Here is a 45,348-nt window from a genome sequence, read left to right as displayed (position 1 = left end):
ACCGGCTCCGGTCGCTACTGCACTGCGGGGCACTCGCACTCTAAATCCGGAAGAGCCGCCGAAGGCCGATGCGATGCTTAAGGAGGAGATATTTCTGCTTGAGACAGGGTGTGTTGCATCGGCGCAGCTTCAAGGCTTCCCATTCGACATCTCGTACGTGCGGCGAGCTCAGAGGATTGCTGGCGATGGGTACCGGGTGACGCTCACAACTTCGGACCTGATGCCGAACGAGCCAGCCATCCTTGTCGTTCCACGAAACTGAAGATGGGAGGCTGGACACGTGCCCTGGCGAACCCGACTCCAGTACTCTATAAAGCCGCAACGAGAACCGGAGGTCAAGCATGGGAGCGAGCGATCCATGGGGCAGCACCGACTCTTTTCGTGAACGGCAACACCGCGAAAAGATGCAGCGGTACCAAAATCCAACCAACCCACCCGGTACGTATAGCGGTGGCTCATCTTCCGGTGATGGGGCCACTGGGCTCGTCGGTTGCCTAGTGATTATCGCGGCCATAGTCTTCGTAGTGATTGCGTGGACTAGCGGAGGAGTGTCGTCTCTGCTCTCAGGAATCTTTTCTAACTTCGACCACTCAAGTAGTCAACCCGCTGCGCCAGTAGCCGACGGCTCGGAGAGTCCTCAGTCACTTACCCAGGCATTTATCGAGGACGTCGTCGGTTCGGGCGGCTACAAAGCATGTGCGTGGATGATGACGCCGGATGCTCGTACGCAGTTCGTGGCAGTCGAAGTGGGACCAAATAACATCTGCGATCCCGATGCCATCTCAGCGCTGCACAAAAAGATTTCCAACGAATGGGGCTACTCCTTCTTCAAGATGACGAAAGTCACCCAGAATGGCAACACATGGCAGGTCGACGCTTGCCATCTCCAATGGCCGCTCTCCACGCCACCCGGGCCTCAGTTTGGGAATTTCGAGATACGCGAGTCCGTTGATCGGCCGAAATCATTCGTTATAACTCGGTTCTCGGCATGTAGTGCATAGCGCCTCGAAGATGATCTAGTACAGTAGGTAGCAGATGCTGCACGAATCAATTACATTACCTTGACATCTGCGACAGTGCTCCCAATCAGCGCCCGAGGCGCACGTAGAGTTACTGCCCTCGCTGAGCGTCAGGTTCTTGGAGACGGCAGGCGAGGGTTGGAGGAGCGGCCCCCAGGTGGTGTGGCGGCCGGCGGGGTGCGCGCATCTTCCGCAGCGAGCCCACGTTCTCAAGCCGGCGAGTATTCGCCGAACCTCAGCTTCGTAAGCAAACCCGCTCAGTAGGACTTGGACTTGGGCCCAATGGGCAACCTGATGATAACCCGCTATATCGCCAGGTTTCATCGGCCACGGGAACGACGATGGCGATGCCGGCTACCGCACGAAGGCCGGGAATGCACCACCCTGCGGGGACGAACGTCGATGCCCCTCCGTACGCCGTGTCTGTGACGATGTCGGCCGCGGCGCCGCCGACGGTGGCTGATCACCACAACGACGGCGAAGAGCACCGCGCCGGCGACAGCGACCAGTTCCATGTGCTCGACGATCGGGCCGAGCCGGGCCGGCCGAGGAGATCCGCTGGCGGGGCAGTATGGGGCAGGTCGGGGCAGCAGGCCTCGCGGCAGCGTTCGCGGACCTACACTTCGGAAGCGGAAACAGGGAGGCGATCGGGACCGATGCCGGAGCCGAACCACCGCCTGCGTACCGCACGGGAACGCTGCCCGTCATCGGTCACTCCCGGTCAGGGCATGTCCCGCAGCGAGCTGGCGGAGGGGGTCAACGCATGGCTGTGGGCGACCACCAGCCGCCGCTACGACCTCGACGGCCACCACATCGCGAAGTACGAGCGCGGTGTCGTCCGCTTCCCGATCGGGCCGTACAGGGCGGCGCTGCAGGCGGTCCTCGGCGCGGCATCCGACGCCGAGCTCGGCTTCACGGCATCCCCCCGACGAACCCCCTCCCCCGCGCCCGCCGGTAGGTCAGACTGTCCGTGGAGCACGGACGGCGTCCTGGCCGCCGTCGAGGAGACCGCGAGGAGTGAGGTGCTCAACCGACGCGACGCCCTGCGCTCGGGGGCGGTGGCAGCCGGGATCGGCCTGCTCGGGCCGCTGCAGGGCTGGCTCGAGCCGATGGCCGGATGGTCGGCGCGGGCGGGTGCTGCGCTCTCCGTCGCCGAGGTCGAGGCGATCGAGCAGGTCGTCGTCGTGTTCCGCGGCTGGCGATCGGTCGGCTCCGGTCTCGGCCGCGGTGCCGTCGTCGGCCAGCTCGCCGACGTCACCGACCGTCTTCACGGAACGCCCGACGGCGACCTGACGCGGCGGGTGTACCTCGCTGCGGCCGAGCTCGCGAAGATCGCCGGCTCGATGGCCTTCGACGCTGGAGCGCACCGGCTTGCGCAGGAGCATTACGTGCATGCGGTCCAGCTGGCCAAGGCGGCCTGCGCCGACTCGTTCGCCGCCGTGGCGATCGCGGCGTTGGCACGCCAAAGCTACGACGCCGGTGAGGCGGGCGACGGTCTCGAACTCGTCCAGCTCGCCCAGCACGGAACCCGACGGACCGGAACACCCGGCCTGCGCGCCATGCTCGCCACCCGCGAGGCGTGGGGCTACGCCCAGCAAGGGCGGGTCTACGCGTTCCACCGCGCAGTCGGCGCCGCGGAGGACGCCTTCGCCGAGCAGCTCGCCAACACTGAGCCGCGGTGGCTGCGGGGCCTCGACGACGCCGAGCTGGCCGGAACCATCGGCGCCCGCTTCCGTGACCTGTCGCGCCACGACCCGACGCAAGCCGTACACGCCGAGGCCTACATCGGCCGCGCGCTCGACCACCGCAGCCCGGACCGGCCACGCAACCGGGCAATGGATCTCGTCGGCCTCGCCCGCGTGTACCTGCTCACCGGCGAACCGGACCGTGCCTGCGCGCTGGTCGGGGACGCGCTGCCCCTGTTCGATCACCGTCACCCCGGTCGCCTGGCCCGCAAGCTCGGCGATTTCGACCGCGAGGCCATCCGCTACGCCGACGTGCCCGCCGTCCGGGAGACCCAGACGCGCCTGCGCGACCTCGTCTCCGCCTAGCCTATCCACTCGACCACCCCACCGAACTGGGAGAACGCCGTGCGGATCGGCATCACCGGACACTCCAACCTCGCGCCGTCGGCCGAACCTGCCGTCGTTCAGGCCTTGACCGAGGTCCTCGCTGACACGCCCACGCCGCTGGTCGGTGTCAGCTGCCTCGCGCGCGGAGCGGACCAGGTGTTCGCGCGCGTGGTGCTCGATCTCGGCGGGCAGGTGGAGGTCGTCCTCCCGGCCGCCGACTACCGGGAGCGGAAGGTCAAGCCGGCCAACGCCGCCGCGTTCGAGGAGCTGATCGGGCGCGCGAGCACCGTGCGCACACTGCCGTTCGAGCATTCCGACCGCGAGGCCTACATGGCGGCATCGGAGGCCGTACTCGCCACCGTCGACCGTATCGTCGCGGTCTGGGACGGCCAGCCCTCCGACGGGCACGGCGGTACCGGCGATGTCGTGGCCGCGGCGCGCGATCGCGGGCTGCCGGTCACCGTCGTCTGGCCGTCGGGCGCCGCGCGTTCCTGATCGGCGGATCGCTACCTGTCGAGCTGCCGCCGGTTGCCGGCCAACCGGCCTCCACCGAGGTCCGCGCGCCGCCCGGCATCCGCACCGGAGGCAAACCCGCTGCCCGACAGCCGTCGCGGGCGGGCTTTGCGCAGACCCGAGAACTGCTGCTCGAACGCGGTGTCCACGGCCGTGCGGCGATCGGCGAGGACCAGCGCGACAGACGGGCCCTGCGACGGTGCGGCGGACTCGTGCCGCTCGGCCGCCGCATGCTCGGCGGAGGCGAGCCGGCGATGGACCTCGCGGGCGAACCCGACCAGCCACGTCCGCCGGAAGGCGGTCGTCGACTCGTCCGACCAGTACGGGGGTCGCTGTGCCACGACCTGGCGAGTCGCCTGCAGCAGCAACGAGGTGAACAGCATCTCCGCGCGCTGCAGATCGGACTCGTAGCCGAACAGCGTGATCCCGTCGACCGTGCCTCGCCGCGCGCCGGGATGGCGAACGCCCTTGCAGCTCAGAGCGCTGCCCACCCAGCTCGCCAGTTGTGACTTCTCCGTCGAGTACGGGTCGGTCATGGCGATGCGTCGCTCGGTGATCCGGTCCTGCTTCGCCCCGGTGGCCGCGAGCAACGCCGTGTCCACACCGTGGCGCGCCATCATCTCGGTGGCTTTGGCGTTGTACGCGGTCGCCTCCTGCGCCGTCGCCGCACGCTCGGCCTTGGCCAGCACCTTGCGGATGACCTCCAGCTTCTGGTCCTCGACGGCCATGACAGCCCACCTCCCGCAGTTCGCGATCTCGCCTGACGGCACCCGTCCTACGTCGGGACCGCGACGACCACGTGGCTTCCCGGTGGCCGGTCAGCGCCACCAGATCGCGACCACTCCCATCCGTCGGGCCACACGAGCCGCGAGCACCGCCGCCACCCCACACGACAACCCCGCGGCACTGAGCCCGAACAGCCACACCATGTCGCCAAGGGCCGCCCGGACAAGGAGAGGGCGGTCCGAGCGGGGAGGCGTCGGTCGAGGCCCCCAGCGGGCAGCCGCTTGTTCAGCGGTCAGCACCATCGTTCGGGGTGGTTCCCGACCGTCCGGCCTGTCCGCCGAGCGGCCGAGGGTGATGTCGACGCTGCTCAGCGACGGACCAGGTGTCCGCCAAGCCGCTGCGCCGAGCAGGGCGAATGAGGTCGACTCCGCCGAGAGGGCAGCCGGGTCGGCCGCGTGGCACGCATCGGCCCGAACCGATATCGCCCACCGGTCTCCGACACGGCCGTAGATCGCGCCAGCCCCGTCGCACCCCGCGACGGTGAACACTGTGCGGGCCGGTCCGCAGTCGAGCAGCGCGAGGGCGACGCCGCTCACCACAACGAGACCGGAGAGGACCGCGATCAGGCAAACGGCGACCTTCAGCATCCGGGCGACGATGCCACCGCCGCGGCTCCGCCGGTGCGACGATCCCGCACCCTGTGGATGGCTGAGGGCGACGCTTCAACGACCGCGCCGATTTGGCGCGGCCGCCGGCTGCACGCGCAGGACCCGCGGGCCCGGGCGGTTGGCCCGATCGAGCCCGGAACGAATCGTGCGACGGATCTCCCGAATCCCGAAGTCGGCAGACTGCACGCAGGCCCGTTCGAGTTCCGCGATCACGACGGACTCGGCGAGCATCTGCTGCCCCACGAAGGTCCCCAGCCTGGCCGCCGCACGGAAGAGCGTCACGTTGCGCGTACCGACCACCGCGCGGGCCACTGCCTCGGTCTCGCCGCGAAGCACCGCCGCCACGTAGGCCGACGAGACCGGCACCGTCGAGGCTCGCGGCAGGACAGATGGCCGGGGCCGGAGCAGCTCGAGCAACCAGTTCGGCATCGGGGCAGCCGGCGCGCTGTCGGTGATCCGGTAGGACCGGCCGTCGATCCTCGAGCCGGGCCCGACGACATAGCCACCGTCGGCGCGGATGTCGACGCGCGGTGCCACCATGCCTGCGCTGTTGCGCAGCACGACATCGGACTGGACCCGCATGTAGAGGTGCAGACCACCGCCGGGGGTGGCGACAGTCCGGGTCTCTCGCGGGATCTCCTGGCCCAGATCGCGGGCGAGCTCGGAGAGGGCGTCACGGCCGTGCTGATCGCCGTGCGTTTTCGGCGCGTCGAGGTCGACGGCCACGATGCCCCCGCCGGTGACGGCGCCGATGTTGAAGGGCCGCGCGCTCCACAACATTCGGATCCGCTGGGGATCGCGGGTCGCCCGTCGCTGCCATCCCGGCCCAAGGGCCGGCACCTTCGAGTTCGGGCGCAGCGGGAAGACCGCCATGCCTTCGTCGGCGATGCGCAGTGCCTCGCGCATGAGAGCTGGATCCCGATCGGCCACAGCGATCACGGTCGTCCATCTGGACTACGGACGTGTGGCTGCCGCGTGGTCGTCGAGGGCCGATCGGAGGCACCGATGCGAAACGCCCACGGGAACCGAACCCGTCTGGTACCCCTTCGGAACGCACAACGGCACAGCTCACAGCGCTGACCACGCGGAGACCGCGGATCGACCACGGATCGACCACGTCTTCGCTCACGATGACTCCCATGTCCGTCAGGTGCTCGCCATGACAACGCCACCTCGTCCCGTCACGACCGCCGCGTCCGCGGTGCTCCTCGCCGTGGTGGCCGGCTGTTCGACGGCCTCCCCGTCGCCGCCGCCGGTCCCCCCTCCTGTGGTGACGACCGCGCCCGGAGATGCCGCACTCGACGCCTACCGCGAGTTCTGGCGGATCGCCGACGCCGCACGAGCGGCCCCCCGGACCGGGGACTGGACGCCGCGGATCGAGGCCGTCGCGAGCGGTCAGGCCCTGCAGACCGTGCTCACCGATGTCCGCAACTACGCCGATCTCCCCGCGCACACTGTCGGGACGATCACTCGCACGCCGACCATCACGGCCGTGACCCCGCCGCGGGTGTCGATCCTCGATTGCGTCGACATCGGGGACACCGTCCTGCTGTCGGACAAGGACGGCTCGCGCCTCGACGACGCAGCCAACCGGGTCCGCCGCTTCCAGCTGCGGGCCGACGTCGTCGAGGCGGCCGACGGCAAGTGGCTCGTCGACACCACCACGCCCGAGCTGGAGCAACCGTGTTGAGCGGGGTGCTCGCGGTGGTCGGCGCCGTGACGATCCTGCCGTTGACGATGGCGGCCGGTCCACCGATACCCGGCCATTGCGCCGTCGTCGACGGAGCCGGGCTCTGCCTCGTGGCGGCCGCCGATCCGGCGCGGCGTGGCGGACCTGCAGAACCCAGAAGGCGAAGCGGCAAGCCGGTGCCCGCGCGATCGTCCCCTACCGGGCGATTGAATCCGAACCCCAGACCGTCGGTCACGGCGATGCCGATCATCGGTATCGGCGGAGCGGTGGGCTGGACGCTCACGGCGCCACCGCAGTTCCCCGGCATCGGGGCCCCACCGGCCGGGCCTGCGGCCGCCGCGGCTGTTCCGCCTGCCCCTGCTGTGTTGGCCCGACGGGCGGTCGAGTTGCTGGGCCTACCGCGGCCGGCTCCACAGATCTCGATCGCGGATCGCGCGTACGTGGGGATGCCGATCTGGCTGTGGATCGCTGGTGGCCCGGCGAATGTCGGACCCGTATCCGCGACGGCGACCGCAGGCACGGCCCAGGTCACGGCGACCGCGCGACTGACCCGCACCGAGTGGTCGATGGGCCCGGCCGGCGACGTCGTGCGTTGCAGCGGCCCCGGAACCCCCTGGGCAGGCGAGCCGGGCCCCTCGCCGGATTGTGGCTACGTCTACAGCGAGCGATCCCTCCCCGGACGCACCGGCGGATCCGGGCGCTGGACGGTGACGGTCACCGCTGTGTGGGACGTGACCTGGAACGGCGTCAGTGGCGGCGCGCCCATTGCGGGCACGCAGGTCGTCCAGCTCGCATCGTCGCGGCCGGTGTCGGTCGGGGAGCTGCAGGTTCTCGTGACCGGAGGAGACTCATGACGTCCACGATGTTCGCGGCACTCCCCGAGGCGCCCGCGCCACCGCAGCCGACGCGTCGGCGAACCTCACGAGTGTTTCTGGTCGGAGCGCTCCTGGCCCTCGTGGGCGGAGTGCTCGGCTGGCTCGCCTACACCGGGGCCGCCCGAGGGGAACCCGTCGCCGCGCTGGCCCGGGCGGTGCCCTTCGGTGCGACGATCACCGCGCAGGATCTGCGTGAGGTCACGATCCCGGCCGGATCGACGCTGCGGGCCGTCGGATGGGCCGACCGGCCGAGCGTGATCGGCCTCGTCGCGACGACGGATCTGCCCGCCGACCAGCTGCTCTCGCCGGACGCGACCGCCCCGGCGCGCCTGCCCAGAACCGGCGACGCGATCGTGGGTCTCCCGGTCGGTTCCGGCCGGTTGCCCGCGGCGGGTCTGGCCCCTCGCGACCGGGTGGCGGTCCTACGGCCGGGCTCCCCCGGTGTCCCGGTGCGGGCAACCGTCCTGGGCGTCGGTGATCCCGACGCGTCCGGACGACGGACCGTCGACCTCCTCGTCCCGGAATCCGCCATCGAGGCGCTAGCTGCGGCGGCGAGCGATGATCGCACTCTCCTGGTGCTGGTTGCGGGCCGGTGAGAGACGCATGCTGATCGGATTCGTGTCGGCGAAGGGCAGCCCCGGAGTCACCACGGCGGTCCTGGCGCTGGCGGCGGCATGGCCACGGACGGCAATCGTGATCGACGCCGACCCTGCGGGCGGGGACGTCGCCGCCGGACTCGGCCGGGGAGCCTGGCCTCCCGCGTCACAGCTACTCGAGCTGGCCGTCCAGTCCCGGATGACCACTGTGGAGAACGCGTTGCGTCGGCTGGTTGTGCGTAGCGCTGAGCACACGCCGCTGGCGCTGGCCGGGCTGGGCAGCCCGGTCCAGGCCGCGACCATGCCCTGGCGCGAGCTCGGACTCGGGCTGGCCGGGATCGTGGACGCGGACGTGCTGTGCGACGGCGGCCGCTATGTCCACGGCGAGCACGGCAACATGGATCTCCTGCGAGCCTGCGATCGACTCGTCCTGGTCACCGGATCGTCGCTGCCATCGGTGCGCGCGACCGCGCGACTGGCCGAGGTGCTGCACGTCCTCATGGACGGGCCCACGCCGACGTTGCTCGTGATCGATCCCGGCCATCCCTACGATCCCATCGACATCCGGGCGAGCTGCGGAGGCGACGGCATCGTGGAGCTCCCCCACGATCCACGGACGGCGGGCGTCTGGAGCCACGGCGATGCACCCGGCCGCCACCTCGACCGCACACCGCTGCAGCGCAGTGCGCGACGCGTCGCAGCGGTGCTGGCTTCCGCGGGAACCGCCGAGGTGACGTCATGACGCTCGCCCGTGTGCGGGCCCCCGGGGTCGATCGGCGGCTTGCGGAACGGATCCGGGAGACGGTGCTCGACCAGCTGGACCGGCACCCCGAACGGGACCGGCTCGCCGTGGGCGATCAACGGCAGCTGGTCCGGGGCTGGATCGAGGACCAGCTCGGTCTGGAGGCCCGTCGCCGCCTCGGGGCGGGCGAGCCACCGCTCGCCCGGCCACAGGAGGTCGAGTTGGCGCGGGGGATCGAGAACGTCATCTGGGGTGTGGGCCGGATCCAGGCGTTGCTGGACCTCCCTCACGTCGAGGACATCCACATCATCGGCAGTGGTGTGCCGCTCCTGCGGATGCGTGACGGATCGGTCGTGCCAGGCGCCGAACCTGTGGCCGACAACGACGACGACCTGATCGCCCAGCTCCAGCATATCGCCACCCACCACGGGAGCGCCGAGCGCGCCTTCTCCCCGGCCCAGCCGTTCCTCAACATGCAGCTGCCTGACGGGTCGCGGCTCGCAGCAGTCCGGGACGTGGTCCCGCGGCCGATCGTGACGATCCGCCGCCACCACCTCATCGACGTCACCCTTGATGATCTGGTCGCCCGCGGCACCATCTCCGTCGGGATGGCCGCCTTCCTGCGGGCGCTCGTGCGATCTCGGTGCAGCTTGTTGATCACCGGGATGCCCGCGTCGGGGAAGACCACGCTGCTGCGCGCGCTCGCCCGCGAGATCCCGGCTGGCGAGCGTGTCGCGACGCTGGAGACCGAGTTCGAGCTCGGGCTGCACAAACTTCGCCACACCTCGGCTCTGTGGGTGGCGATGGAGTGCCGACCCGGCTCCACCGAGATCGACCCCAGTACCGGCCGTCGCGCCGGTGAGGTCGGCCTGGCCGACCTGTTGCACCAGACGCTGCGGATGTCGGTCACGCGGGTGCTCATCGGCGAGGTCCGCGGTGACGAGGCCCTTCCGATGCTGGAGGCGATGAACGCCGGCATGCCCGGCTCGATGTGCACCCTGCACGCGGGCAACGCCGCCGACGCCTTGGAACGCCTCATTACCACCGCCCTGAAGGGCGCGGGGCGGGGCTGGTCGGACGGGTTCGTCACGCGCCTCGCGGCGCAGGGCATCGACTACGTGATCCACCTGCGGCACGTCCACCACCCACAGCACGGCCAGGTCCGGTTCGTGTCCGAGATCGCCGAGGTCACCGACGTCACGGAGACCGGACTGATCGCGATGAACCGCGTCTTCGCCCCGGCCCGCGCGGCGAATGATCCTCGCGGCCGGTTCGGGCTCGCCCCGCAGCAACGGTGGCGGTTCGACGAGGCCGGGATCTCGCTGGACGCACTCCGCGCGCCGGACGTGGATCGATGGGCCGTCCCCGGGAGCTCACGGTGATCGCCGGTGAGATCACCGCAGCGGTCGCGGGTGCTGTACTCGCGGTCGGCGCCGCACTCATCGTCGTGGGCCTGCGACGTCATGCCCGCTCGACCTCGATGCCGACGCAATGGCGGAGCACCGTCCAGGCGCTGGTAGTGGCATCGCAGCCGCCCGGACGGGACAGGGGCCGGCGCCGGGCGCGGCTACTCGCCTGGTGCGCGGTAGGCGGCGCCGTCTGGGTGGCCACCGGATGGCCGATCGCCGGGATCGCGGTCACCGCCGGTGGAGTGTGGGCGCCGTGGCTGATGGGCTCGGCGCGAGTCGCCCAGGAGCGCATCGACCGCCTGGAGGCGCTGGAGGGCTGGTGCCGACGGATGGCCGACACGCTCGCCGGTGGCGGCGCCGTCGGGCTCGCCCAGGCCATCACCGTCAGCGCCGGGCACACCGACGAGACCATCGCGGGCCCGGTCACGCACCTGGCGGCACGCCTTCGGGACGGCTCGTGCCCACCGGACGTCGCCGTGCGGGAGTTCGCCGACGAGCTGGACGACCGCGTGGCCGACACGGTCGCCGCCGCGATCGCACTGGCGCTGCACCATCAGTCCGCCGGGGTGGCGCGGGTCCTGCGCCAGCTGGCCGACGGTGTCGCCCATGACGTACGGGCGCGGCGGGAGATCGAGGCCGCCCGAGCGGAGTCACGACAGTCGATCCGGATGTTGCTGATCATCCAGGCCGGGGTGCTGGTCATGCTGGCGCTGGTGCCGTCCTTCGCCGCGCCTTACACCACGCCCGTCGGTCAGGTCGTGATGGCCTGTCTGCTGGCCGCCACCGTCTGGCTGCTGGTGTGGATGCGGCGTCTTGCGCTCGGCCGCCGCCAGCCGCGGTTCCTCGGTGCGGGGGCGGCCCGGTGAACCCGCTGCTGATGCTGGCCGTGGCCGGCGGCGCGCTGCTGGGCATCGGGTTCACGGTCGCCGGCGCGGCATTCGGACCGCGGCACCCGGTACTCGCCGATGCTCTCGCCGCGCTGGACGAACGGCAGCCACGACAGTCCTATCCGGCAGCGCCCGTCCTCGTGCGGGTCCTGCGCCACCTCCCCGGCACCGTCCCGGATGCCGATCTGGACATGATCGGCTGGGATCGTGACCGGTTCCTGGTCGCGCGCGCCGGACGCAGCCTTCGGTACGCCGCTGCAGGTCCCGTGCTGGGCACCGCCGTCTGGATTCTGGATCTCGGGCTGCCGCTCGTCGCTCCTGCCGGGCTCACCCTGGTCGGCGGACTGCTGGGGTGGACAGGTAGCGCACACGCGGTGTCCCTCCGCGCGGAGAACGCACGCGAGCAGTTGCGGTTCGCGCTCGTGTCCTACCTGCAGCAGGTGGGCCTGCTGCGCCACGGCGGAGCCGGAGTGTCCACAGCGCTGACCTTGCCCGCGCAACTGCTCCCCGACGGGTGGGCGATGCGGCGCATCGCCGACGAGCTCGCCCACGCCGAACGGTCCGGGCTCATGCCCTGGGACGGCCTGCGCCGCTTCGGGGAACGCGTCGGCGTCGACGAGCTCACAGATCTCTCGGCCATCGCGGCCAGCGCCGGCCACGACGGCGGCGCGATCGTCGACACCCTGCTCGCCCGGGCCGGGAGCCTGCGCGACGAGCTGCTCGCCGACGAGCACACCGACGCCAACCGGGCCAGCGGCCAGATGAGTACGCCCGGCGCGCTGCAGGTGTTCCTGATCGCCGCCTGGGTCCTGTTCCCGGCCGGTGTCGCATTGCTGTCCCTGTAGAAGGAGATCGGAGAAATCGATGATGATCCGGACGATCAATCACTGCATCCTGCAGGCCGTCGCCTGGTGTCAGGACCGGCTGGAACCTCTTCACGACGAGCGCGGCGGCGGTCGGAACACCGACGAGGGATTCCACATCTCCGCGGGCGCGATCATCGCAGGCACCATCGCCGCCGGAGTGGGCGCGTTCATCGCGAAGAAGCTCGGCGCCCTTCAGTAGCCATGCCGTGGACATGATCAGGAAGGCCGAGACCAGCGACCCCGAGAAGGGCGGTGCGGCCGGCGTGGAAGTGGCTCTCGTCTGGGTCGCGCTGCTCGCGCTGATCGGCGCCGTCGCGCAGGTCGCCCTGCTGTTCTACGCCGGGCAACTCGCGCTCACCGCCGCCCAGGAGGGTGTCACCGCAGGGCGGGTTCTACCGTCGACGACGCAGGCGGAGCAGGCTGCGCGAAGCTTCCTGGCGCGAGCCGCGGGTACCGCGCTCGACGGACCCTCGGCCACCGCACAGCTGGACGACGCCACCGGCGTGCTGCGCGTGCGGGTCACCGGGCGGGCGTTGTCCCTGGTGCCCGGTGTCCCGATGACGGTCGACAAGTCCGCTGTCGGCGCAGTCGAGCGGGCCGCCCGATGATCGCGCCGATGAGGGAGGAGACCGGCGGGGCGTCGAGCGTGGAAGCCGCACTCGCCGCCGTCGCGATCGGGCTGCTGCTGTTGTTCGGGCTGGCCGCCGGCCGGCTCACCGCCGCCGAGGCGGCCACTGGTGCAGCGGCGCAGGCCGCGGCCCGGCTGGGCTCCGCGACACGGGACCCGACCGGTGCACACGACCTCGCGACAGCGGAGGCGAACCGGGTGCTCGCCGCACAGCACATCAGCTGCGCCGCGCTGGAGGTGACCGTCGAGGTACCGGCTGCTCCGATCGGGACCCCGTCCGTGGCGCGGACCCGGGTGCGTTGCGCGGTGCGCTGGTCCGGTCTGGGCCTCCCGGGGGCTCCCGGAACACATGACCTGGTCGCCGAGTTCAGCAGCAGCGTCGACCGCTACCGGGAGAGGTCATGAGCGGGGAGCGCGGGGGTGGCGCCGTGTCCGTCCCAGCAGCGGTGGTGCTGCTGGCCGTCCTCGTCCTGCTCGGGCTGGCGGTGGACGGCGTGCGCGCCGCCCAGGTGATCGCGACCGCCGACGCGATCGCCGGGGAGGCCGCCCGGGCCGGCGGGCAGGCCGTCGATGTCGCGGCTCTCGCCCGTGGCGCGACGGCGGTCGACCCCACGGCGGCCGCAGCGGCGGCGCGCGGCTACCTAAAGAGCGCAGGTGTCACCGGCACGGTCGACCTCGACGGAGCGGACACGATCCGTGTGGAGGTCACCGTGACCCGGCCGACGGTCCTCCTGGGGTTGGCCGGACGGCCGACCATCACCGGCCACGGGAGTGCGTCGGCCCGCCTCGTCCCCGTCGATCCCGGTGGAGCACCGTGATGGCCGCGGCCGGACGGATCGGTGCCGCTCTCGGGATCCTGGCGGTCCTCGTGGGGACGCCCTCCCTACTGCTGCTCCTCGGGCGCGCCCTTCTGCCGACCTCCGCACCGTCAGGCCCCGACATCATCGCTGCCCTGTCCGGCCCGGACGACGGCTCACTGCTGGCGGGGGTGCTGCTCGTCGCCGCGGTGCTCGTCTGGGCTCAGCTGGCCGTCTCGATCATCGCCGAACTCGTCGCCGTGATCCGGCACCGTCCGGGGCCTCGCCTCGAGCTGCCCGGGTTGGGGGCCAGCCGGACGCTGGCATCGGTACTGGTCGCGGGCCTGCTCGGCGCGGGAACGGGCACGGCCTCCGCCGCCCCGCCACCGCCCATCGCCGTGATCGCGACGCTCAACCCCGTCGCCGTGCAGACGTCGCAGCCCGCGGACGCGCCGACGTACTCGGTACAGCCGCGCGACACGCTGTGGCGGATCGCCGAATCCCAGCTGGGTGATCCGCTGAGGTGGCGGGAGATCTACACGCTCAACGCCGGCATCGTCCAACCCGACGGCGGCCGGCTCACCGAGGCGGCTCTGCTCCACGCCGGCTGGGTCCTCGTCATGCCCACCTCGGCCGGCGATGACGTCGTCGTCCGCCCCGGTGACACCCTCTCGGAGATCGCCGACCGCGACCTGCACGACGTCCGGCTGACGAACGAGCTGTACGCAGCCAACAAGGGCCGGCCACAGCACGACGGGATGAGTCTCCTCGATCCCGACCTGATCCGGCCCGGGTGGACACTGCAGCTGCCGATGACGGCAGCAGCTCGTGATGACGGGACCGCGGAGACCGATCCTGGCCAGTCCGCCCACGCCGCGCCGGCCCCGGCCGAGCCGTCGACGATCGCGCCCTCCCGTCCGACACAGCCCGCAGATCCGCAACCGCAGAAGCCCGCCCCGGCCCTTACTCCCGAGCCGCGCACTGCGGCACCGGCCGAGCCGACGACCCCTTCTCGGAAAGTGCCCACCGCCCCCTCCCTCGTGCCCACGGATGCGCCATCGACGGTGCCCACGCTGCTGGGCGTGTCCTCGCTCGTGATCACCGGCCTGCTCGGTGCCCTCGCGGTGCGGCGCAGACGCCAGCTACGCCATCGCTTCTCCCGCCATCGCATCGCCGTCCCCGACGACACCTCCGGTCGCTTGGAGTGGACCGCCGCGCAGACTCCTCCGACGCTCGATGACACCGTCCTCGACGCCGCGTTACGGGGCCTGACGCTGCACGACTGGTCCGCAACGACGCCACCCGAGCTCGCCGCGGTCGACCTCGGACCCGGTTCCGCTCGCCTCACTCTCACCGACGCCGGACTGCTGCCACCACCGTTCGAGACGGACGACGACGGCGGGACGTGGACGCTCGCCGGCGACGCCGACCTTCCGCTCGCGCCGGATGAAGCCGGTGGCCGGTGCGCCCCGTTCCCGGTGCTCGCCTCCGCCGCCCACTCCCCCGACGGCCGCGCTCTCCTCCTCGACCTCGAGGCCCTCGGCGTCGCCCACATCACCGCGGATCCCGAGGCCGCAACCGGGCTGCTGCGCCATGTCGCAGCCGAGCTGGCCAACGCCCGCTGGAGCGAGGACGTCGAGATCCTGCTGGTCGGGTTCGGCGGCGAGCTGCTCCCGCTCAACCCGGAACGCCTGCGCGCGCTGCCGGATCTGGCCGCCGGGCTGACCGAGATCCGTGCCCACGTACGCCGCATCGAGGCCGCGCTCGACACGGTCGGCGCCGCAACCGTCGTCGACGGCAGGTTGGCCGAGATCGCCCCCGACGCCTGGCTTCCGATCGTCCTGCTGGCCGACGGCTCGGCGCCGGTGACCGACGGAGATCGGGACGAGCTCAGCGCACTCGCCGCCGAACTCGACGACGCAGGCCGCCGCGGTGTCGCGATCGTTGTGCACGGCGTCGCTCACGTCGGCACCGAGATCCACATCGCCGGCAACGGCGAGCTCGTCACCCGCTATGCCGCGGACGGTCCGTGGGCCGCCGCGTTCACGGCGCTCTCGACCGCCGCCGGACTGGCCGGGATCCTCGCTCCGACCAGCGAGGCAGATCTACCGGTCGGTCCGGCGGAGGACCCACACACGTGGGCACAGGACATGGATGAGGACGGGGCCGTCTCCGAACCTCCCACCGAGAGCGATCCCGAGGCGGAGCGACGACTGGAGATCGTCGAAGGCCAGGACCCGACCCTCGACGACGACATCGCCCGCTGGCATGCCGACGGAACACCCGCGGTACCGCTGATCGGGATACTCGGCGAGCCCGCGGTCCGCGCCCCCGGCGCCCTGCCGTCCGGACGGGCGACGTGGGTCGCGGAGGTCCTCGTCTACCTGGCCCTTCATCCGGCCGGTGTGACGCTGCAGAAGGTGCTGGCCGACCTCTGGCCGGACGGCAGGCAGGTGACGCTCTCCACCGCGCGGCATGCCGTCTACACGGCCCGCCGCTGGGCCGGGCGTGGCCTCGCCGGCGACCCTGATCGCCCGTTCGTCTCCGACATGCAGTCCGACACCACCTACCGGCTCCGAGGGCACCTCCTGGACTGGGATCTGTTCCGCCGCCTGCGCAAGCGCGCCCAGGCCCGCCACTGCGCTCACCATCCCGGCGCCGTCGAGGACTACCGGGCCGCGATCAGCCTGGTCCGCGGTCCCGTCCTGTCGGCACTGCGCCCCGACGGCTACGCCTGGCTGGCCGGCCACGATCAGCGCCACGACCTGCAGATCCCCGGATTCCTGGTCGACGCCGCACACGAACTGGTCGACATCGCCCTCAACGACGGCGACACCACGCTCGCACGCTGGGCCGCGGAGACGGCCCGCAGCATCGACACCGACGCCGCGTTCGACCGCCCACTCACCGACCTGATGCGGGTCGCCCACGCCGAGGACCACACCTCCGAGCTCGAGCGCTACGCCACGATCCTGCTCGACGCCCGCGGCTTCGACGTCCCCGAGGAACTCCCGCCCGAGACCTTCGCGGTGCTCAACGCGCTACTCCCGGACGGGCCCCGTCGAACCCGCACGCGGCCGTGACCGCCGAGATGTCGGCGATCGCGGGTGCGCTGATCGTCGGCCCGGTCGTCCTCCGGCTCGCCCACGACCACCGGACCACTCCCGTCCAGCTCGGCGGGACCGAGGCCGCGGCGATGGTCGGCCTCGCCGGGTATCTCGTCGCCGCCGCGGCCGGGGCCGGACGTCTGTTGCTCGTCGCGCCGCTCGCCACGTTCGGTATCGCCGCCGCGCTGGTGGACGTCCACGAGCGACGGCTGCCCAACCCACTCACCGGCGCCCTGACCGCCCTCACCGCCGTCACGCTGGCCATCGCCACCCTGTCGTCGGGGGACGTCGAGCCGGCGGTGAGATCCGGGCTGGCCGGACTCCTCGTCGGGGGCATGGCGGTCCTCGTGAAGATGATCAGCCCGCGGAGCATCGGCTGGGGGGACGTGAAGCTGCTCCCCGCCACCGTGGCCGCGCTCGCCTGGTCCGACCCGATCACGCTGTATCGGGGTGTGGTGGCGTGGGTCCTGCTGCTGCTCGTGACCCTCGCCGGATGGAAGCTCGCACACTTCGGCCGGGACGAGACGGTGCCCTACGGACCCGCGCTGGTCGCCGGAGCACTCGGGACGCTCCTGGTCGTGACCTGATGCCCGATCCCGCACAGATGCCGCGAACCCGCCGCCGCGGGCCGGGAAGGCCGGGCGGCGGGCCGCGGCCGGGGAGCGGGTGGCCGCACCACCAGCGGCGCGTCGAGGTCGATCCCGGCGAAGCGCTCGCGGATCGCCGCGTCGGAACGTCGGTCCAGCCCCCGGAGATGGCGGGCGACCGCTCGGTCCCGATCACGTGACGGATCGAGGTCGCGGGCGAACGTCGCGAGATCCACCCGATCCGGAGCCTGCGGCGCGACCCGGGCCTTGTCAGTGATCGCCCAGGGCGCCAGCTCCGACGCCGGCTGGGTCAGCATGTGGTGGTGCACCGCCTCGGCGGTCGGGCGCGACGGCGTCCGCGCGCCGACCGGGCCGACACCGGGCACATACCCGACCACGCCCCACCCCGACTGCCCGATCGGAGCCAGCGACACCACCTGCGCCCAACGGGGCACCTCCGCCACCAGGCCGCGCGCGGCGTGGAACGTGGCCGTGTCGATCGGCGTCGGTAGCGGGACGGCAGCGGTGGCGCCGAGTGCGTGCTCCAACGCCGCCCGTCCGCCGCCGAGGTCACGCAACGCGGCCGCCCGTTCGGCGCTGGTCCTCGCCCGGTGGTGGCGGGCCACCCCGTCGGCGAGGAACGTCGCGATGTGCGCGAGTTGGTAGAGCTCGTAGCTGGGCAGCACCGGCAGCGGATAGTCCGGCTGGGTCATCGCAGATCCCTCCCTCTCGTCGATGCCGGCGGCGACAACCGCGTCGGCGCGGAATCCGCGGTTCGCCGAGCTGCGGATGCCCGGACGGGCGCCCCGAGCGCGCGACCGGCCCTCTCCATCGCGACCAACCGCAGGTCCGGCACGGCCGGTTTCGGGAGCACGCGTTCGGCCAGCTCCGCCGCGTCGACGAACGCCGCACGCGTCGAGACGTAGGCCTTCCGATCGTGGATCACGAGGCATAGCCGGTCGATCGTCACCACCAGCCGGCTCGGTCTCCCGGCTGGAGCACGCAACAGGCCCACGACACGCGGCGAACCGACGACGTCGATCGCGGTCGCGGCCTTCATGACATCCGGCGCGGACGACGTCGGGTCGATCGGGCCGATCACCGGGAGCCTACCCGCGTAGTGCGACACCCCCCGCCATCCCTGCATCACCGCAGCCGCGCCGGCCCAGTCGTGGAAGTAGATCAACGTACGGCCGATCCGGACACTCACCGTGGCGTCGTCGGTCTGGGGATGATGCGCAACGACGGCGGTGTCCTGTGTACCGCGCAGGGTCAGCACGACACTGACCCGCTGTCGCACCGGTGCACGGCGGTTCTGCGGCATCCTCCCCGCCTCCTTCCGCGAGCATGGCGGGGTGGTCACCCGCGTGGTCGCTCCGACCGTCGCAGCGCACGCGGATCGAGGCGTGGCTGCTCGGTGGCCGGCACCGGAGCACGCTCGTCCACACCCCGACCGCGCCGTGATGCGACCGGCCATCGGGTCGACCACGCCTCGACCACACCCGCTGCCGTCATCGCGGCCGCTGCTTGATGCGGCCGTCCACGGTCGCGGTGCCATCCCGCGATCTCCCGAGCCAGCGCCGCCAGCGCCAACGCCAACGCGACGGCCGCAGCGAGCTCGTCTCCGTCCGACGGCGGGCGCCGCCGGATCAGCCGCCGCGCGACCCGCCGCAGCTCCACGCTCTCCGCGCTCGCCCGCCCGACTCGACCGCCCACGATCCGCGCCGCCCGATCGAACGGGACGCACGCCGCCTCCAGGGTCGTTCCGTCCAGCTCCCACGCGCCCGCCGCGGTCACGACGTCCGCCGCCGCGTGCACCACCTCCGCCACATCCCCGCCGCCCGCGGCCAGTGCCCGTCGGGCGCGGCCGACGGCCAACCGCGCATCGGTCAACGCCTCGCCCCGCTCGGGCCGATCACCTGCCGCGGACTCCCAGCGGCGCAGCAGCCTGGGCAACGACAGGTCCGCGGCCAGCTTGCTCCCCGAGAAGAAGATCGGGAAACCGGCCGCCGTCACGTCCCCGACCATCGCGACCTTGTACCCGAGCGGATCCCCCGGCGGTGCCCGGCGCACCTCCACCAGCACCCCCGCGTCCCGCAGGCCGCTCTCGAACGAGGCCACATCGGTGGCGGCGACCGCCGCCCGCCGTACCGCCCGCACCAGCGCGACCCTCGACGGCACCCGCCCCTGCCGCGCCGCCTTCTCCCGCTCACCCCGCGACGGCGCCCGCTCCGCCGTCCCGTCCGCGCCCGCCGTCACCGTGAGCCCGAACCGCCGCTCCACCGCCTGCGCCGCCACCCGCAGCTTCGGATAGTCGCGATAAGGCCAGAACCGTCGCCCGGTGTCCTGGCGAACCAGCACCACCGCGATGTGGATGTGGTCATCGGCGTGCCGGACCGCCACCCACCGCGGCCCACCCGGATCGTCCCGCTCGGCGACCCCGGCGCCGTGCAGCAGCTCCCGTGCCACCGACGCCCACTCCGCATCGGTCAGGGTGCGGTCGGCGGCAGCGACACGGGCCGAGCAGTGCCACACGTACCCCCGCTTCCCCTCCGACTCGGGCGTCTCCGTGAGCCCCGCCGCGACCGCCGGTGCCCGCATCGCCCGGATCAACGGCCCCAGCTCCAGATCCCACTCAGCCGGACCCGACCGCACCGGCTGCCATCCCGCGTCCCGCCCGTCCCACGAGGCGATCACGTGCGGGTTCCGGTGCTCCTCCGCCCGCCCCGGCCCCATCAGATACGCGATCAGCCCGCCGACCCGCCAGCCGTGCACCACCTTCGTGATCACGACAGCCGCTCGACCAGAACGTCGATCAACTCGTCCACAACGCTGGCGAGATCGCCGACGACGCCAGGACGGGCGGCGATCAGCTCCTGCAGCAGATCCCGCTGGGCGGAGACCGTCAGCTCCTGGCCCTCATGCGCCGCGCGGACAGCGACATCCCCGATCCACGCCCCCACTGCCAGCCCCCGAGCCTCCGCCCGGCTACAGACCGCGTCCAGCTCCGCATCGGAGAACCGCACCACCACCTGCCGCACCCGCGGCGGGCCAGCCCGCTGCCGTCGGCGCCGCACCCCACCCTGATCCACGATCTCGAGGGTCGACGTGACCGTGGACGGCGACGTGGTCGCCCATCGCCCTCAGCAGTCGGAACGCCCCCGTTCCGACCACCCTGCCGGAAGCATCGCTTCCGGCAATATCTCGCTCCCGGCAACCCCACGGACACAGTTGATGGCAAGCTGATGATGCCCCTGATTCCGACGAGGAGGGCAGATCGTGCCTCAGCTGGCCGTGACGGTCGAGTTCCTCGGCGAGCTGGCCAAACTCCAGCCACCGGTCCGCAAGCAGACGGTCGAGGCGCTGACGAAGTTCGCCGAGCACACCCACGCCGGCATGCACCTCGAGAAGCTCGCCAACATGCGCGACGACCGGGTGCGCACGATCCGGATCACCGACTACTGGCGTGGCGTCGTCCTCGCGCCGGTGTCGGGCGACCGGTACACGCTGCTGCGCGTGATGGGGCACGACGAGGCCGCCGAGTGGGCCCGTCGGCGCGTCTTCTCGATCAACGAGGTCTCCGGTGTCCTGGAGGTCCGCGACATCGCCATGATCGAGAAGATGTCGGGTGACGAGATCCCGGTCGTGGCAGACCCGCTCCTCGCCCACGTCGACGACGGCGACCTCGCCCGGCTCGGTGTCGACGATCAGGTGCGCAGGCTGGCCCGAACGCTGAACGATGACCTCGCGCTGGAGGCGGTCGAGCCCTTCATCCCGGCCAACCAGTACGAGGTGCTCTACGGCCTGGCGACGGGGATGACCGTCGAGCAGGTGTGGGCCGACGTCGTGGCGCCGAGGATCCCCGAGGGGCCGATCGATCAGGACGACATCGTGGCTGCGGTGGAGCGCACGCAGGGCCGGATCGCGCTCGTCGACGGTCCGGCCGAGCTTGTCGAGCTGCTCGACAAGCCGCTGTCGCTGTGGCGGATCTTCCTGCATCCGGCGCAGGAGGAGCTGGCGTACCGGCCGTCCTACACCGGCAGTGCGCAGGTGACCGGCGGACCCGGCACCGGCAAGACCGTCGTGGCGCTGCACCGGGTCAAGCACCTGGTCACCGGGCGGGAGCTCCCGCCACGCTCGGTCCTGCTGACGTCCTTCTCCCGCGGCCTGGCCGAGGCGCTGGAACGCGACCTGGAGGCCCTCCTCGACACCGACGAGCGCCGTGCGGTGGCGGTGCTGAACGTCGACCGGTGGGCGCTGGGTGTCGTTCGCGCCGAACACGGCACGGTCACCATCGTCGACGACGAGCAGCTGCGCGAACGGCTGGCGGGCGACGGGACGTTCACACCCGCGTTCCTGCTGGAGGAGTGGCGCCAGGTCGTGCTCGCGAACGACGTCCACACGTTGGAGGGCTACCTGGCGGCACCCCGTCGGGGCCGCGGGCGCGGGTTGACACGGCGGCAGAAGCAGCAGATCTGGCCGCGCATCGGCTCTTTCACCGATGATCTCCGCCGGGACGGGTTGTGGACGTTTCTGACCGTGGCCGACGAGGCCGCCCGGCTGGTGGCCGCGCGTCCGAGCCCGCCATTCCGGCATGTCGTCGTCGACGAGATCCAGGACCTGCATCCCGCGCAGTGGCGGTTGCTGCGCGCCGCCACGCCGCCCGGTGCGGACGACCTGTTCCTGACCGGCGACCCGCACCAGCGGATCTACGGCAACCACGTGTCGCTACGCCGGGTCGGCATCGACGTCCGCGGCCGCGCGGCCCAGCTGCGGATCAACTACCGCACCACGGCGGAGATCCTCCGGTGGTCGATGCGCATCCTCGGCGCGTCCGCGGTCGCCGATCTCGACGAGGGTGTCGACTCGCTGGCGGGCTACCACTCGGCCCTAAACGGCGCCGAGCCCGAGATCGCCCCGGCGGCGAACGCGGCCCGGGAAGCCGAGGATCTCGCGCTCGCGATCGAGCAGTGGCGCGAGGACGGGGTGGCCGGCGCCGACATCGTCGTGGTTGCGCGGACCTTCCCGCACGCCCGCGCCATGGCCAAGGAACTGGGAGTGCACGGCATCGAGACGGCCGAGCTGCGCGACAGCAGCCCGCCGGCCGACGCCGTGCGGATCAGCACGATGCACGGGATGAAGGGCCTGGAGTTCCGTTGCGTCGCGGTGGTCGGCGTCGGCAAGCGGTCGTTCCCGCTGCAGAAGGCCGTCACACCGGTCGCGGACGACCCGGTCCGCCACGCACTGGACGTGCAGCAGGAGCGCTGCCTGCTGTTCGTCGCGTGCACCCGCGCACGGGAACGGCTCCGGGTCTCGTGGAGCGGCGCGGCCAGTGATTTGGTCCCCAGCACGACGTGACCGCCGTGCCTACTCACGTCAGGGGGAACCGCGTCACGATCCTGTCGGCGAGGGTTGTGGTGCGCTCCACGATGTCCCCGACCGTCCAGGTCTGTCGGTCGGCGAGGTCGGTGTTGAGTGCCAGCCCGTTCCGATAGCCGATGGCATTGCCGCGAGCATCGGTGCGGTCACGCTTCTCGGGGAACGACTTGTTGCCGAGCGTGCTGTTGTACGCCGTGATGGTCAGGTTTCCGAGCCGGTGTACATCGGCTTCCTGTGCCGCAGCGGCCGCGGCGTCACCCCCCAGCATCTGCCTCCACGCGTCCGGCAGATTCGCACCCTGGGGCAGGATGTGCTCGATCGTCCACACAAAATGCCCCTTCTCCTGCGCCCAGAGATCCGTCCAGGTCTCTTTCGTCATCGCGTCCTCGGAGAGCGTCGTGAGCAGGAAGCGGGCGACGTCGGTGTTCTCCTCGTAGATCGGGCCTTCCAGGCGCCGGCGAAACTCCTCTTCGCTGGACGACGCATCCGCGAGCGCCTGCATGATGACGTCGACGATTCCGGCGCCGCTCAGCCCGTCGAGCTGCTCGATCATCGTCATGAACAGCTTCGGCAACGCATAGGTCTGCGGGAAGCCCGTCAGGTTGCGCCGGACGAAGAAGCTCGTCAACCGCCGGGCGACGATGACCAGATGTGCCTCGGTCAGCTCGAGTGTCGCCTGCTTGCTGAGCAACCACATCACCAACACGTACGACGGTGACCCCTGCGCACGCATCAGTTGACGGAACGCCTCGTCGAGCGGCGTGGTCACATCCGTCTCCACCACGCAGGTGATCCGGCCGTAGATCCGGCTGGCCTCGACCAGATCGTCGGCGCCGGCCTTGATGTCCTTGCCGAGCAGGGTCTCGTAGATGCGGATCAGCTTCGTGCGCGTGGCGACGGGCGCGTTGGGCACGTCGGGGAGCTCGGCCTTGAACGCGTTGTAGTAGTGCCGCAGAAACCGCTCCTGGTTCGCGTAGTTGTCACCGAGACTCGTCAGCATCTCGTTCCACAGCTTGAACGCGTCATCGACGTGCATGGCGCCGTGCCGTTCCGATACGGCGAGGAGGTGATTCTTGATCAGGTCGACCGGGGTGAGTGGCATCCCGCGGTTGTTCAGCGATTCGAACAGCACGAACGCGTCGGCGTGATTCGCCACCTCGATCTTCACCAGGATCGCCTTCTGGACCGCGTCGAGGACGGCCCGGGCGGCCTTGACGTCATCCCACCCGTTGGTCTCACCGAATCTGCTGATCGCGCTGCGAAAGTACTGATAACACTTGGAGATGCGGCGAAGGGAGAAATACGGCTTCTTCGTGGACTGCTCCACGCTGAGACCCGCATCCGCGAGTACCGTCACATAATCGTCGCGGTTGTAGCCCTGCGTCTGCGGCGTGACCCGCAGCTTTCCGCCCTTACCGACGAGCCGTCGCCCCAGGTTGAACAGCTCGTTGCGGGCCTCGTCGTCGAGATTGTCGCGATGCTCGTTGAGCAGGGAGTAGATCGCCGCAAGCAAGAGCGTGAGGGTCGTGGCCCGCTGCTGACCGTCGATGAGTTCCAGGACGCCGCTCGCGACCGCGTCCACGGTCTGGTTGAGCGTGATGATCGTGCCGAGGAAGTGCGCATCGTCGGTCTCGACGAGATCCTGGAAAAGATCCTCCCACTGCGCCTTCTGCCACGAATACTCCCGCTGGTACGGCGGAACCCGGTAGGTGAGGTTGCCCTCGAACGAGAGCAGCTCGTGCACCGGGTACTGGTTGGCTGACTTGATCACTGCTCGATCCCCTCCGCGGACATCGGTTGGAGTTTCTCGGCGACCGCGGCGCGCAACGTCGCGACAACCTCTTCCCATTCGGTCACCAGCACCTCCGGCACGTCGCCGAAGGCGCGGTTGCTGTGCAGCACGTCGGAGGTCTCCCGATAGACCGTCCCCGCCCGCCGTGCCACGTTCCTCAGCTGGAGCCACTCCTCGCCGGACGCTCCCGCGGCGACGAGCAGCAGCCTGCTCCGGATGTAGGCGTGGGTGCGGTCCGCGGCGACACCGCCTTCCGCCGCCCGCAACAGGTCAGCGGCGAGCAGCTCCAGATCCTGCCGGACGAGCAGGACTCGGATGCGGCGCTGACTCGTGGCGCTCAGCGGGGTTCCCATCACCACGAGAAGTTCGTGAGCTCGGTGCAGGCCCGGCGGGCTGCGCGGATCTCGGTCTGCAGATCCAGCCCGGCCGTGCCGTCGCCGTGGGTGCCGGAGTTCCAGCGGTCGAGATGGCTGTCGCGACACGCCTCGGTCCGGCGCAGCACGCCGGGACCGCCCGCCAGCGTCACGACATGCTTGATCCTCTTGCGGGTCGGTTGATCACCGAGCTCATCGAGTGCGTCCGCGACGTCCTTTCCACGGCGGACGGCGTGGGTGATCAACGCGTGCCGGATGGCCCCGTCGAGCGCGTTGCGGCACAAGCCCGTCACGATCGACTCGACCGACGCGGTAGCCCGCCACTTGTCCGCCATCGAGTCCGACTTGAAGGTCTCCGCCTCGGCGAGCAGTGCCTCCCACGGCGTCCGGTGCCGCACCCAGGTGACCTCCTGGGTGGCCGGGTCCCGCTCCACGGCGATGACCCCGACGTCGGGGATCCGGGCACGGAGGTGCTCCTCCAGCCGGGGATCATGGGTGAACACCAGGACCTGCTGGGTGGAGGCGAGCCGGGCGAGCTCGGCTGCGACGCGGTCGACCCGCGTGGTGTCGAGCGCATGGATGGGATCGTCCACGACGAGGAACCCGAACGCGTTGGTGGTGCCGAGCATCGTCAGCGGCGCCAGGAGAAGGGCGTTGCGCTGGCCACTGCTCAGCATGCCGAGCGTGGCGGGGACGCCACCGATGGTCATAGCGACCTGCACCCCGCGCCGCTGCTTGACCTTGCCCTCGTGCTTGATCCTCGTGATCTCGATCTGGGCTTCGGGAAGCATGGCGGCGACCGCGGTCCGCATGCCCGACGTGACGTCGTCCTGGCGACGCTGCCGCAGCTCGACCTGGATGTCGTCGAGGGTCGCCGACGCCTTGGTCCAGCTGTCGGCGTCCCTCGCGGCCTTCTGGTGCTCCCGCCAGGACACCACGAAGGCCGTTGCCACCTCGACGCGCGCGCGTCGCCACTCCGCCGCCGCGTCCGAGCTGGCGCGCAGCGTCGCCAGCCACTCCCGATGGGCTCCGCCGCTCATAGCGGCCAGCAGGGCACGGGCCGCCTGGTGGGCACGGGAGTGCGCACGAGTCCCGTCAGCACGGACGGCAGCGGCGAGCTCCCGGGCTGCCGATTCGGGGCCGCCCGGCACGTCCGACCCGAACAGCGGCCGCAGGACCTGATCGTTCCATGAGTCGGCGGCTCCAACAGCCTCCTCGACCGCGCGCGCGTTCGTGCGCCAGGCATCGACTCCCCGGACGACATCCCGCGCATGCGTCCGCCAGTCGACGTGGCTGCCACACAACGGACACTCACCGTCCGGTATCGCATCATCGCCGGCGAGCGCGTCGAGATGGTGGGCCGTCCGCGCCAGGTGCGGGGAGTCCAGGTGCGTCTCCGCAGCGCTCAGCTCGCGTTCGGCCTGGGCCAGGCGGGCTCTGAGTTGCTCGGCACGCTCCTCCAGGTCGTCGGCGACGGCTACCGAACTGATCTCCGCATGGTCGACGAGGCCGTTGCCGTCCATCCAGGCGTCGATGTCCACGTCCCAGGACGTCGGCCACTCGATGTCGGGCAGGGGGCGAGGACGGCGCGGATCGGCACGGAACCGCTCGTTCATCGAGCGCTCGGCCGCGCTCGCCTGCCCCTTGGCCTTCGTGAGCTGCCGCGCCGCGTCGGCGGCCCGCTCGCTCCGACGTTCCAGCTCGTCGCGCACCTCCTGCCAGACCGGCCCGAGGACCAGCAGCTCCAGGAGGAACTCCTGCAGGTCCAGCGGCTTCTGCAGCCGTGCCTGCAGGCGGGCGTAGCTGTAGCAGGACCGCGACGCCTGGACGGCGTCCTTCCAGGCCCGACCGAGTTCCACCTGCCGGACGCCGTCGGCGTCGGCGATCTCCGCCGCACAGCGCGAACCGGTGGCGTCGCCAAGTTCTGAACGGATGGTCAGCCGGGCCGCCCCGCTGGCCAGGACGACCTCGATCTCCGCACTCGGGGCACCCTCGGCCAGCAGCGCGGTCGCCCACAAGTCACCCACCGCCTCGTCCGCCACCGCCTGGTCACCGCGGAGCGACACCTCGAGCGCCTTGGCGATGCTCGTCTTACCGGATCCGTTGGGCCCCCGGACGACGAGCAGACCGGCGACCGGTTCGAGGTCGAGCCGGCCCGGTAGGAGCGTCCCGACGCCACCGAGCCCGGAGATCGCGACCGAGGCGATCCGCCAGGTGCGTCCCTCCAGCAGACCTGCGGTGTCGGGCTCGTGTTCGGACGCCATCTCCTGCACCAGCGCGAGCAGGCGCCGACGAGCGTCCAGGGTCGGCGCGTAGCTGCGCCCGACCTGGTCCTGCACGAGATCAATCAGCTCCGCGTAGGTGACCGGGGACAGCACCCGGGTGGAACCCACGGCAGTCGGTGGAACCGACGCCACAGCATGATCCTTTCCTTGACGAGCACGAACGTCGACCGCTACCGAGTGGGGTGGCGAGTGCCCTGACCGGCGGGGACGGGCGCGAGAGAGGTCCACGCCGGACCATCGGCTGTCACGGCCGCCATGCGGTCGTAGGCATCGAGGACCAGGCGTTTCGTGCGGAACTCGCCGTGGTCGCGCTCCTCGTACTTGCGGACGACTGGGAACGCGTCCAGCACATGCTCGGCCTCGGGCCGGGTCAGGCCGTAGACGTGCAGGAACGCGGCGTCGAGGTCGGCGCGCAGCAGGGCCCGGCGCTCGGGGTCCCAGCGGAAGGGCGGGCCGGTGTCGTGCATCTCCTGGGCGTAGGGCTGCAGCCGCCAGGAGGTGTAGGACAGCTCCAGCACGTAGGGGATCACCCAGTCCGCCAGGGAGCGGTCCGGCTGCCACGGGGTCGACGCGGCGAAGGTGGCCGGGGTGGGGCAGGCGAGCTGTTCGACCACCGAGTACGTCATGTGGGTGCCGCTGAGCTTCTGGCGGGCGATGTAGTCGAACACCAGCGACGACCACACGGCGTGCAGCAGTGGGCCGTGCGCCGGATCGGCCGGGAACGCGAGCGGGAACACGTGGCCGACGGCGCTGGTGGGCAGGGCCGAAGGCACGAACGTGCGCTCGTTGCTGGCGTTGGTGATGTCACGCCAGCCGAGCAGCCAGTCGCGGCCCCAGCGCTGGGCCAGTGCCTTCGTCACCTCGATGCGGGCGACCCAGTAGCGGGCAAGCGGCTCCAGGTTTGGGTCGTCGTGCTGCTCAGCGGTGGGGCGGGGCAGCGTGCCCTTATTAAGCTGCTCGTGCGTGGCATCGCGGTAGGTGGAGTACCGGTGGTCGAAGTGGCTGAGCAGCTTCGCCTCGTACAGCGGCCGGTACTCATCACTGGCCAGGTGGTACGACCACCCGTCGAACTCTGCGCCGGTTAGCCACTCTGACTGATGGAACAGCCCGGAGTCATCTGCCATATGCAGCATTCGACCTAGCGACAGGCGCCAGGGGTTCAGCTGGCCCGCATCTCGGATCAGGACGGGATGCCGCCTGTACACACCCAGAGTGATCGCGGCGTCCTCGCGCGTGCGAAACATTGGCAGAGTGCCTGTGTTCGGGTTGATCGCCAGCACTTCGTCGGGAGTCAGCTCAAACCGGCGCGCCGGCACGTCCTCTACGAACCGCGTGTAGAAGGCAAACCGGCTGCGCTCAGCTCGCCATCGACGGCCACTGACTGCCGTGAGGGCGAAGCGGAACTGGTTATGTACGCCAGCAAAGATCTTCGATTCGTTCTCGAAGTCGTAGAAGGCGAGTAGTCGCTTGGATCCGAGCGTGTCAGCGAAGAGCGGCGCCGTCGTTTTGTCCGTCGCCAGCCCGGTCGGAGTGATCACCCCGGCCGCGCCCTGCGGCCCGACGATGGCCCGAAAGGTCTCGGCGAAGACGCTGTAGGTGTTGATGTCGCCTTGTCCGGTGAGCGGGTAGCGGCCGCTTTCCCGGAGCACCTTGCCGATACCGTCGGAAGCGCGCATCGCATTAAGGTAAGCAGCGTGGAGGGACGCTCCCTCGATTGAGCCAGCCAATTCCTCAATCATCCGGCGGCGGATCGCGGCGGTCCTCGCCTTGACGATGTCGTCGCGGCCGTAGGCTTCGAAGAACTCCTTGTCCTGCATCTTCACCCGCTCCCACGGCGGGTTGCCGACGACGCAGGAGAAGCCCCCCGCCCACCCGGTCTGCTCGTCGACCCCCACCCCACCCGCGGGCACGGTGAAGATCTCCGGGAACGCCAGGTGCCAGTGCAGGAACAGATACTGCTCGCGCAGCCGGGCGATCTCGGCGCGGGTGGTGGCGGGCACCGTGTCGTCGGCCGGGTCCTGGAGGGCGAGGAACACGTCCTGGGTGACGGCCTTCGGGGCGTCGAGCTTCTTGTGCCACAGGAACGCGGCGCACCAGGCGTCGGCGGCCTGCCGGGCGGTGCGGTAGGCGTCGGATGCCTGCAGCTCGGCGTACTGCGCGGCCTGCTTGTGCACCCCGGCCAGGTCGTCGGCGGCAGCGCTCGCGATGGTGCGCAGCTCGGTGGCGAAGCCCGCGTTGTCGACGCGGACATCGGTCCCCATCTCGAACAGCGACATCTGCGCATCGCGTGACTGCTTCGCGAGCGCTCGGGCGAAGGCGGGATCATCGCCGACGATCGGGGTGAACGCGGCGTCCGGGATGCCGTCCCGCAACAGGCGGGGGGTCGCGCCGATGAGCGCGTTGCCGTGACGGATGTGCGCGTCGAGGAAGCTGAGCGGCTTGCCCGGTTCGAGGGCTTCGAGCCACAGCGACACCTTCGCCAGCTCGACGGCCATCGGGTTGAGGTCGACACCGTAGATGCAGCGGGCGATCACCTCGTGCAGGGCGGCGCGCGCCGACGGCAGCGTGGGTTCGGGGTTGCCCTCGCGGACGGCGGCGACGCGCTTGGCGATGCGGCGGGCAGCGCCGACGAGGAAGTGGCCGGAGCCGCAGGCCGGGTCGCACACGGTCAGCGCCAGCAGTTCGGCGACGATCGACCCGGCGTCGTCGCCGCCGCGCTTGACGGCGTCGTCGAGCACCGGGTCAAGCGCGGAGTCGAGCAGCAGCTCGATCAGCGACGACGGCGTGTAGTAGGAGCCGGTGGTCTTGCGGGCGTTGCCCGCGGCGGTCTCCAGCGTGAACTCACGGTCGACCGCGCTGTGGCGCGGCACCAGCTCCAGCAGCGACTCGTAGATCGACCCCAGCTCCTCGGCGTCGAGGTGGCGGTAGTCGACGGCGCGCCAGCGCCGCGATCCGGCGTCGTGCACCCGCGCCAGGTGCCGCACCGCGGCAAGCAGGTGCTCGTTCGCCAGCGACAGCCCGCGCAGCGGGGCGTCGGCCGGGGTGTCGTCGAAGATGCCGCCCAGGCCGGGCAGGCCCAGCTCGGGACGGCCGTGCTCGTCGCCGAGCGCGTCGAGGACGATCGTCAGCGCGGCGTGGAGATCGTGATGCGCGGTGCCGCGGCGACGCAGCGCGTGCGCGCGCAGCCGGGCGGTGGAGAAGAAGGCGGCGTACCGGGCGCGGGCCTGCTCCCCGGCCTCCGGGCCGTGGAGCACGTCGCGGTCCTCGGCGACGAACACGAACAGCAGCCGGTACACCAGCCGCAGCAGCGCCGCGTGCAGCGCCGGCACGTCGACGGCGTCGCGCAGCCGGGCGTTGTCGGGATGACGCAGGAACCCGCTGCCGAGCGTAGTGATGGCCTGCTGCACGCCGTCACGGAGCTGGTCCAGTGCCCGTGCGCCGGAGGTGATCGCCTCACCGCGCCAGCGCTCCAGCCAGCACGCCGACGGCGTCGCGCCCTCGTCCACTGCGAACCGGGTGACGTGCAGCAGCCGGTAGAGCAGCACGAACTCGCTGAACAACTCGCCGTCGAAGATCGCTTCGAGATCGAACTCGACGTAGGCCGAGGTGGCCAGGGCGTTGGAGTCGCGCAGCAGCCGCAGCTGACGCCCGTTGCTGACGATCGCCCACAGGTGCGCCTCGGTGCGGTTGAGGCATTCCTGCACCAGCGACTGCGCCGGCACCGCGCCCGCGACACGCTTGTCGAGCGGATGCTGCCACGCGCTGAGGTGCACGGGCACGTGCGTCCAGCGGTGGGAGACGGGAAGGTCTTGGTGTCGTCGTCGGCGGCGATCCCGCCGGCACCGAGTGCGGTCAGGGCGCCGAAACCCAGCTCGGCGAACAGCGGCAGCAGCCACTGGGAGATGGCGACGCCGGTGGCGTCGGCCGGGACGTCGGCGGCCGGGGACTGCGGCAGGCGGTCGCGCAGCTCCGTCCACAGCGAGCGCAGGTAGTCCCAGTGCCGCTCGGCCTCGTCCTGCACGGAACGGGCGCCGAAGGCGCGGTAGTCGGCGGGGCGCGCCCCCGGCACGTCCTTGCCCTCGGCGATGTACACCAGCATGTCGGCGGGCAACAGGCCACCGACGGTGTGGACGGCGGAGAACACCTGGGTGCTGCTGGTCGGGGACATCAGACCGCTCCGGGCAGGTAGACGTACACGCCGAGGACGTCGGCGGGTTGCTGGGCGCGTACCTGCACTCCGCGCACGATCTCGCCGGACGCGCTCCGCACGCGGCGGTGCGCGGCGAGCAGTTCGTCGGCGAGGTCCTCGCCCACGGCGTCCAGGTGCGCGGTGGTGGCGTCGAGACCGGACAGGACGCGGTCGAGCGTGCTGCGGGCGAAGTCGGGCGCGGTGTTGGCGTCCGCGGCAACCTGCAGAAGATCCTGTGCCTGGTCCGGGGTCAGCCAGGCAGCGTTCTGCGGCGAGCCGGTGAACGCGAGCAGGCGGGCGTCCTCGGCCACCTGCTGGCGCTCCCCCGTGCGCGACGGCAGGGTGAGGTGGAAGCGGTAGCGCACCAGCAGCAGCGTGGTGCGCACGGTGACCGCGGCGGTGCGCACCACCCCGGCCCGCCGCGCCGGCCGCGGACCGACCGCCCGCACATCGAGCGCGGCGTCGAGAACGTGCCCGGCGAGGGCGGCGACGACCGGATCGGTGCGCACCAACGCGACCTCGCCGCGTGCCACCGCAGCGGTGCCGCGGAACGGCACCCGCGGCCCGTCGTCGACGGAGCGGCCCAGCGCCGACGACACGGCGTCACGCAGCCCGGCGGGCGCGCCCGACAGGTCCGCGGCGAACCCACTGTCCGACTCTCGCCACAGCACCCCGTCGAGCGCGGTGAGCGCCTGCTCGACGAACCCGCGCACCTCGCCCGACCGACCGAGCGTGTCGCGGATCGCCGCGACCTCACGGGCCACCTCCTCGGGGTGGATGCTGCGCTGCGCGTAGCGGGAACGCGAGGCCGTCTCCCGCTCGGCAGCAGAGCGCCACTCGTCGTCGAGGGCGAGCTGCTGCGGCCCGAGATCCAGATCCAGCATCGCCTGCTCGGGGACGCGTTGCCGGTCCATCAGGTATTCCACGATCGCGTCCGTGACGCCGGTGGCGACCGCCTCGGGCACGGCCACGGAGATGCCGAGGTCCTTGCGGATCTGCCGGTGCTTCTTGATCAGCACCTCGAGCACGCGGCCGTCGATCACGTTGTCGCTGCCGTACACCGTGACGACCTTGACCACGTCGCGCTGCTGGCCGAACCGGTCGACGCGGCCCTCGCGCTGGTCGTGGCGGGTCGGGTTCCACGCCAGGTCGTAGTGGACGACGGCGTCGAAATGGTGCTGCAGGTTCACCCCTTCCGACAGGCAGTCGGTGGCGACCAGGACGCGGCGCGCCGCCGGATCGGAGCCCGCGAGATCGGCGAGCTCCTCGATCCGGGCGATGCGCTGCTGCGGCGACAGCGTGCCAGTGACGGCGCGGATCACCGCCTTGCGGCCCAGCTTCCCGTCGAGGTGCTCGGCCACGTACTCGGCCGTCGGGATGTAGCGGCAGAAGACGATCGGGTGGTAGCCCTCGGCCAGCAGCGCCTTGAGCTGGGTGATCAGCACGGCGAGCTTGCGGTCACCCTCGGCGCCCTCGAGTGCGTCGGCGCGCTCGGCCAGCTCGGCGAGGCGGCCGGCCGTGCCGGTGATGGCGCCGGGAGCCACGTCGAGGCCCTCCAGCTGGTCGGCGTCGGCCGCGTCCCGGGTGATCGGCGAGCCCAATCGGTCGGCTTCCTCGGCCGTGGCGGCCTCCGCGGTCGCCGAGCGGGTCCGCAACGTCTGCGCGGCCGCGCGCGGCGACGACACCAGCGAGCGCAGCAGCGCAATCGCCGACCACCACGCGATGCGCGTCTCCCGCCTGCCGTGCTCTCCGGCCGCGCTCACCCGTTCACCCGCGAAGGCGATCGCGTCGTCGAGCAGGGCGCGGTAGCCCGGCGACAGCGCGTAGGTCTTGTCGGTGAAGAGGCGATCCGACGGGAACGCGGTGGACTCTGCGAGGCTGTCGTCGGCGGCGCCGTCGGCCCTGGTGAGGAACTGGCGGACGTCGGCGCGCTTGCGCTGCACGAAGTACCGGGCCAGCTCGCGCCGTCCGGCGTCGGTGTCGAACTCGACCCGTTCCAGGTCGGGGACCAGCAGGCCCAGCAGGTTGCGGAACGCGCCCTCCTTGCCGCTGTGCGGGGTGGCCGTCACCAGCAGCAGGTGGCGCTCCCGGTCCGCGGCGACCTTGCACAGCAGCTCGTAGCGGAGCTGGTTCTGCGTCGTGGTGGTGTCGTCGGCGGCCACGCACGTGTGGGCCTCGTCGACGATCACGAGATCAGCGCAGTGCCGGACGAAGTCGTCACGGTGGCGCGTGGACTTGATGAAGTCCGTGGACACGATCACGTGCGGATACCGGTCGAACAGCGACTGGCCCAGCGCCAGATCCCGCTCCAGGCGCGACACGGTGGACGCCAGCACCAGCTCGGCGTCGATGCCGAACTTGCTGCGCAGCTCCCCCTGCCACTGCTCGGCCAGCGCGGGCGAGCACAGCACCGCGAGCCGGCGTGCGCTGCCCTGGGCGAGCAGCTCGGCCGCGATCAGCCCGGCCTCCACCGTCTTCCCGATCCCCACGTCGTCGGAGATCAGCAGGCGGACCACCCGCTGGCGCAGGGCCATCATCAGCGGCACCAGCTGGTACGCGCGCGGCTCCACCGCGATGCCGGCCAGTGACCGGAACGGGCCCGCGCCGGAGCGGAACCCGATCCGCAGCGCCGTGCGCAGCAGCCCCGCGGCGTGCGCGTCGCCGGAGTCGTCGGCGTTCGGCCGCGCGAACTGCGCGCTCGTCACCTGCTCGAACGCGGGGAACACGGCGGCGACGTCGGCGTCGCCACCCCCGAGCGGGCGCAGCACGAGCATGTCGGGGGCGCTGTCGGGGAGCACCACCCACTCGCGGCCGCGCGCGGCGACCAGGGAACCGGCCGTGTAGGTCGTCATTCTTGCCTTTCCGATCAGTTCCTGGCCCCGGCGCCGAAGTAGCGCTCGTGCCGTGCGGCGATCGCCGACCAGTCCACGTCGTGTGGGAAGCGCACGACCTCCCACCCCAGGTCGAGCAGGCGCTCCTCCGCCTCGATGTCCCTCGCGGCGACGGCGGCGAAGTCGTGCACCGGACCATCGACGAAGACCGCGACGGTGGCGTCGTGCAACCGGTAGACGAAGTCGGGCCGGGCGTGGGCGTCGGTGATCGTGGGCTGCGCCTCGTCGGGCAGGCGCAGGCCGTGGTCCTTCAGCCACTTCAGGAACCTGGCCTCGAGACCGGTGTCGGACTCGTCGGCCAGCCGCGCGAACTGCTCCGACCTGGTCTCCCCCCGCCCCGTCGACCGGGTCTCGGACCGCGACAGGCGCACGAGGAGATCCCGGACGGTGTGCCGGTCGATCGCGGCGTGATGGACCTGGTTGCCGTAGGTCAGTAGGCAGTCGTAGCAGCCGCGCGCGCACGGCCGGTCCGGATCCGCGCCGCCTCGGTCGGTGCCGTCGGGCTCGAAGTGGCAGATGTCCAGAGCCGCCGCGGCGACCGTGCTCAGGTCGAGCCGCGCGGACTGCAGCTGCCGCAGCACCCCGGCCCCGCCCTCGGCGGCCTCGGTGAACAGCATCCGGTCCCGGACGTCACCGGGGGGTGGGAGCAGCTCGCTGTTGAGCTCGCTGTCCTCCAGCTCGTAGGTGGCCTCGATGCCGCGTTCGAGGGCGAACATCAGCGACAGCGCCACCTTCTCCTCAAGCGGGTGCTCCATCCGCACGACGAGGATGTTGCGGCGGTCCTCGACGAAGGGGATCACCCGCTTCTTGCGGCGCCGGTCGTCGCCCTCGGCATCCAGCAGGGGCAGCTCGCCGGAGTCACCGGACGCCTCCGCGGCGTCCCTCTCGTTCATCCAGCGGCCGTCGGCGAGATCCAGCCAGAAGCCCGGTGGCTCGTCGTCCTTGGTCCGGGCCCGGCCGATGTTGGTGACCCGCACCGTGGCCGAGTCGCCGTAGGTGAGCGTGGCGATCCGGCCCGCCTCGTCATCGACGAGTGCGTCCCGCCGGCCGGGACGGGCCCCGTGGTCGTGGAACCGGTAGGACGTCACCAGGCGGAAGCCTGCGCGGCGGCGCTCCTCCTCGTCGGAGGAGATCCGCTCCCGCTTGGTGGTGTAGACCGTGTGCAACGGCAGGAGACCGACCGTGACCGCCGGCAGCCGCTCGGTGCACATGCCGCAGACGTCCTCGTCGTCGGCGCCGAGGTAGCCGCACGACTCGCACCGCTTGGCGGTCGTGGTCACCAGGTCGCCGGCACCACCAGGGGGCAGCTGGATGCGGCTGACCTGGTAGCGGGCTCCCTCGTGGTAGATCAGGGCGCCCGGACCGAACTCGCGAATGGCCAGGAAACGTGGCCGCTGCAGGTAGTCGCCGTCACCGAAGCGGCGCGCGGACGTCGGGATGTAGGCGGCCAACGGCAGCCTGGGGAACGAGTAGCCGGGCAGGAACCCTTCGCTGGCCAGGTAACGGTAGGGGTTGAAGTCCGACAGCACCGACCGGCTGTCGAGGCTCTCGTTGATCAGCAGCTTCAGCTGGGTCTCGGCCTCCCGCCGCCGACGACCGGCGATCTGCCGGTCCCGCTCGGCGAGGGAATGGTCGAGCACGCGGCGGTTCTGCTCGTCCTGGTCCACCAACGCAGCTCGGAACAGGTCCCGCCACCGGTCGAAGGCCCGGTCGAACCGCTCCGGCGCGGCCATGACCACGTCGGAGATCCACTGGTCGTGCCACCACGTCGTGTCCCGGGCGAAGTCGCCGCACAAGGCACCGAGCACCTCACGGGTGGCCGTCACCGCACGGGTTCGGGCCGTCGCGTCGTCGATCTTCGCGCGGACGTCGTCGTGCAGGCGCAACAGCGGCGTCGGTGGCCGGGCCTCCTCGTCGTAGCTGGTGTCGAGGATGGCGGGGACAGCACTACCCAGCTTCAGCCCGCACTCGGCCAACCAGATCGCCTGCACGTGCGAGCGCACCAGATCCTCGTTCGCCAGGTCCAGCCGTGGTGGCGCCACCACACCGGCGACCATGCGGTCGGAGCGGCGGAAGTAGTACTGGTCGTGGCTGTTGCCGGTGGCGCAGTACGTCGTGACCAGCGCGGGCTGCCCGGACCGGCCCGCTCGGCCGCTGCGCTGCGCGTAGTTGGCCGGGGTGGGCGGGACGTTGCGCATCATCACCGCGTTCAGCTCGGAGATGTCGACGCCCAGCTCCATCGTCGGTGAGCAGTACAGCAGCTTGAGCGTGCCCGCCCGGAACGCGTCCTCGCGACGCTGGCGCTCTGCGGGATCGACCTGAGCGGTGTGCTCGCGCCCGACCAACCCCGCGAGCGCTCCCGCGGTCTCTCGGTAGAGATGCTGGAAGAAGCGGTTGACCCGAGGGCCGTCGCCGCTGGCGTAGGTGCGGGTCAGCGGGTCGTAGGCGCCCTGCTCACCTGTGCCGACCTTCCAGACCAGCGCCGAGGCCTTGACCCGGTACCCGGTTCGGGCCGTACCGGAGGAACGCCTGCGCCAGCCCGCCTGCTGCGGTGTGACCATGATCGGCTCGACGAGATGTGCGTCCTTCAGGACCTCGAGCAGGTTCTCGATCACCTGCTGGGAGTCGTCGGCGGACAGGTGCCGGAAATAGATGCGGCGCAGGAACTTCCCCACCTTGCCCCGGCCGGAGAAGTACACGTCGGCCCGGTCCGCGCCCGGCTTGGATCCGCTCGGGAAGGCGGTACCGACCCGTGGCTTGTCCGTCGCCGAGAGCACCCACGGATCGATGAGCCGTTCCTCGCTGGCCCGCTGCAGGACGTCGAAGTCGTCGCGGAAGTAGGCGACGTCGATGGCCAGCGACCGGCGCATCTCGTCGAGCAACGCCCGCATGATCTCCGCGCGTTGGCCCGGCGTCGCGTCGCGCAGCTCGGGAACGGTCCGCGACCAGCGGTCGTCCTGTCCGGCGAGCCAGTCGAGATCCGCGTAGTGGATCTCCAGCAGGCCGGTCTGTTCGAGGTTGGGCATCGTGACCCGCCAGCCGCGCTCCAGGTCGCGGTAGAGCCGGAAGGCGATGACGTCACGCAACGTCCGGGCCGCGCTCGCGGCGAGCGACGGCGGCAGGTCGGTGGCTCCGGCGTAGTCGGCGACCGCAAGACCCATCGCGCCGGACACCCGGTTGGCGATGTTCTCGTGGTCGATGCCGTCGTCGCCGGCCTCCACCAACGCCCGGTACAAAGCCCCGCGCAGCTGGGTGACCTGAACGAAGTCGTTGAAGTGGCCGGCCTGCAGCGAGGCGTCCTGGCGGTTGTCGACGAAGGTGAGCAGCTTGCGGGCCTTCGGATCGAGCGCCTCGGGCGGGATCTGGCGCAGCGATCGGATGATGGAGGTCGACACCACCGACGTCGCCGACGAGCGGCCCTCCTGGTCGAGCGTGGCCAGCTTGGCGAAGTCCTTGCCGCGCAGCTGCTCGTAGCTCACGCCGCAGTGCAGGCAGAACAGGAACGGCGCGGGGATGAACGTCGCCCGCAGCTCGCCGCCTCCTTCCTCGCCGTACGGGTCGACGGTGACCGGCCGCGGCAGCCGCTTGCGGTAGGAGTCACGCACGGACTCGTAGCCCGCGTCGTCGGACTCCAGCCACGAGTCGGGCAACCGCCGGCCCGCGATCGCGTCCTCGACCGTCATCGGCCACGGATTGGCGGGGTCGACGTGCAGGTACCCGTCCTCCACCCGCCCACCGCTCGCGCTGGTGTCGCGCCGGGATGTGTACGTCACGACGCCGTTGTCGGCCTCCTTACGCCACACCGTGAGGTACTCCTGGCCACAGTCGCGGCAGAACGCCAACGGCAGCAGGATCTTGCCACCGGAACCGGGCTGGACGAGCTGGTAGTCACGGGTGAGGTGGCGACTGCCTGGCTCCTCCAGCGTCACGAACACCGTGTCGCCCTTGGACAGGAACTGGTGCAGCCGGAACGCGAACAGCGGGCGGTTCGTGACCGGATGCTTGGCCTCCGACCCGGCGCGCAGAGTGCGGCGGATCGCCTCGGCGCAGCGGTCCGCGTCGACCCCGCTGTCCCCGGCGAGCTCGGCGGCGGCCGTCTCGATCTTGGCGGGAGCGGCCCGGACCAGCCGGCCGTCCTCATCTCCGAGCCCGAACCGCGACTCGATCCAGCGGGCGAGCGGGTCGGCACTCAGCTCGGTGTAGGCGCGCGGCGCCTCGGTGTTCTCCAGGCGCGCGGGCGGCACGCTGACGGGCGCCTCCCCGGTGGCTCGTTCGAGCGTTTCGCCGATCACGTTCTCCGGGCGCACCGTGGTGCCGAACAAGGTGCTGGCGACGTCGGCCACGACCTGGCGCCGCTCGGCGAGGCCCCCCTCGTTGGACATCGTGGCCGAGGTGCCGATGCACTGCAGGTCCGGCGCCCCGCACGCCTCGCGCACCCGCCGGACCAGCAGTGCGACGTCGGCGCCCTGACGGCCGCGGTAGGTGTGCAGCTCGTCGAGGACCAGGAACTCCAGGCCCTTCGCCATCCGCACCAGCGACCGTCGGTCGTCGGGACGGGTGAGCATCAGCTCCAGCATCACGTAGTTGGTGAGCAGGATGTCCGGCGGGTTGTCGCGGATCTCCTTGCGCCGCTCATCGTTCTCCTGGCCGGTGTAGCGGGCGTAGGTCACCGGCTCACGGCCCGCGCCGTAGCCGTGGCGCAGGTACTTGTCGAGCTCGCCGAGCTGGCTGTTGGCCAGCGCGTTCATCGGGTAGACGATGATCGCCCGGACGCGCCTGGCGCCCTGCGCACCCTCCGCCTCCCGCTCCCGCAGCACGCGATCCACGATCGGCACGATGTAGGCCAGCGACTTCCCCGAACCCGTGCCGGTGGTGAGCACGTACGACTCGCCGGTCCGGGCCGCGTCGACGGCGTCGCGCTGGTGCTGGTGCAACGTCAACGGGCGTCCCGTGCACACCGTCGCGTCGGCGGCCTTGCGCTCCTGGAAGATGCGCGCGCACTCGGCGTGGATGACGCCCTGGTTCGCCAGCTCCAGGACGGTGCCCGCCGAGGCGAAGAACGGGTTGAGCGACAGCCAGGGATCGGGCCACTGCGACTTGCGGTCCAGGTCGTTCTCGACGAACGCGGCGATGGCCGGGTCCCGGATCACCGTGCCGGCTTCGGTGAACGACCGGTAGTCGGCGATCAGCGTGCGATGGACCTCGAACATGTCCAGGCCGAACCCGACCGGTCGCGGCTCACGGGGGCCCGGCACCACGACAGGTGCCGTCGTTCGCGCCAACCACGCCACCGGGTTGGCGCCGGCCCAGCCGGGCACCTCGTCGTCGCCGATCGCGAGCCGGGCAAGTGCATCGCGCACCTCGACCGCGCTCTCCGGCCGCTCGTCGGCCCGCTTCCGCAGCAGCCGCTCCACCAGCAGCTCGAGATCACGCGGCACGTCCTGGCGCAGGGCCTTCAGCGGCGGGATGTCGGCGTTGCAGTGCTTGTCGCCGAGCTCGAACGCCGATCCGCTGTGGAACGGCGGTACTCCGGTGAGCAGCTCGAACAACACGCACCCGAGCGCGTACAGGTCGGCGGCGGGGGTGACCGTCGACCCGCGGAACTGTTCGGGCGCCATGTAGCGCGCCGTGCCGACCGTCACCCCGCTGCTGGTCAGCCGGGCGCCGTCGGTGTCGTCGACGATCTGGCCGAGCCCGAAGTCGAGCACCTTCACCAGACCGCCGGACACCACCATCACGTTGGCGGGCTTGAGATCGCGATGGATGACCTTCTCCGCGTGCGCGGCGGCCAGGCCGGACGCGATCTGCGCTCCCAGCGCCGCGACCCATGACGCCGGGAGCTGGGGGTGGCTCTCGATGAGGTCCGCGAGCTCGCGCCCGTCGAGGAACTCCATCGCCAGGTACGGCCGGCCGGTGGGGTCGACGCCGCCGTCGATCGTGCGCGGCAGGTTCGGGTGGTGGAGCCGGCGCATGATCGCGACCTCGCGGGCGAACCGCTCCGCCGCCTTGGTCGCGCCTGTCGCGTCACCAAGTGGCCCGTATCGGCTGTTCAAGAGCAGTTTGACCGCGATGATCCGGTCCGCAGCGTGGGCTCCGGCGTGCAGATCGTGCGCGCGGTAGACCTCCCCCATGTTGCCCTTGCCGAGCGGGCCCGCGAGCTGGAAGCGGCCTGCGATGATGCTGACGCCCGCGGTCACTGGTCTTCTCCCCCTGGTTCGAGCTGTCCCCGCAAGACGGCGTCGGTCAAACCCTGCACCAGCCGCTGTCCCCACCCCGCCGCATCGTCCAACGCAGCGCCGAACCGGGCAAGGCCGTGCATCGTCTGGCCCAACCGGCGTTGCTCGCCGAGCGGCACTCGGGGGAGCTCCACACGCCGCACGTCGATGCGGTACGAGCCGCTCTTCGTCGCCGCCACCCGCAGCGTTTCACCGCTGCGCAGGACACCGGCGAGGAACTGCGGATCGAGGCCATCGGGGTCGGCCCGCAGCAACTGCAGACCCGGCCCCAGCAGTGCATCCGTGTCGTCCTCGACCACGACGGCGACCGGTCGCGAGCCGATCGTGGGCACGACGACATCACCTCGCCGGAGCTGCACCCCGGCCGCGTCGGCGGCGACCGAACCGCTGGGGCTGCGGCCGGCGACGACGTCGGGCGCGGTCAGCACCGGTGTCCCCGGTCCGGTGCCGACGTCCATCGGCCCGACCTGCTGAAGGACGGTGAGTGTCCCCTGTCGCACGAGCTCACCCACGGTCGTGCGCGCGCGCTCGGTCGACTCGTCGACCGGCCGTAGCAGCGGCATCAGATCGGGGAGCCGCGCCAGCAGAGCGACAAACCGATCCCGCTCGTCGCCCGGGTCGTCCATGTCGGTTTCGCGCCGCAGGTGGCGAGCGGGGGTGAAGTCGACATCGTCACCGAGCAGGTCGATCGTCGGCACGAGCCGGCGGATAGCCGGGTCTGACTCCTCCGCCGTGGCCCGCCGGCGGACCTCGGCCCAACCCAGATCATCGAGCCGGACCGGCAAACCGGCGGTGGTGTCGACGAACCAGGCCCGGTCCGTCGCCTCGCCGTCGTCCACCGCCAGCACCCACAGCTGCATGGGCAGGTGGGCCGGGGCCACGGCACCGGGGGGCAAGGTGATGACCGCGCGCAGGATGCCTCGCCTCAGCAGAGCGGCCCGGACATGCCTGCCGGAACGCCGTGAGGCGACCCCGGGCGGCAACACGATGACGGCTCGACCCCCCGGTCGCAGATGGGCCAGGCAGTGCTGGACCCACGCCAGCTCCGACTCGCCCCTTGGCGGAAGTCCGTAGACCCAACGCCCATCGAACTGCAACTCGTCGTGGCCCCACGCGCGCTCATTAAAAGGGGGGTTGCACACCACTGCATCGGCCACGACGTTAGCGAACCCATCGGCCCGCAGGGCGTCGCCGGTGACGACCTGTGCCACGTCGTGGGTGAAGGCCAGCCGGGCCCGCACGAGTCGGGCGAGCCCCGGGTCCAGCTCCTGTCCGAGCACCGTGACTCCGGACGGGGAGGCGCACAACAGTGATCCGGTTCCGCACGCCGGGTCGAGGACCGAACCTGTGTCGACCCTCGCCAGCTCGATCATCAGCGACGCGAGGTCGTGCGGGGTGACCGCGAGCTGGCGCGACGACGCCTCGACGTACCGGGCGCACAGCTGCTCGAATGCCTCCATCGCGCCGATCTCGGCCGCGACGTCGGCGACGGCACTGCGAATCCCCGAGGGAAGATCCACGTCGACTCCCCGAAGGTGCTCCCCGATCCTGGCAACCACCTCGGAGGGCGCGCCGTCGCCCGCGGTCGCCACGGCCTGCCACGCGAGCTCGATCAGTGACTGCGGGCCGAGCTTTCCTTGCTCCCGCAACCACGCCTCGATTTCGGCCAGCCGGAAGCTCGGGCTCGAGTCGCGTCCGTCGACCGGCCGCGGGAAGTCGCCGTACCGGCGACGCCAATTGCTCACCGCCGCCCGGCCGACGCCGGCCATACGCGCCACGCCCGCGGCCGTCACCACAGCCTGCCGGTCCATGCCCTACTCCGGTCTTGGGAGTCGTCGCAACAGATGAACACTCTGTTGACTGGAGCATATCAACAGAGTCTGGTTGACTGTGTCAACACAGTCCCCCGCGTGGTCTCATGGCGACCGGCCGGTCCGTCCGTCAATGGTGTGTGTCGGACAGCTAACGCTGTGAGGTGGAGCACCGACGTGCCAGCAGATCACATATCCGCAGCCGAGAGGAACCCGTGCACCTCGTCCTGATCGCCACGAGCGGGAACCAGCGCTACATCTTCGCCAGCAATCGGCTGCGGGAGGCGGTCGGGGCGTCGCACCTGATCGCCTCGGCCACCACGTCCTGGGTGGAGGAGGCGCTGGCGTCGACCGGCGGCACCGTGCTGCAGGCGTCGTCGGGCAGCACGCTGGCACTGGCCCCGGACGCGGCGGCCGCCCGCCGGTTGGCACGGGCGGTCACGATGCGCGCCCTGCGGGAGGCGCCGGGACTGTCGGTGCAGGCGGTCGGCGTGCCCATCGCCGGGGAACGGCCGACGGCCGACGAGGTCGGGTCGGTGTTCGCCGAGTTCGGCCGCCACGTCGCCGCGCGAGCGTCGGAGACGGCAAGACACCAGCGACTGCCCATCGTGGCCGCATGCCACTCCACCGACCTGCCGGCCCGGTCCTGGCACGCCGACCGCGATGCCGAGCTGAGGGGGGATCCGGACGAGGACCTGCGGCCTCGGCCGCTGTCGGCCGCGGCGATCGCCAAGCGTGACGCGCGCCCGGCTGCGCGCGCAGCCCTCGCCGCGCGGCTGCCCGGACACCGCCCGGTGGCGTTGCACCGCTTTGCCGACAGCGTGGACTGGGTGGGGATCGTGCACGCCGACGGCAACCGGCTGGGCGAGTTCTTCCGCGCCGCGGTCAGCGCCCTCGACGGTGACACAGGTGCGGTCAGCGCGCAGGTGCAGCAAGCCGCCGACGCGGCGCTGCGGGACGCGGCCGGTCATCTCGCGGAGCTGGTCGGCGCGGGCCGCGCCCTGCCGCTGGTGCCGCTGATCGTCGGTGGGGATGATCTGACCGTGCTCGTCGACGGGGCGGTCGCGTTGCCGTTCGTCGAGCACTATCTCGACGCCTTCGCCCACCGCAGCGCCGCGCAACCGCTGATCCGGCGCGTCACCGACGCCGTGGGGCTCACCGCGTCCGCGGGGGTCGCGCTGGTCAAGCCGCACTTCCCCTTCTCGGTCGGGTACCGGCTGGGCGAGGAGCTGGCCGCCTCGGCCAAGGTGCTCGCGCGTGCGCATCCGGGCACCCATGGCCTCGACGTGCACGTGCTCATCGACTCCAGGGTCACCGGGCTGGAGGCGATTCGCGCCGGCTACGGCGCGCACGGCCGGCTGTTGACCGAACGGCCCTACCTCCTCGGCACCGACGCCACGGCGGCGCCGCCGGACCGGGACTGGAAACCGGCACGGGAGCGCATGCGGCTCGTCGCCGGTGTGCCGCGCAGCGGAGAGGGGTTGCTGGTGACCCGCACCCAGCTGTACGCCCTGCGTGGGGAGGTCCGCCACGATCCCGTCCTGGCCCGACGGCGGCTCGCCGATCTCGACACCCGGGTACCCGCGCACGGTACGGACCGGGCCCGCCTCGACGCGCTGCGCGGAGCGGACGGGCTCGCGCCGGGGCTGCTCGACCTGCTGGAGCTGGGCGAGTTCGTGCCGGCAGTGTCGGCATGACCGCGGCCCCGGTGCCGCTGCGCGGCGACACCCGGCTGCGGATCACCACGATCACCGACTGGCACGTCGGTACCGGGACCGGCGTGCCGGGTGACGTCGACGCGCTGGTCCGTCGAGACGTCGACGGCCTGCCCTATCTCCCGGGCAGCTCGCTGACCGGAGTGGTGCGCGACGCCTGCCTCACCGTGGCCCGCGCCCTGGACGACGGGGCCGAGGACGGGCTGTGGCAGCGCTGGCACGCGGCGCTGTTCGGCGGTCCCGACCCTGATACCGCCCCGCGTCCCGCAACGGTCGCCGTCGGGGCGGGGCGGATACCGACCGGGCTACGACGCGCGCTGCTGGCCGATCCGGCCCTGGCCGCCTCGACCACGACGGTCCGGGCCGGGGTGCGGATCGATCCCGAGTCCGGCCGCGCGGCCGACCAGATGTTGCGGTTCGTCGAGCTCGCCCGGGGAGGCGTGCCGTTGGAGGCCAGGCTGACCGTCGACCCCACCGACGGAGACGCCGCGACCGCGACCACCGCGCTGCTCGTGCTGGGGTTGCAGTGGTGCGACCGCGTCGGCGGAGACCGGCGGCGCGGGCCCGGCCAGGTGCGCATCGAGGCCGACGGGCAGCGGGCCCGCGACTGGGCGGCATGGCTCGCCGCCACCGGATGGCAGCCCCCGGCCCCGCCGGAGCACTCGGCCACCCCGGCCTCCGCACCCCGTCCGATGACGGCGGGCCCGGGCTGGCAGGTCGTGGATCTGACGATCACCACGGCCGATCCGGTGCGGGTTCCGCTCGCCACGGCGGGCAATGTCGTGCGGGGCCACGACTACCTGCCCGGCAGCGTGCTGCTGCCGTGGCTGAGCGAGCGCTGGGGTCGCGACCTGGTCCGTGACGCCGTCGCCGGGGAGTCATTGGCGGTCCGGCACGCCCATCCCGACGTGCTGGGTGACCGGGGACTCCCGGTGCCGGCAACGGCGTTCCGCAACCGGCTCCCCGGCGTCGACGACGTGACGTTGAACGGGCCCGCGGTGGGCGCCCGGCAGGTGCGCGACCGGTGGACGTCGCCCGACCCGGCCGAGGGCGAGCTGCCGCTGCAGGACGGTGGCACCGGGGTGGTCAGCCACAACTCGGTGGACCGCGACCGGCAGCGGCCGACGTCGGAGACCGGGATCTTCGAGGTGGAGGTGCTCCCGGCCGGCCGGCGCTTCCACAGCCGGCTGATCGTTGCCGACAACCTGGCCGCCGCGCTGCGCGAGCGCCACGGCGCCACCTGGTGGCAGGCGCTCGCCGGCCCGGCCCGGCTCGGGGCGCGCCGCCGCGGGGAGTACGGCGGGGTCCAGGTCGAGGTGGCCGAGCCGCGCGCGCCGGACCTGTCGCCACCGTCGGCGTCGTTCACCGTCTGGCTCTGCTCGGACGTGCTGGTCCGCAGCTCCGGGTTGCGCCTGAGCGCAGACCCCGACGACCTGCGCCGCGAGCTGGCACGACTGCTGGGGACCGACATCGCCTTCGACGCGGTCACCGCAC

General features: G+C 71.4%; 33 protein-coding genes. 19 read left to right on the top strand and 14 right to left on the bottom strand.

Annotated elements, in window-relative coordinates; all coding sequences use genetic code 11:
- The 3 genes from BGP03_RS17335 to BGP03_RS17325 form a co-directional block, all read left to right on the top strand.
- A partial coding sequence (locus BGP03_RS17335) for a hypothetical protein (protein WP_299736744.1) occupies nt 1-262 on the top strand: 262 nt, incomplete at its 5' end.
- A 1,182-nt stretch (nt 263-1,444) separates the two neighbouring features.
- Complete coding sequence (locus tag BGP03_RS17330; RefSeq protein ID WP_298800751.1) at nt 1,445-3,070, top strand: hypothetical protein; 1,626 nt, start codon at nt 1,445-1,447, stop codon at nt 3,068-3,070.
- 39 nt (nt 3,071-3,109) lie between these two features.
- On the top strand, nt 3,110-3,586 hold the full coding sequence (locus BGP03_RS17325) for a hypothetical protein (protein WP_298800750.1): 477 nt from the start codon (nt 3,110-3,112) through the stop codon (nt 3,584-3,586).
- 11 nt (nt 3,587-3,597) lie between these two features.
- On the opposite strand, the gene BGP03_RS17320 is transcribed toward BGP03_RS17325, so the two are convergent.
- From BGP03_RS17320 to BGP03_RS17310, 3 genes are all read right to left on the bottom strand, one after another.
- Entirely contained in the window at nt 3,598-4,332 is a 735-nt protein-coding gene (locus tag BGP03_RS17320; protein ID WP_298800749.1) for a DUF2786 domain-containing protein, read from the bottom strand.
- Between the two features lie 90 nt (nt 4,333-4,422).
- Nucleotides 4,423-4,977, bottom strand: coding sequence for a hypothetical protein (locus BGP03_RS17315; RefSeq protein WP_298800748.1), 555 nt, complete (start codon nt 4,975-4,977; stop codon nt 4,423-4,425).
- Between the two features lie 75 nt (nt 4,978-5,052).
- On the bottom strand, nt 5,053-5,904 hold the full coding sequence (locus BGP03_RS17310; RefSeq protein ID WP_298800747.1) for a bifunctional DNA primase/polymerase: 852 nt from the start codon (nt 5,902-5,904) through the stop codon (nt 5,053-5,055).
- Between the two features lie 253 nt (nt 5,905-6,157).
- Between BGP03_RS17310 and BGP03_RS17305 the strand changes: the two genes are divergently transcribed.
- From BGP03_RS17305 to BGP03_RS17245, 13 genes are read left to right on the top strand one after another with little or no spacing between them, the layout of a single operon-like run.
- Nucleotides 6,158-6,688, top strand: coding sequence for a hypothetical protein (locus BGP03_RS17305; RefSeq protein WP_298800746.1), 531 nt, complete (start codon nt 6,158-6,160; stop codon nt 6,686-6,688).
- Entirely contained in the window at nt 6,682-7,542 is an 861-nt protein-coding gene (locus BGP03_RS17300; protein ID WP_298800745.1) for a hypothetical protein, read from the top strand. The genes BGP03_RS17305 and BGP03_RS17300 overlap by 7 nt, the downstream gene beginning before the upstream one ends.
- On the top strand, nt 7,539-8,159 hold the full coding sequence (locus BGP03_RS17295; RefSeq protein WP_299736741.1) for an SAF domain-containing protein: 621 nt from the start codon (nt 7,539-7,541) through the stop codon (nt 8,157-8,159). The genes BGP03_RS17300 and BGP03_RS17295 overlap by 4 nt, the downstream gene beginning before the upstream one ends.
- A 7-nt stretch (nt 8,160-8,166) precedes the next feature.
- Nucleotides 8,167-8,901, top strand: coding sequence for a hypothetical protein (locus BGP03_RS17290; RefSeq protein WP_298800743.1), 735 nt, complete (start codon nt 8,167-8,169; stop codon nt 8,899-8,901).
- Complete coding sequence (locus BGP03_RS17285; RefSeq protein ID WP_298800742.1) at nt 8,898-10,283, top strand: CpaF/VirB11 family protein; 1,386 nt, start codon at nt 8,898-8,900, stop codon at nt 10,281-10,283. The genes BGP03_RS17290 and BGP03_RS17285 overlap by 4 nt, the downstream gene beginning before the upstream one ends.
- Nucleotides 10,256-11,176 (top strand): type II secretion system F family protein, encoded by a 921-nt coding sequence (locus BGP03_RS17280; protein ID WP_298800741.1) that lies wholly within the window; start codon nt 10,256-10,258, stop codon nt 11,174-11,176. Before BGP03_RS17285 ends, BGP03_RS17280 begins: the two co-directional genes overlap by 28 nt.
- Nucleotides 11,173-12,042 carry a type II secretion system F family protein gene (locus BGP03_RS17275; protein ID WP_298800740.1) on the top strand — a complete coding sequence of 290 codons (870 nt, stop codon included), beginning with the start codon at nt 11,173-11,175 and terminating at the stop codon, nt 12,040-12,042. The genes BGP03_RS17280 and BGP03_RS17275 overlap by 4 nt, the downstream gene beginning before the upstream one ends.
- Nucleotides 12,043-12,064: 22 nt before the next feature.
- A complete protein-coding gene (locus BGP03_RS17270) occupies nt 12,065-12,262 on the top strand; it encodes a hypothetical protein (RefSeq protein WP_299736738.1) in 198 nt (65 codons plus the stop codon).
- 13 nt (nt 12,263-12,275) lie between these two features.
- Nucleotides 12,276-12,671, top strand: coding sequence for a TadE family protein (locus BGP03_RS17265; RefSeq protein ID WP_298800738.1), 396 nt, complete (start codon nt 12,276-12,278; stop codon nt 12,669-12,671).
- An 8-nt stretch (nt 12,672-12,679) separates the two neighbouring features.
- On the top strand, nt 12,680-13,096 hold the full coding sequence (locus BGP03_RS17260; RefSeq protein ID WP_298800737.1) for a hypothetical protein: 417 nt from the start codon (nt 12,680-12,682) through the stop codon (nt 13,094-13,096).
- Between the two features lie 23 nt (nt 13,097-13,119).
- Nucleotides 13,120-13,509, top strand: coding sequence for a hypothetical protein (locus tag BGP03_RS17255; RefSeq protein ID WP_298800735.1), 390 nt, complete (start codon nt 13,120-13,122; stop codon nt 13,507-13,509).
- A complete protein-coding gene (locus tag BGP03_RS17250) occupies nt 13,509-16,571 on the top strand; it encodes a LysM peptidoglycan-binding domain-containing protein (protein ID WP_298800734.1) in 3,063 nt (1,020 codons plus the stop codon). Before BGP03_RS17255 ends, BGP03_RS17250 begins: the two co-directional genes overlap by 1 nt.
- Entirely contained in the window at nt 16,568-17,182 is a 615-nt protein-coding gene (locus BGP03_RS17245) for an A24 family peptidase (RefSeq protein WP_298800733.1), read from the top strand. Before BGP03_RS17250 ends, BGP03_RS17245 begins: the two co-directional genes overlap by 4 nt.
- Here the strand turns inward: BGP03_RS17245 and BGP03_RS17240 are convergent.
- Genes BGP03_RS17240 through BGP03_RS17225 form a run of 4 tightly spaced genes read right to left on the bottom strand, consistent with a single transcriptional unit; the run spans nt 17,128 to nt 20,214 of the window.
- A complete protein-coding gene (locus tag BGP03_RS17240; RefSeq protein WP_298800732.1) occupies nt 17,128-17,895 on the bottom strand; it encodes a hypothetical protein in 768 nt (255 codons plus the stop codon). The two genes, BGP03_RS17245 and BGP03_RS17240, sit on opposite strands and share 55 nt — an antisense overlap.
- Complete coding sequence (locus BGP03_RS17235; RefSeq protein ID WP_299736734.1) at nt 17,892-18,506, bottom strand: hypothetical protein; 615 nt, start codon at nt 18,504-18,506, stop codon at nt 17,892-17,894. The genes BGP03_RS17240 and BGP03_RS17235 overlap by 4 nt, the downstream gene beginning before the upstream one ends.
- 35 nt (nt 18,507-18,541) lie before the next feature.
- Nucleotides 18,542-19,972: a relaxase/mobilization nuclease domain-containing protein gene (locus tag BGP03_RS17230; protein WP_298800730.1), complete on the bottom strand. Its 1,431-nt coding sequence runs from the start codon at nt 19,970-19,972 to the stop codon at nt 18,542-18,544.
- On the bottom strand, nt 19,969-20,214 hold the full coding sequence (locus BGP03_RS17225) for a hypothetical protein (protein ID WP_298800729.1): 246 nt from the start codon (nt 20,212-20,214) through the stop codon (nt 19,969-19,971). Before BGP03_RS17225 ends, BGP03_RS17230 begins: the two co-directional genes overlap by 4 nt.
- A gap of 247 nt (nt 20,215-20,461) precedes the next feature.
- Between BGP03_RS17225 and BGP03_RS17220 the strand changes: the two genes are divergently transcribed.
- On the top strand, nt 20,462-22,540 hold the full coding sequence (locus tag BGP03_RS17220; protein WP_298800728.1) for a UvrD-helicase domain-containing protein: 2,079 nt from the start codon (nt 20,462-20,464) through the stop codon (nt 22,538-22,540).
- Nucleotides 22,541-22,553: 13 nt separating this feature from the next.
- Here BGP03_RS17220 and BGP03_RS17215 read toward each other — a convergent pair whose 3' ends face one another.
- The 7 genes from BGP03_RS17215 to BGP03_RS17185 form a co-directional block, all read right to left on the bottom strand.
- Nucleotides 22,554-24,332: a DUF262 domain-containing HNH endonuclease family protein gene (locus tag BGP03_RS17215; RefSeq protein WP_298800727.1), complete on the bottom strand. Its 1,779-nt coding sequence runs from the start codon at nt 24,330-24,332 to the stop codon at nt 22,554-22,556.
- Nucleotides 24,329-24,706 (bottom strand): hypothetical protein, encoded by a 378-nt coding sequence (locus tag BGP03_RS17210; RefSeq protein ID WP_299736731.1) that lies wholly within the window; start codon nt 24,704-24,706, stop codon nt 24,329-24,331. Before BGP03_RS17210 ends, BGP03_RS17215 begins: the two co-directional genes overlap by 4 nt.
- A complete protein-coding gene (locus BGP03_RS17205; RefSeq protein WP_298800725.1) occupies nt 24,706-27,120 on the bottom strand; it encodes a hypothetical protein in 2,415 nt (804 codons plus the stop codon). The genes BGP03_RS17210 and BGP03_RS17205 overlap by 1 nt, the downstream gene beginning before the upstream one ends.
- A 62-nt stretch (nt 27,121-27,182) precedes the next feature.
- Nucleotides 27,183-30,791 (bottom strand): N-6 DNA methylase, encoded by a 3,609-nt coding sequence (locus BGP03_RS17200; RefSeq protein WP_298800724.1) that lies wholly within the window; start codon nt 30,789-30,791, stop codon nt 27,183-27,185.
- Between the two features lie 388 nt (nt 30,792-31,179).
- Nucleotides 31,180-34,053, bottom strand: coding sequence for a DEAD/DEAH box helicase (locus tag BGP03_RS17195; RefSeq protein WP_298800723.1), 2,874 nt, complete (start codon nt 34,051-34,053; stop codon nt 31,180-31,182).
- A gap of 14 nt (nt 34,054-34,067) precedes the next feature.
- Complete coding sequence (locus tag BGP03_RS17190) at nt 34,068-40,289, bottom strand: protein kinase (RefSeq protein ID WP_298800722.1); 6,222 nt, start codon at nt 40,287-40,289, stop codon at nt 34,068-34,070.
- Nucleotides 40,286-42,139 (bottom strand): N-6 DNA methylase, encoded by a 1,854-nt coding sequence (locus tag BGP03_RS17185; RefSeq protein WP_299736727.1) that lies wholly within the window; start codon nt 42,137-42,139, stop codon nt 40,286-40,288. Before BGP03_RS17185 ends, BGP03_RS17190 begins: the two co-directional genes overlap by 4 nt.
- A 215-nt stretch (nt 42,140-42,354) precedes the next feature.
- Here BGP03_RS17185 and BGP03_RS17180 point away from each other — a divergent pair, with 215 nt between their 5' ends.
- Nucleotides 42,355-43,836 (top strand): hypothetical protein, encoded by a 1,482-nt coding sequence (locus BGP03_RS17180; protein ID WP_298800720.1) that lies wholly within the window; start codon nt 42,355-42,357, stop codon nt 43,834-43,836.
- Nucleotides 43,833-45,348 (top strand): RAMP superfamily CRISPR-associated protein (locus BGP03_RS17175; protein WP_299736725.1); only part of this gene is annotated, 1,516 nt, incomplete at its 3' end. The genes BGP03_RS17180 and BGP03_RS17175, both read left to right, overlap by 4 nt.

The organism is Pseudonocardia sp. 73-21 (assembly GCF_001899645.1).
Taxonomy (GTDB): domain Bacteria; phylum Actinomycetota; class Actinomycetes; order Mycobacteriales; family Pseudonocardiaceae; genus Pseudonocardia.
The sequence above is the reverse complement of the archived record's forward strand: the minus strand, read 5'-3'. Positions and strand labels throughout refer to the sequence as shown.

Bases quoted from the DNA above. Each gene is read 5' to 3' on its own strand.
- BGP03_RS17320 (WP_298800749.1), bottom strand. From the start codon at position 4,332: ATGGCCGTCGAGGACCAGAAGCTGGAGGTCATCCGCAAGGTGCTGGCC.
- BGP03_RS17315 (WP_298800748.1), bottom strand. From the start codon at position 4,977: ATGCTGAAGGTCGCCGTTTGCCTGATCGCGGTCCTCTCCGGTCTCGTT.
- BGP03_RS17310 (WP_298800747.1), bottom strand. From the start codon at position 5,904: ATGCGCGAGGCACTGCGCATCGCCGACGAAGGCATGGCGGTCTTCCCG.
- BGP03_RS17305 (WP_298800746.1), top strand. From the start codon at position 6,158: ATGACAACGCCACCTCGTCCCGTCACGACCGCCGCGTCCGCGGTGCTC.
- BGP03_RS17295 (WP_299736741.1), top strand. From the start codon at position 7,539: ATGACGTCCACGATGTTCGCGGCACTCCCCGAGGCGCCCGCGCCACCG.
- BGP03_RS17290 (WP_298800743.1), top strand. From the start codon at position 8,167: ATGCTGATCGGATTCGTGTCGGCGAAGGGCAGCCCCGGAGTCACCACG.
- BGP03_RS17285 (WP_298800742.1), top strand. From the start codon at position 8,898: ATGACGCTCGCCCGTGTGCGGGCCCCCGGGGTCGATCGGCGGCTTGCG.
- BGP03_RS17280 (WP_298800741.1), top strand. From the start codon at position 10,256: ATGGGCCGTCCCCGGGAGCTCACGGTGATCGCCGGTGAGATCACCGCA.
- BGP03_RS17270 (WP_299736738.1), top strand. From the start codon at position 12,065: ATGATCCGGACGATCAATCACTGCATCCTGCAGGCCGTCGCCTGGTGT.
- BGP03_RS17265 (WP_298800738.1), top strand. From the start codon at position 12,276: ATGATCAGGAAGGCCGAGACCAGCGACCCCGAGAAGGGCGGTGCGGCC.
- BGP03_RS17260 (WP_298800737.1), top strand. From the start codon at position 12,680: ATGAGGGAGGAGACCGGCGGGGCGTCGAGCGTGGAAGCCGCACTCGCC.
- BGP03_RS17250 (WP_298800734.1), top strand. From the start codon at position 13,509: ATGGCCGCGGCCGGACGGATCGGTGCCGCTCTCGGGATCCTGGCGGTC.
- BGP03_RS17240 (WP_298800732.1), bottom strand. From the start codon at position 17,895: ATGACCCAGCCGGACTATCCGCTGCCGGTGCTGCCCAGCTACGAGCTC.
- BGP03_RS17235 (WP_299736734.1), bottom strand. From the start codon at position 18,506: ATGCCGCAGAACCGCCGTGCACCGGTGCGACAGCGGGTCAGTGTCGTG.
- BGP03_RS17210 (WP_299736731.1), bottom strand. From the start codon at position 24,706: ATGGGAACCCCGCTGAGCGCCACGAGTCAGCGCCGCATCCGAGTCCTG.
- BGP03_RS17195 (WP_298800723.1), bottom strand. From the start codon at position 34,053: ATGACGACCTACACGGCCGGTTCCCTGGTCGCCGCGCGCGGCCGCGAG.
- BGP03_RS17185 (WP_299736727.1), bottom strand. From the start codon at position 42,139: ATGGACCGGCAGGCTGTGGTGACGGCCGCGGGCGTGGCGCGTATGGCC.